General features: G+C 40.0%; 52 protein-coding genes, 3 tRNA genes and 1 other annotated feature (2 of these 56 only partly in view). Of the genes, 18 read left to right on the plus strand and 37 right to left on the minus strand.

Features of this window, described 5'->3' with window-relative positions:
- The 8 genes from dltD to LXO72_RS06250 all read right to left on the minus strand — a co-directional run.
- A protein-coding gene (dltD, locus tag LXO72_RS06215; RefSeq protein WP_233331836.1) for a D-alanyl-lipoteichoic acid biosynthesis protein DltD crosses the window boundary here: on the minus strand, positions 1-961 show its 5' portion. 308 nt of this gene lie to the left of the window's left edge; 961 of the gene's 1,269 nt are visible here — the first part of the coding sequence; its start codon is at positions 959-961; its stop codon lies off the left edge, out of view.
- On the minus strand, positions 954-1,193 hold the full coding sequence (dltC, locus tag LXO72_RS06220) for a D-alanine--poly(phosphoribitol) ligase subunit DltC (protein WP_006595371.1): 240 nt from the start codon (positions 1,191-1,193) through the stop codon (positions 954-956). Before dltC ends, dltD begins: the two co-directional genes overlap by 8 nt.
- A gap of 18 nt (positions 1,194-1,211) precedes the next feature.
- Positions 1,212-2,462, minus strand: coding sequence for a D-alanyl-lipoteichoic acid biosynthesis protein DltB (gene dltB, locus LXO72_RS06225; RefSeq protein WP_195214255.1), 1,251 nt, complete (start codon positions 2,460-2,462; stop codon positions 1,212-1,214).
- Positions 2,459-4,009, minus strand: coding sequence for a D-alanine--poly(phosphoribitol) ligase subunit DltA (dltA, locus tag LXO72_RS06230; RefSeq protein WP_154857006.1), 1,551 nt, complete (start codon positions 4,007-4,009; stop codon positions 2,459-2,461). The genes dltB and dltA overlap by 4 nt, the downstream gene beginning before the upstream one ends.
- Positions 4,010-4,023: 14 nt before the next feature.
- On the minus strand, positions 4,024-4,152 hold the full coding sequence (locus LXO72_RS06235) for a teichoic acid D-Ala incorporation-associated protein DltX (protein WP_003002102.1): 129 nt from the start codon (positions 4,150-4,152) through the stop codon (positions 4,024-4,026).
- 146 nt (positions 4,153-4,298) lie between these two features.
- Positions 4,299-5,564, minus strand: coding sequence for a S41 family peptidase (locus tag LXO72_RS06240; protein WP_154857004.1), 1,266 nt, complete (start codon positions 5,562-5,564; stop codon positions 4,299-4,301).
- A gap of 366 nt (positions 5,565-5,930) precedes the next feature.
- Positions 5,931-6,614, minus strand: coding sequence for a DUF4956 domain-containing protein (locus LXO72_RS06245; RefSeq protein ID WP_233331837.1), 684 nt, complete (start codon positions 6,612-6,614; stop codon positions 5,931-5,933).
- Positions 6,607-7,386: a polyphosphate polymerase domain-containing protein gene (locus LXO72_RS06250; protein WP_154857000.1), complete on the minus strand. Its 780-nt coding sequence runs from the start codon at positions 7,384-7,386 to the stop codon at positions 6,607-6,609. Before LXO72_RS06250 ends, LXO72_RS06245 begins: the two co-directional genes overlap by 8 nt.
- A 227-nt stretch (positions 7,387-7,613) precedes the next feature.
- Here LXO72_RS06250 and LXO72_RS06255 point away from each other — a divergent pair, with 227 nt between their 5' ends.
- Both LXO72_RS06255 and LXO72_RS06260 read left to right on the plus strand, forming a co-directional pair.
- Positions 7,614-8,855, plus strand: coding sequence for a carbohydrate-binding domain-containing protein (locus tag LXO72_RS06255; RefSeq protein WP_233331865.1), 1,242 nt, complete (start codon positions 7,614-7,616; stop codon positions 8,853-8,855).
- Between the two features lie 217 nt (positions 8,856-9,072).
- Positions 9,073-9,738 (plus strand): DUF4947 domain-containing protein, encoded by a 666-nt coding sequence (locus LXO72_RS06260; RefSeq protein ID WP_233331838.1) that lies wholly within the window; start codon positions 9,073-9,075, stop codon positions 9,736-9,738.
- 65 nt (positions 9,739-9,803) lie between these two features.
- On the opposite strand, the gene LXO72_RS06265 is transcribed toward LXO72_RS06260, so the two are convergent.
- Entirely contained in the window at positions 9,804-12,599 is a 2,796-nt protein-coding gene (locus LXO72_RS06265) for a YhgE/Pip domain-containing protein (RefSeq protein ID WP_233331839.1), read from the minus strand.
- A 135-nt stretch (positions 12,600-12,734) separates the two neighbouring features.
- Between LXO72_RS06265 and LXO72_RS06270 the strand changes: the two genes are divergently transcribed.
- Positions 12,735-13,271 (plus strand): TetR/AcrR family transcriptional regulator, encoded by a 537-nt coding sequence (locus LXO72_RS06270; RefSeq protein ID WP_006595361.1) that lies wholly within the window; start codon positions 12,735-12,737, stop codon positions 13,269-13,271.
- A 194-nt stretch (positions 13,272-13,465) separates the two neighbouring features.
- On the opposite strand, the gene LXO72_RS06275 is transcribed toward LXO72_RS06270, so the two are convergent.
- The 11 genes from LXO72_RS06275 to LXO72_RS06325 all read right to left on the minus strand — a co-directional run bounded on the left by LXO72_RS06275 (position 13,466) and on the right by LXO72_RS06325 (position 27,147).
- A complete protein-coding gene (locus LXO72_RS06275; protein ID WP_154856992.1) occupies positions 13,466-14,827 on the minus strand; it encodes a bacteriocin secretion accessory protein in 1,362 nt (453 codons plus the stop codon).
- 27 nt (positions 14,828-14,854) lie between these two features.
- Positions 14,855-17,008, minus strand: coding sequence for a peptide cleavage/export ABC transporter ComA (comA, locus tag LXO72_RS06280; protein ID WP_154856990.1), 2,154 nt, complete (start codon positions 17,006-17,008; stop codon positions 14,855-14,857).
- Positions 17,009-17,291: 283 nt separating this feature from the next.
- Positions 17,292-17,903, minus strand: coding sequence for a 30S ribosomal protein S4 (rpsD, locus tag LXO72_RS06285; RefSeq protein ID WP_003009175.1), 612 nt, complete (start codon positions 17,901-17,903; stop codon positions 17,292-17,294).
- A gap of 580 nt (positions 17,904-18,483) precedes the next feature.
- Entirely contained in the window at positions 18,484-18,756 is a 273-nt protein-coding gene (locus tag LXO72_RS06290; protein WP_006595358.1) for a Veg family protein, read from the minus strand.
- A 3-nt stretch (positions 18,757-18,759) separates the two neighbouring features.
- Positions 18,760-20,115, minus strand: a complete 1,356-nt coding sequence (gene dnaB / locus LXO72_RS06295) for a replicative DNA helicase (RefSeq protein ID WP_233331840.1) — start codon at positions 20,113-20,115, stop codon at positions 18,760-18,762.
- Between the two features lie 24 nt (positions 20,116-20,139).
- Positions 20,140-20,592, minus strand: a complete 453-nt coding sequence (rplI, locus tag LXO72_RS06300) for a 50S ribosomal protein L9 (RefSeq protein ID WP_048715073.1) — start codon at positions 20,590-20,592, stop codon at positions 20,140-20,142.
- Entirely contained in the window at positions 20,589-22,568 is a 1,980-nt protein-coding gene (locus LXO72_RS06305; RefSeq protein WP_154856986.1) for a DHH family phosphoesterase, read from the minus strand. The genes rplI and LXO72_RS06305 overlap by 4 nt, the downstream gene beginning before the upstream one ends.
- 210 nt (positions 22,569-22,778) lie before the next feature.
- Positions 22,779-24,692 carry a tRNA uridine-5-carboxymethylaminomethyl(34) synthesis enzyme MnmG gene (gene mnmG, locus LXO72_RS06310; protein ID WP_154856983.1) on the minus strand — a complete coding sequence of 638 codons (1,914 nt, stop codon included), beginning with the start codon at positions 24,690-24,692 and terminating at the stop codon, positions 22,779-22,781.
- A gap of 8 nt (positions 24,693-24,700) precedes the next feature.
- Positions 24,701-25,156 (minus strand): NUDIX hydrolase, encoded by a 456-nt coding sequence (locus LXO72_RS06315; RefSeq protein ID WP_154856981.1) that lies wholly within the window; start codon positions 25,154-25,156, stop codon positions 24,701-24,703.
- A 137-nt stretch (positions 25,157-25,293) separates the two neighbouring features.
- Entirely contained in the window at positions 25,294-26,415 is a 1,122-nt protein-coding gene (mnmA, locus tag LXO72_RS06320) for a tRNA 2-thiouridine(34) synthase MnmA (RefSeq protein ID WP_070589883.1), read from the minus strand.
- A gap of 204 nt (positions 26,416-26,619) precedes the next feature.
- Positions 26,620-27,147 (minus strand): LysM peptidoglycan-binding domain-containing protein, encoded by a 528-nt coding sequence (locus LXO72_RS06325; RefSeq protein ID WP_154856979.1) that lies wholly within the window; start codon positions 27,145-27,147, stop codon positions 26,620-26,622.
- A gap of 230 nt (positions 27,148-27,377) precedes the next feature.
- Here LXO72_RS06325 and sdaAB point away from each other — a divergent pair, with 230 nt between their 5' ends.
- Genes sdaAB through LXO72_RS06340 form a run of 3 tightly spaced genes read left to right on the plus strand, consistent with a single transcriptional unit; the run spans position 27,378 to position 29,564 of the window.
- Complete coding sequence (gene sdaAB, locus LXO72_RS06330) at positions 27,378-28,049, plus strand: L-serine ammonia-lyase, iron-sulfur-dependent subunit beta (RefSeq protein ID WP_006595350.1); 672 nt, start codon at positions 27,378-27,380, stop codon at positions 28,047-28,049.
- A 9-nt stretch (positions 28,050-28,058) separates the two neighbouring features.
- On the plus strand, positions 28,059-28,931 hold the full coding sequence (gene sdaAA / locus LXO72_RS06335; RefSeq protein WP_233331841.1) for an L-serine ammonia-lyase, iron-sulfur-dependent, subunit alpha: 873 nt from the start codon (positions 28,059-28,061) through the stop codon (positions 28,929-28,931).
- 3 nt (positions 28,932-28,934) lie between these two features.
- Positions 28,935-29,564 (plus strand): HAD hydrolase-like protein, encoded by a 630-nt coding sequence (locus LXO72_RS06340; RefSeq protein WP_233331842.1) that lies wholly within the window; start codon positions 28,935-28,937, stop codon positions 29,562-29,564.
- A 163-nt stretch (positions 29,565-29,727) separates the two neighbouring features.
- On the opposite strand, the gene LXO72_RS06345 is transcribed toward LXO72_RS06340, so the two are convergent.
- The 7 genes from LXO72_RS06345 to yfmF all read right to left on the minus strand — a co-directional run bounded on the left by LXO72_RS06345 (position 29,728) and on the right by yfmF (position 36,158).
- A complete protein-coding gene (locus LXO72_RS06345) occupies positions 29,728-30,375 on the minus strand; it encodes a LysM peptidoglycan-binding domain-containing protein (protein ID WP_233331843.1) in 648 nt (215 codons plus the stop codon).
- 171 nt (positions 30,376-30,546) lie between these two features.
- Positions 30,547-31,341, minus strand: coding sequence for an energy-coupling factor transporter transmembrane component T family protein (locus LXO72_RS06350; RefSeq protein ID WP_233331844.1), 795 nt, complete (start codon positions 31,339-31,341; stop codon positions 30,547-30,549).
- Positions 31,334-32,176: an energy-coupling factor ABC transporter ATP-binding protein gene (locus tag LXO72_RS06355; protein ID WP_048690995.1), complete on the minus strand. Its 843-nt coding sequence runs from the start codon at positions 32,174-32,176 to the stop codon at positions 31,334-31,336. Before LXO72_RS06355 ends, LXO72_RS06350 begins: the two co-directional genes overlap by 8 nt.
- The gene (locus LXO72_RS06360; protein ID WP_006595344.1) at positions 32,161-32,988 is read right to left on the minus strand and encodes an energy-coupling factor ABC transporter ATP-binding protein; all 828 of its coding nucleotides are present in this window, start codon (positions 32,986-32,988) and stop codon (positions 32,161-32,163) included. The genes LXO72_RS06355 and LXO72_RS06360 overlap by 16 nt, the downstream gene beginning before the upstream one ends.
- Positions 32,989-33,528: a CDP-diacylglycerol--glycerol-3-phosphate 3-phosphatidyltransferase gene (gene pgsA / locus LXO72_RS06365; protein ID WP_233331845.1), complete on the minus strand. Its 540-nt coding sequence runs from the start codon at positions 33,526-33,528 to the stop codon at positions 32,989-32,991.
- 96 nt (positions 33,529-33,624) lie between these two features.
- Entirely contained in the window at positions 33,625-34,911 is a 1,287-nt protein-coding gene (gene yfmH, locus LXO72_RS06370) for an EF-P 5-aminopentanol modification-associated protein YfmH (RefSeq protein WP_233331846.1), read from the minus strand.
- Positions 34,908-36,158 carry an EF-P 5-aminopentanol modification-associated protein YfmF gene (gene yfmF, locus LXO72_RS06375; RefSeq protein WP_233331847.1) on the minus strand — a complete coding sequence of 417 codons (1,251 nt, stop codon included), beginning with the start codon at positions 36,156-36,158 and terminating at the stop codon, positions 34,908-34,910. The genes yfmH and yfmF overlap by 4 nt, the downstream gene beginning before the upstream one ends.
- Before the next feature lie 152 nt (positions 36,159-36,310).
- On the opposite strand from yfmF, the gene yaaA reads away from it, so the two are divergent.
- Positions 36,311-36,682, plus strand: a complete 372-nt coding sequence (gene yaaA / locus LXO72_RS06380) for a S4 domain-containing protein YaaA (protein WP_233331848.1) — start codon at positions 36,311-36,313, stop codon at positions 36,680-36,682.
- A gap of 1 nt (position 36,683) precedes the next feature.
- A complete protein-coding gene (recF, locus tag LXO72_RS06385) occupies positions 36,684-37,772 on the plus strand; it encodes a DNA replication/repair protein RecF (protein WP_233331849.1) in 1,089 nt (362 codons plus the stop codon).
- Positions 37,773-37,852: 80 nt separating this feature from the next.
- On the opposite strand, the gene guaB is transcribed toward recF, so the two are convergent.
- The gene (gene guaB / locus LXO72_RS06390; RefSeq protein WP_048789949.1) at positions 37,853-39,334 is read right to left on the minus strand and encodes an IMP dehydrogenase; all 1,482 of its coding nucleotides are present in this window, start codon (positions 39,332-39,334) and stop codon (positions 37,853-37,855) included.
- Positions 39,335-39,500: 166 nt separating this feature from the next.
- Entirely contained in the window at positions 39,501-40,526 is a 1,026-nt protein-coding gene (gene trpS, locus LXO72_RS06395) for a tryptophan--tRNA ligase (RefSeq protein ID WP_129822605.1), read from the minus strand.
- A 51-nt stretch (positions 40,527-40,577) separates the two neighbouring features.
- Positions 40,578-40,803 (minus strand) — a binding site (T-box leader).
- 143 nt (positions 40,804-40,946) lie between these two features.
- On the opposite strand from trpS, the gene LXO72_RS06400 reads away from it, so the two are divergent.
- On the plus strand, positions 40,947-42,569 hold the full coding sequence (locus LXO72_RS06400) for an ATP-binding cassette domain-containing protein (protein WP_006595336.1): 1,623 nt from the start codon (positions 40,947-40,949) through the stop codon (positions 42,567-42,569).
- Positions 42,570-42,630: 61 nt separating this feature from the next.
- Complete coding sequence (locus tag LXO72_RS06405; RefSeq protein ID WP_267913779.1) at positions 42,631-45,219, plus strand: YfhO family protein; 2,589 nt, start codon at positions 42,631-42,633, stop codon at positions 45,217-45,219.
- A gap of 82 nt (positions 45,220-45,301) precedes the next feature.
- Here LXO72_RS06405 and LXO72_RS06410 read toward each other — a convergent pair.
- The 7 genes from LXO72_RS06410 to rlmH all read right to left on the minus strand — a co-directional run bounded on the left by LXO72_RS06410 (position 45,302) and on the right by rlmH (position 48,555).
- Positions 45,302-45,375: transfer RNA gene (locus LXO72_RS06410), tRNA-Asn, on the minus strand.
- Positions 45,376-45,383: 8 nt separating this feature from the next.
- Positions 45,384-45,455 (minus strand) — tRNA-Glu (locus LXO72_RS06415).
- Between the two features lie 47 nt (positions 45,456-45,502).
- Complete coding sequence (locus LXO72_RS06420) at positions 45,503-46,255, minus strand: response regulator transcription factor (protein WP_154856954.1); 753 nt, start codon at positions 46,253-46,255, stop codon at positions 45,503-45,505.
- Positions 46,256-47,575 (minus strand): sensor histidine kinase, encoded by a 1,320-nt coding sequence (locus tag LXO72_RS06425; RefSeq protein ID WP_233331850.1) that lies wholly within the window; start codon positions 47,573-47,575, stop codon positions 46,256-46,258.
- Positions 47,575-47,718, minus strand: coding sequence for a ComC/BlpC family leader-containing pheromone/bacteriocin (locus LXO72_RS06430; RefSeq protein ID WP_233331851.1), 144 nt, complete (start codon positions 47,716-47,718; stop codon positions 47,575-47,577). The genes LXO72_RS06425 and LXO72_RS06430 overlap by 1 nt, the downstream gene beginning before the upstream one ends.
- 239 nt (positions 47,719-47,957) lie before the next feature.
- Positions 47,958-48,031, minus strand: a tRNA-Arg gene (locus tag LXO72_RS06435).
- 44 nt (positions 48,032-48,075) lie between these two features.
- Complete coding sequence (gene rlmH, locus LXO72_RS06440; protein ID WP_126405017.1) at positions 48,076-48,555, minus strand: 23S rRNA (pseudouridine(1915)-N(3))-methyltransferase RlmH; 480 nt, start codon at positions 48,553-48,555, stop codon at positions 48,076-48,078.
- 202 nt (positions 48,556-48,757) lie between these two features.
- Here rlmH and LXO72_RS06445 point away from each other — a divergent pair, with 202 nt between their 5' ends.
- The 5 genes from LXO72_RS06445 (at position 48,758) to LXO72_RS06465 (ending at position 53,935) form a co-directional block, all read left to right on the plus strand.
- On the plus strand, positions 48,758-49,936 hold the full coding sequence (locus tag LXO72_RS06445) for a S1C family serine protease (RefSeq protein WP_233331852.1): 1,179 nt from the start codon (positions 48,758-48,760) through the stop codon (positions 49,934-49,936).
- Positions 49,937-50,001: 65 nt separating this feature from the next.
- Entirely contained in the window at positions 50,002-50,763 is a 762-nt protein-coding gene (locus LXO72_RS06450; RefSeq protein ID WP_233331853.1) for a ParB/RepB/Spo0J family partition protein, read from the plus strand.
- A 279-nt stretch (positions 50,764-51,042) separates the two neighbouring features.
- Complete coding sequence (gene dnaA, locus LXO72_RS06455; protein ID WP_442805159.1) at positions 51,043-52,383, plus strand: chromosomal replication initiator protein DnaA; 1,341 nt, start codon at positions 51,043-51,045, stop codon at positions 52,381-52,383.
- Between the two features lie 160 nt (positions 52,384-52,543).
- Positions 52,544-53,680, plus strand: a complete 1,137-nt coding sequence (gene dnaN, locus LXO72_RS06460; protein WP_233331855.1) for a DNA polymerase III subunit beta — start codon at positions 52,544-52,546, stop codon at positions 53,678-53,680.
- A gap of 63 nt (positions 53,681-53,743) precedes the next feature.
- Positions 53,744-53,935, plus strand: a complete 192-nt coding sequence (locus LXO72_RS06465; RefSeq protein WP_129822612.1) for a DUF951 domain-containing protein — start codon at positions 53,744-53,746, stop codon at positions 53,933-53,935.
- A 35-nt stretch (positions 53,936-53,970) separates the two neighbouring features.
- On the opposite strand, the gene LXO72_RS06470 is transcribed toward LXO72_RS06465, so the two are convergent.
- Positions 53,971-54,465, minus strand: a complete 495-nt coding sequence (locus tag LXO72_RS06470; RefSeq protein ID WP_233331856.1) for a DUF1307 domain-containing protein — start codon at positions 54,463-54,465, stop codon at positions 53,971-53,973.
- A gap of 158 nt (positions 54,466-54,623) precedes the next feature.
- On the opposite strand from LXO72_RS06470, the gene ychF reads away from it, so the two are divergent.
- From ychF to mfd, 3 genes are all read left to right on the plus strand, one after another.
- Positions 54,624-55,739 (plus strand): redox-regulated ATPase YchF, encoded by a 1,116-nt coding sequence (ychF, locus tag LXO72_RS06475; RefSeq protein ID WP_195324276.1) that lies wholly within the window; start codon positions 54,624-54,626, stop codon positions 55,737-55,739.
- Positions 55,740-55,809: 70 nt separating this feature from the next.
- Positions 55,810-56,379, plus strand: a complete 570-nt coding sequence (pth, locus tag LXO72_RS06480; RefSeq protein WP_048690437.1) for an aminoacyl-tRNA hydrolase — start codon at positions 55,810-55,812, stop codon at positions 56,377-56,379.
- Positions 56,372-57,671: the 5' end (the start) of a transcription-repair coupling factor gene (gene mfd, locus LXO72_RS06485; RefSeq protein WP_233331868.1), read on the plus strand. Its footprint extends 2,213 nt past the window's final position; only the first 1,300 of its 3,513 coding nucleotides appear in the window; the start codon lies at positions 56,372-56,374; its stop codon lies beyond the right edge, outside the window. Before pth ends, mfd begins: the two co-directional genes overlap by 8 nt.

A 57,671-nucleotide genomic window follows, 5' to 3' on the forward strand; every position in this document is an offset into this window, starting at 1 on the left:
GAGGGATGACAAATATCACATTGGTTTTCGATTGAGCAAACTGATCCAAGACCAGTTGTAAATCATTGTATTCTGGAGATTGCTCATAGGATTCATTCTTTTGGAATCCTTTGAGTTTCTTTAACTTACTTGCAAGTCGATGGTTGTAAAAGCTATTACTAATGCCTAGTTTGTTATTATTGGTTTTCTTTTTGGCTTCCGCAGTCGCTACCTCTTCCAAAGCTTCGTAAGAAAATGTATCTGGCAAGTCATCTAAGCGAGAGAGTACTTTTTTCTCATAGTTGCTATTGTTCATTGCCGTAAAGTTGCTAAAGAAGGCAGCCTCCCGACGAACAAAGCGCATGAGGGTCTGATTGAGTCCTTTTTCAAAACCAGATAGATTCTGACCCTTGGCCAACTTCTGAACTTCTCCCTGCATAGCAACATTAGGGTATTGTTGCAAAAGACGAGACGCCGCATATTGGCTTGCTGGTCCAGCTTCATGGTTGGCCAAAAAGCTAGTTAATTGATCGCTGTTAAAGTATTGCTGAAAGGCTGATGAATCATAGCCATCCTTAGTAAACCACTGGGGTGATACCACATAGACAGCTGTTTTCCCTTCTAGTTGAGGAAGAATTTGCTGCATCCCAAAATATTGGTTCAAGGACGCTGCTCCTCGTTGCCCTAGAAAATACGGACGATAAGAGCGATCATACTTCTCAGCTAGTACTGCTGGGTGGACGATATCAAACCGCAACCATTCGCTGGAACCAAAGAAGGGTACAAAACGATAGTTAGGATCCCCGAGCGCTTCTTCTTTGCGGGCACGACTTTTAAAACCTTCTGCTGTCAAGCTCACTGCGGCCTTTTTCTCTTCTGTCAAATCATGTTTGTGGTTAATCGGATAGAAAAAGAGAAGGGTAGCGACCAGAGCCATAGCGCAAAAGACAGGACCCAGAATCAGCCACAATCGTTTAAGCATTCTGAAGCTCCATAACACCTTCTACGATTTTGTTGGCTGTGTTCCAGTCATCACGACCAAATTCAGATACTGGAACCCGAATATCGAAGCGGTTTTCCAATTCAACAATCAATTCAACGGTTCCCATGCTATCAAGAACACCCGCATCAAAGAGATCCTCATCCATCATATCTGAGACATCTTCCATAAACAATTCGTCAATAATTTCAATTACTTGTGATTTTACATCCATTTTTCATTTTTCCTTTTCTTATTTCATTTTTGGAAACCATTGCTGATCCAAGAAACCTGAGAAAATCAGGAAGGACAGCATAACGGTATTGAAGGTAATAAAGATTCCAAGAGCCTGGGTCCAGCGGTTGTCTGGTAGGGGCTCTAGTCCTTTTGCTTTGCGTTCTTTATTGATGGTCTTTTTCTTCCGCAACCAGGCATCATTGATCACAAGACCAAGTCCGTGGAAGAGACCATAGGCTACATAATACCAGGTCACTCCATGCCAGAAGCCCATGACCAACATGTTAATAATATAGGCAACGTTTGACGTTGTAATCCGGCTCTGAAAGACCTTGTTGCGCATCAAAACCATGACTAGACGCATAAAGACAAAGTCACGAAACCAGAAGGACAAACTCATGTGCCAGCGATTCCAAAATTCCTTTAAATCACGTGATTTGAAAGGGAGATTAAAATTGATCGGGCTCTTAATTCCCATCAAATTAGATGCCGCAAGGGCAAACATAGAATAGCCTGCAAAGTCAAAGAAGAGATCCAAACCAAAGACATACATGACCCCTAAGGTGCCTAGGTTAAAGATTCCCCCTTGAAGAAGGGCATAGGTCTTGACGTGTCCTAGTAAGAGATGGCCAAAGATATGAGCTAGAATAAACTTATAGAGGAAGCCAAGCATGATATACTTGACGCTCTGCTCCAACATATCTAGAAGCTCATCTCGATCCGGAATCGTCAGATAATCTTCATTGAAGCGTTTGAAGCGGTCGATCGGCCCACTTGAAAAAGTCGGCATAAAAAGCAAGAAACGCAAGAATTCCCAGAGACTAAAGTCTTTGAGGGTTCCGTCTCGCATCTCGATAATCATACCCACTGCTCGGAAGGTCAGATAAGAGATCCCAAGGAAGCCCATCCAAGACTGGGTGCCATCAATGGCTGGTTGCACCTTCACAAAAACCAAGGGCAAAACGACCAAGAAAGAGTGGAGGTAAAAAACCCACTTGTTATCACGCTGGCTTCGATAGAATTTATAGGAGTAGACCCAAAGGATTTGCCAAAAGAGGTAGAAAAGAACCGCATAGATTTGTTTCAAATCCGTCCCTGTCAGCATTAGAACAATAAAGGTGAGACTGACCAAGGCTTCATAGACTGGGAATCGCTTTTTAAAGAAGAGGCCAACAAAGATGGGCAATAAGGCCCCAATCAGATAAATAAAGTAGACCGGGGTCCCATAGGGTTCTAAATGAGGGAGCTGTTTCAAAAACTCGATCATCGGTTGTTAACCTCACTAATCAACCCTTTGATGTCGATCTTCCCGTTTGGAGTTAGCGGTAAACTATCACGGTAAAGGAATTTTGAAGGCATCATATAAGACATCATGATGTGCTCCAAATCTTCCTTGATGGCTTTCGTAATATCAATCTCGCGTTCAAATTGCTCTTTGACGCCATCTTTTAAGATGACATAGGCCAAGAGATTTTGAACCTTATGATCTTTGTTGTAGCGTGGCACTGCAACAGCCGAGTCGATGTACTGAGATTTGTTCAAGTTTTGAGAAACATCTTCTAGCTCAATACGATAGCCGTTAAACTTGATCTGGAAGTCCATTCGACCACCATAGAGAAGAAGACCTTCATCTGTCATGGTACCAACATCTCCCGTATGGTAGGCTGGAAGTCCTTCAAATTCGAAGAAGGCTTCTGCTGTTTTCTCTGGATTATTCATATAACCTTTTGAAACGGCTGGTCCAGACACGATGATCTCCCCTTGCTCTCCATTTGGCAATTTATTGCCTGCCTCATCAATGATGAAGGTTGGAGAATCTTCTTTTGTGTAACCAATTGGCAAGCGTTTAAGAGTCGCTAACATCTCGTCTGTAATAGCGACTGCCGACAAAGCAACAGTTGCTTCCGTTGGCCCATAAGCATTGATGATGCGTGCATTTGGGAAACGCTCGCGCAATTTCTGAGCTGTTTTCACGGTCAACTCTTCCCCATCAAAGTAGAAATGGGTGATGCCTGGCATCTTTTCAGCATTGAAATCTTCAGACAGCATAGCCATATCTGCGAAAGATGGTGTTGAAGTCCAGATCGCAATCGGAAGAGAAAAGATGGTTGCAAAGAGTTGTTTGAAGTCTTGAGTGATGGCTGATGGAAGGGCAAAAAGGGTTCCACCAAGAGCCAAGGTCGGTGCCCAATACATGACAGACAAGTCAAAAGAATAGGGCGGTTGCGCCAACATTTGCGGACGCTCTGGCGTTGCAAATTCCTTGTCCGTAATCATCCAGTTGGTAAAGCTGAGCAAGTTATCATGCGAAATTTGCACCCCTTTTGGTTTTCCAGTTGTTCCAGAGGTAAAGATGATGTAGTAGTTATCATCCCCTTTGACCGGATGTTGCAAGTCATACGCATTCTGCGCCGCATAGGCTTCACGCACTTGCTCCAAGGACATGATTGGAGCAGCTGGGTTTTCAATTGGGAACTTATTGATGGCGATGATTAGACTTGGCTCTGCTACTTCAACAATGGCAGACACGCGCTCCAAGGCAGAGTGGCTATCAATTGGGATATAGGCATGGCCAGATTTTGTCAAGGCCACAAAGGTTGCTAACATTTCATATTCTTGACCACCAAAGACCACTACAGGTGACTTTTCAGGAAGTCCCATTTGGTCGATGTGGGCAGCCAAGCTATCTGAATCAGCCTTCAATTGGCCATAGGTATGCTCCTCACCAAGGACATTGTAGACAGGATAGTCTGGTTGTAGTTGCGCGAAGCGCTCAATCGCTTCGATCATATCAGTAATTGGTTGGTTTGACACGGTAGGGATCTCCTTTAAAATTCATTGTAGATAAAGCCACCCTGACCTTGACCAAGGTAACTAAAGAAATAAAGTAGGGCTAGGAAAATGGCGAAATACAAGACCGTCTGCCCGATAAATTTATAAAGTGTTTTATGTTTCATCTTTTTCACTCTTCATTTTGATTTTCACTGACTATTTTACCATTTTTTGTTCAGTCATAGCAATCCAAACACAAGGAAAAAATACTAGAAAACGTTACCACAAGAGACGATTACTCTCCTGATTTAAGCCAACCGCTATCTAAGCCTTATCTTGCCGTTTCGCAACTCTGACGAATCAACTCCAAACACTTGTCTAGATCTACATCTCTTTCAAAATGGTCGGGACTCCAGGGAACCTCTATATCCGGCTCCACACCTTGATCCGTCATTCCTTTTCCTTGATCCAAGCTTAGACAGCGAGAGGTAGGAAACATCAATTGATAATCGCCATAATCAACAGTACAACAATTGGAATAGTCTAAAATTCCTAGAGTTGGTCTACCTACCACCGTTACCTTCTTAAACTGCTTCATCATCTGGACAAAATTATCACCAGATGATCCACAATAAATATCTGATAAGATATAGATCTGTTCGGGATATTGGCCACCTCTAACCTCTGGGAAGAATTCCTCGCTTTCTTGCTGATACGGTACATAGCCTTTCCCCCGATGGTGGATCAACTCCTCTTTCATATCTTCAAGTAGCTTAACTGTTTCAGGACTAATTTCTTCCTGTTGCATCCAGTCCTCAAAGTCTTTCAAGCGCAGATCAACATTACGTTCCGTGTAGAGAATTTCCATGCCATCATCGTCCCAGTCAAGCGAATCATAACCCTGATCCTTCTCTAAGCCTAGATGTAACAGAGGAAGATATAAAGAATCTGTCCCTCCGCCGTTCTGTCGGACATCAATGAGAAGAAACTTGACCTCCGTCATCATGGGTAAACACTTTTCATATACCCGACTAATGGCTCCTTCATCCATAAAATTATCCAGACGAAGATAAAGAATCTCATCGTCTAATCGTTTCCAAAAAATCTGATCTTGGATTGGTTCTCGACTGGGTGCTACTTCAATGGTCTTTTCTACCCCTTTTCGAAGCAGGGTGACCCTTGTGGACTGAGAGACCAAATCCGCCCATTCTCGGTAGTGTCTTTCAGGGGTCTTACTGATAAAATAGTCCTTTTGAAGAGACGCTACCTGCTCCAAGTCACTTCCATCCAAAGCTAAGATCTGATCTCCTACTTGAAGTCCCGTATCTTCATTTGCCCCTTCTACAAAGAGACCGCCGTCTGTCGAGCGCAATAAAAAACCTTTGTTAGGGGCCTTTTTCTTTCCAAAAGAAACATGGCCGATCACTCCAAAACTAGCTAGGTAGGACCTGACTTGATAAAGAAAGGCATCATCCGTCATATCATCTGTAATTTTTTCTCGAAAAGGCTCTGGATCGCATCCTTTTCTATCTTTGATGGTAGATGAATCGTGAGTCATAATAGAGACGACATCTTCAAAAATAGCAGTCTTTTTCATAAAGGATCCCTTCAATTTTTTAGAAACAGTATACCACTTTTCCTTAAAAAGTTCTTAAAAGCCTAAAAAGCTATCCTAAAGGAGGATAGTGTTAGAATGGAAACAAACTATTGTTTTACATAAAACAGTTAGATGATTACCAAAAAATGACTTTTATTTTTTAGCTATTTAAGAAGATCAAAAACTTTCCGCTGTGAGAAAAGTGCCTGAAACATTTGTGTTTCAGGCACTCGGAATTATTGAGACCTTAGGCTCAATAATTAGTCATGGAACTTTGAAGAAGTTCGCTGACGTCCGTACTCACCTAAGGAAAGTTTTTCAAAGACTTTATCTTCAATCTGAAGCTATCCTAAAGGAGGATAGCGTCTATAAATTCTTTCTTTTCTTGGCCTTCTTGGTCAAGGATACATCGCAACGATAAATTTCTTCTGTTAGAAGGGTCGTCATTGCAAAATCGTCAACTTCTGGTCTCAGATCCACTTCATAATCCAAGGTAATCTTTTCCCCATTTTGGCTTGTATTAACCGAAATCAAGTCGACTTCTGTACAATTGCGATCCAGCAAACGGCTGATCTTATCTGCAATCCTAGCCTGATTTTCTAGCTCAATCATCAGGTGACGGCGCCGTTGGTGGTCGGTCTTACTTTGCTTGGTTTCGAGCAAGAGCCAGATAGCTAACAGAAAGGCTGTAAACAAAACTGCCAATAAGAGGTAGCCCGACCCCGCTGCTAAACCAATAATCATGGCTAGGAAAATCGCGATCAATTCTCTCGAGCCACTGGTAGCAGACCGAAAACGAATCAAGCTAAAGGTTCCTGCTACTGCAATCGAGGTCCCCAGACTCCCGTTCACCAGGAAAATCACCAGGGTCATCATGCAGGGAAGCAAGGTGAGACTGACGATAAATTCACGCGTATAGAGAGTACGGTATTTGTAGGTCCAAGACAGGGCCATACCTAGAAAGAGGCTGACCAGCAAGGCTAGCATCAGGCGCACTGGATCTACGGTTGCCGTAGCGTTATTAAAAATAGAATCAAATAGATTAGACATAAGCAGCACCTGTCCTTTCTTGAATTGGCGTTGGTGCGTAGTCTAAGCCTTGTGACTTATGGTAGGCACAACTGTATTTCGAAAATTTCTGTTTGACCAGTCCGTACTTATCCAGAATGTCCTTCAGCCACTGAGGTTCTTCACCTGGGGCCTTGATTTCCATAACGATGGTATTTTCTTCTAATAAAGGCTCTCCAGCTTTCCCACGGAGGAGACTGACCTGCTGATCACGATAGACTAGATTTTGATCCAGGGTGACCCGAATCTTATTGTAAGGATAGCCTTGGATGCTCTTCTTTTCTTTTAAGGACAAACGATCATAATAGATGTACATCTGGGGCTGTAGTCGGTTATCATAGCGCTGGCGTAAAGCTTGGATTTCTTGAACCAAGTCCAGATCCTGAATGGTCTGATCCACTAATCCATCTGTCATGAGGCGGGTAATGGAGGAGGGGTTCGAGACCAGGCGGAACTTGTGACCAATACCTTCTTCATCCTTTGATTTTACTTCTAGAAAGGCCGTACTCTCCACTGTTGGATGCTCTACATAGGTCCGCATCCGGATCTTTTCACGACGGTTCTGTTTAGCAAGGGCATCTTGGATCACATCGAAGTCTTCGGTATCAAAATAGACATTCGAAATCGTGGAGACTGGATAATCGTCTTCAACCACATATTTCTTCAAATCTTTCAATAAATCATCCAAGTCTTCTTTATTCACCACATATTTGGTTTCAATCCGCTTGAAGCTTGTCTCTACCGTTTTTTTCATGTTTTTCTCCTTTTGTTCTATAAAAAGTCGGTCATTTTCTTTATCGTTTTTGTTGCAAAGCCACGAGTCGCTTTACTTGTTCCTTAGTTTAGTGGCCTTTTCTTAAGCTTTCATTAAGCCAAACTTAAAGAAAACTAAAGTTAAGGTTCCTTTCAGAAAAACTTTAGGAAACTTTCAGCTAGCAACTTTAGACTAGGAGCATATCAATGGAACGAGAGGAAAAGCTCATGAAATCAAACAAATGGAAATTCTTATTAACGGGGGCCGCGACCCTCACCTTACTGACAGCTTGTACCCAAGCGTCATCTCAATCAGCTACAACAAACAATACCGCCCAAACAACCGCTACTACTAATAAAGCAACCAACGCCAACTATTTTACAGATAAGGACAAGGACACTTCTTATGATGAAAGTACAGCCTCTACTGTAAAACTGTCTGGATCTTCTGCAACTGTATCAGGTGACGGCGTAGCCGTTTCTGGATCCACCGTGACCATCTCGAAGGGCGGAACCTATGTCATCTCTGGTGAATCCGATGGGGTTCAAATCAAGGTTGAAGCAGGTGACTCAGATGATGTCCACATCATCTTGAAAGGCGTTACCATGACCAACACCAACGCCCCAATCTCTGCTACGAAAGCAGGACATGTTTACCTGACTCTAGCGGAGGGCACGACCAATACCCTATCTGATTCAAGTTCAAACAATGATGAAGATGCCGATGCGGTCATTTTCTCTAAAGGCGACCTTACCATCAATGGTTCAGGTACACTCAACATTGATGCCAAGAAGAACAACGGGATTAAGGCCAATGATACCCTCCACATCACAGGTGGAACCTATAAGATCACGGCTGTTGGAGATGCCTTCAACGTCAATGATGAACTCAATATCACTGGCACGATCATGACTATCGATGCAGATGAAGATGCAGTCAAGGTGGACAATGATGAAGATACTTCTGTCGGAACCATGTATCTGTCTGACAATACCATGACCATTTCAGCTGGGGATGATGGCATCCATGCTTCTGGTGATCTGGTCATCGATAGCGGAACCTATGAGGTAACCGAGTCTGTCGAAGGGCTTGAAGGAAAATCGATCACCATCAACGGAGGGGATATCACCATCTATGCAACCGATGACGGTGTCAATGCTGCCAACGCCAATGCCAACCAAGATGAAATTTTCTTCACCATGAATGGCGGAACCCTAAACGTTGAAGTCGGCCAAGGTGATACCGATCCAATTGATTCGAATGGAAATATCACTATTACTGGAGGAACCATTAAATTAACGGGTCAATCTGGATTCGACTTTGATGGAACAGCTACCTACACTAGCGGAGACATCTATATCAACGGTGAAAAACAAACAGAAATTGTCAACTCCATGCCTGGAGGCGGTGGTGCTCCCGGAGGTGGCGGACCTCAAGGCGGTGGACCTGGTGGGCCTGGTGGACGCTAAACCCTTCTTCCAAGGCCACTAACTGAAGCACACCAGAGTTATTAAAAGACGACTCCCTCGCTTCAAATGAGATCACAAGGAGCTGACCCTTACAGGAGAGAAAATTTGTATGAATACCTACTTCGTACAAGCTCTCTCCTGTTTTTTCGTGCTTTCCAAGCTTTTATAGTGTACAATAGAAGAAATAGCGCTCTATGATTAGAAAGGGATTTATATGATGTCTAAAAAAATCACTCTCCTTGCAACGCTCCTTTTGAGCCTTTTCTTCTTGACAGCCTGTATGTCTGATTTTCAATCACATTTCAAACCGGAAGAAACGAGCTCTCGTGCCTCTTCTAAAAAACAAGAGAAAAGTGAAAAAGAAGGCTCATCGTCTAAAAAATCATCTAAAACTAGCTCTTCGAACAAAGAAAAGAAAGAGTCTAAGACGGAAACCAGCTCTAGCAAAAAAATGGAGGATCTCCCTGCCAATGCTAGCGAAGCCCCAACAGACAAGATCTATGCAACAGGCGATTCTGTCGTTTACTATAGAAAAGATGGTGATACATTAGAAGCAGCAACACCGGATTACGAAGGCTATACCAAAAATTTTGTGCAAAAAATTCTTGGGGAACCTGAAAATGTCCTTAACGACCCAAAGTATCTGGTCGAAACCTTCTCAGAAAAGGAACGGGAAAACCTCGTGAAACTCTATCAAGAGGGACACTTAACAGATGAACAGCTTCGTGCTTTTTGGGCTGGTGCGATCGATATCGCTCAAGCCACTAAGTTCGGTCAAACCTATACGGTTTATATCTACAAACAGGGCCAAGTACAGCTGGTCTTCAAAGAAGATAACCTTATCTACATCACTCCAAATCCAGAAGTGCTTTATTTTAACTAAGAAAAAGCCCTCTTCTCTATTGAGAAGAGGGCTTTGTTTCACATGAAACTTTAGATAGAGGAAGCTTAGTCTTCTTCCATCTTTTGAGGTTGATAGGCCATCATTCCTAGACCAATACACAAGCCCAAAACTAGGGTAAGGAAGGTGACTTGCCCACCTATCTGACCAGATAAGGAAATGGTTTCCCTTAATCCCGATACGGTATAACTCATTGGCAACAGTGGATGAATAGTTTGGAAGAAACGATTGGTGAGGGCAAGCGGATAAGTCCCTGCACTAGAAGCCAGTTGAAGGAGCAAGAGAATCAAAGATATAAATGCTCCGACCTTGTTGTTCCATGTCGTTAAGGCGGTTACCACGGACATGAAGGTCACACTTCCTAGCACACAGAGGAAGAGGGTCAAGCCTTCATGATTTGCTGCCAGTCCTAGCAAGTGAACTGCTCCATAGACCAGAACACCAGCCAAGGCCGCAATCATCCCGTTCACTTCCAATCTCGCTTTAAACCAAGCCCAACGACTTTCTGGATGACGCCCAGATGGCAATTTTGCGAAAATCATATTGGTAGAAAGAGCCGCGACGAAAAGGGCAACGGATATCATATAAGGCGCCATACCCACTCCATTCACTGAAACATTGTCATGGTCTGCCTTCGAAAGAGTGATTGGATCTGACAATACGCTTGCATTTTCTTTTTCAGTGCTAGCGCTATTTAGTTGGTCCTTAGCTGAACTCAAGCCTTGACTAAGATTCTGACTACCTGTTTGGAGATTACCCAAGCCTCCGACAAGAACCTGACCTCCTGCCGCTAATTGACCAGAGCCATCAGCTATCTTAGCTGCACCATCCGCCAATTTCTGAGAACCTGATAGTAACTGACCTGATTTATCCGATAACTGATCGACTCCTGATACCAGTTGATCAACACCGCTAGCCAAAACCGGTGTTTGACCATTTAATTGACCGATCCCGCTAGCTAGCAATCCAGCGCCTGTTGTTAATTCACTAGACTTACTAGTCAATTGGTTGGCTCCTGAAGCTAATTGATTCATTCCAGCAGTCAGAGTTGGCATTTTCCCATTTAGGTCTCCCAATCCTACTGCTAGTTGATTACTTCCCGTTACCAAGTCACCAGATTTCTGCTCCAGCTGATTTGTCCCCGCACTCAATTGAGTAGCTCCTGCAATCAAGCTATTGCTATTGCCCGTAAGCTGACTAGCTCCACCGGCTAACTGATCCACCCCTGTTGTATAGAGTTGAACTCCCTGGCTAAGGGTTTGGCTAGCTGGGAGAAGTTGCTCTGTTACTGCTGTCTGAACGGAGCTCAAGCTAGTTGAAAGAGTATTCAAGGTAGACGAAGCTGTTGGCAAGATCTGGTTGGCACTTTCTTTTACTGTGGCCAAGGGACTCTCGGTTGTTAAGCCTTCTTGCAAGCCTTGAACAGTAGTCAAAATCGCTTGAGCAGCAGTCTCCGTAGTACTTGAAGTAGCAGAGACAGCAGCCGTCATTTCTGCCTGTTGCTCAGCTGTCATCGATTGATAGGCAGCAGTAGCTTGAAGATTTGCTAGCACCGAATTGCGGTCAGCCTGTGCTGCTGCTGAAATCCCTTGAGCAGAGGTGGCGATGGTTGCCAAAGCTGTGCTGAGTTGACTGGTATCTCCGCTCGTGTTCTGAATAGCTTCATTTAATTGGGTGAGGCCTGCTGTTAATTGGGCAAGTTGCTCTTGCTGATTTGGTTGCGGAGTGAGTTGTGTGGATAAGGTTTGAATGCCTGTCTCTAACTGAGACACTCCATTTCTTAATGCTTCCGATTGGCCGCTTAATTGACTAGCTCCACCACTGAGAGTAGCAAGCCCTGAGCTATAGCTGGTGAGGCCAGCTGTCAAATTACTAGCGCCAACATTCAACTGACCGACTCCCTTTGTATAGGTAGTAAGTCCCGTTGAGAGAGTCGTCATCCCTGTATGCAATTGGCCAATTCCAGAGGCCAACTGAGGCGTTTGACTAGCCATTTGGTTTAAACCATTTCCCAGTTGTCCAACTCCCGACGTATAGGTCGTCAAACCACTACTAAAGGTTGTAAAGCCATCATGAAGTCGCCCAACTCCCGACACGAGAGTCGGAACTTTTTCCTGCATTTGATGAAGACCAGTTCCTAATTGGCCAACTCCATTGGTGTAGGCCAAGAGACCAGTGCTAAGAGTCTGTGCCCCATTTGAAAAAGTCAGACTCGAATTGGACAAGGTGGTCAAATGGTCTGTCAGGGTCTGTCCACCCTCTTTTAGCTGACCAGCACCGGTCGCTAATTTCTGGCTTCCTTCCGCTGCTGTTCCCATCCCTGTCTTCAAACTTCCCATCTTTTCGAAAAGAGCGCTGGTATAGGTTTGAGTGACATTACTAGCAACGGTTTGCTGGATTTTTATCATGGCTGAATCACTCATCTTACCAGCAATAAAGCTATGTCCACTAGATGTTTGGTAGGCAATGGTCATCTGTTCTGGGTGATTGGTTAAGATAGAAGCAGCTTTAGCAGATAGATCCTTAGGCAAGGTCACCACCATATAGTAATCACCCTTTTCCAACCCCTCTTTAGCTGCTTTTTCATCGACAATATGAAAATCTAGGGCGTCACTTTTCTCAAAATTGGACACCATGTCTTTTCCGATTGTCAATTCTTCTTCCTGATAACGAGCTGGCTGGTCTTGATTGACAACTGCTACTGGCAGGTCGGAAACCTTGCCATAAGGATCCCACATAGAGGATAGAAAGATCACATTGTAGAGAGCTGGTATCAAGGCAACCCCGATCATCACAACGATAAAGGTCGGTTTCCTAAAAATCGCTTTCCATTCCTTAAACATTTTTTGTCTCCTTTTTATACACATTGTCTAATTTTTTGATATAATTGATTATACAGTTCTTTTTAAAAACCGCAAGTTAAAAAAATCATTTTTGGACACTGTGTATAATTTTGTATATAAAAGAGGGAGACTAGAATGGTTACCGAAAGCAACAAGCGAATAAAAACAAAACGGATCATCCAGGAAGCTATGGTTGACCTGCTTCATAGGGAGTCCTTTGATGAGATTTCAACTGTTCAGTTGGCAAAAGAGGCTGGTATCAGCCGGAGTAGCTTCTATACCCACTACCGTGATAAGTACGATATGATCGAGCGCTACCAACAGGAATTTTTCCACAAAGTCGAATACATCTTCGACAAACAACAAGATGATAAACACCAAGCTGTTACCGAAGTTTTCGAATTTCTCACCAAGGAGCCCCTCTTTGCTGTCCTTCTAACCGAGAATGGGACAAAAGAAATTCAATCCTTCTTGCGGCACAAGCTACAAGTTCTACTAGTCGATAGCTTGCAAGAGCGTTACGGCCATCGATCTTTGACCGAAATCGAAAGAGACTATAGTTCCGTCTACCTCACCAATGCCTTCTTTGGAGTCTGTCAAATGTGGGTGGCCCGTGGGCAAAAAGAAAGCCCCCAACAAATGGCGGACTTCCTATTAAAAATGCTGGAATAAAAGAGAGTGGGACAGAAATCGGTAATTCGTTAGAATTCGATTTCGTCGTCCCACCTCCGCACAGTTGAGTAGGGCTGTAAAAGCTGATGAAATCAGCGTGGTAGAGCCCACTCAACCACTGCGTCTTGCTCAACAATCCCAAAATAATTGAGAGGCTAGGACTTTTGTCCCAGCCTCTTTTATGTTATGTTTCTTTAGTTCCCTGCTCCTAAAAATTGATCCACAAAGAAACTGAAGTATGATTTTTCTCCTGTGATTAGGACACACTTCCCTTCCAAACCGTATCGTAGGAGTTTGGCCTCCTGATCCTTGAGACGAAGAACTCCCTCTATTTTGAAAAAGTTCCCCTGTTCTGTCCGAGTGGCACTCGAAGCAATTGAGCTAATACGGGCCTCTAGCGTAATTGGTTTTTGTTTACTTCCCTGTGTGCTAAAGCGAATCCGATCGCCTACATGAATCGTTGCTATATCTTTTGAAGGAATATAGGTGACAATCTTGACTTCTTTTTCTTTCTGAATGAGTGGATAAACTTGAGCCAAAGGAGTACCTTCCGCTACAATACTCGCTCCTTTTGTTTCATCATTCAAATGAATCACCCCTTCATCCTTGGCTAGAATCCGAGTCTTCTGAAGAAGATTTTCTTGTGTTTTTAACTTACTGTCTAAATCTGCAATTTGCTGAGAAAGAAGCAGTAAATCTTGTCCAACCTTACTTAGCTGTTGAGCTTTCAGGGAGGCTATTTGACTATCTAAGCTGGTCGAAAAAGCTTGTTGGCTTCCAGATCCCGCATATTGGATGCGATAATTAGAAATACTCGCCTCTAACTGCTGGATTTGACTATCTAGCTGACTGATAAAAGAAGCTTGTGCTTGAGCGTTTTCTTCTCCATGTGGTTGCTGAGCATAACTCTGGTAGAGAGAATAAAGTGGATGAGTCGCATCCAAACTTCTTCCTTCTAGTAGAGCTGATTTTAGACTATGGTAATCAGCTAATCGCTTCTCTTGGTCTTGGATTGCTTGGCCAATTTCCGCTTGACTGGAACTTGCACTGGCATTTTGAGAAGCAATGGTTGCATTTTGTTGATGGGCTTGCGCTTGGAGAATCGCTATTTGTTGCTGATAATCCTTAAACAGCTGGTCATACCCAAAATGCTCAGTTCCTGTAAACTGGCTCTCCCCGGTCTCAATGCTCGTTTTCAACAATTTTAATTGTTCCTCCTGTTTCTTTAAGAGGTCGAGCTGTTGCGTTAAGCTCATTCCTTGTTGTTTTTCCTGATCCTCTTGGTATTCTACCAAGATTTCTCCCTTCTTAATCTCTTTATTTTCCTTCAAATGGTTGACTTGAATGGGAGAATTACTCGTTGACTGGATTTGGTCCACCACGCGTGTAGCTTCAATCGTCCCACGACTAGACAAGGTCACTTCCTTCTTGGCAAATACAGAGAAACCGACAACAAATAGTAGTAAAAGAAAACAAGGGACCACCCATAAACTAGCAAAATTGTGGAAACGTTTCTGATAGAATTCTGCACTTTCAAAATATTTTTCGTTCATCATACTTTCTTTTTTTCTCCTAGTCCTCTCTTAACAAGTAACCAAATGGCTGTAATAGCCATTCTTTTTCAGTAATTCTTCATGGCTTCCTTCTTCCTTCAGACGACCTTGGTCCATGAGGAAGACTTTTTCAGACCGTTCTGCAATCGTTAACCGATGGGCGATAAAGATAATCGTTTTGTCTAAGGCCATCAAGCGGTCCACAATTTTCTTCTCCGTCAAGATATCCAGGCTGCTGGTCGCTTCATCCAAGATCAGAATCGGAGCGTCCGTTAATAAGGCACGCGCCAAGGCAATCCGCTGCCGTTGACCACCAGAGATTCCCATGCCATCCGTAGTCAATTCTGTTTGGTAATTGAGGGGCATACGCTCAATGTCTTCTCGAATTCCTGCGATTTCAACAGCGCGCAAGATATCTTCCTGACTAGTTCCTTCCCGCGCTCCCAGTAACAAGTTCTCTAAAATCGTACCATTAAAGACATAGGGCTGCTGGGGTAAATAATTGATTTGCTGGCGGAGCAAGGTCTTATCCACTTGCTGGATATCCGTTCCTCCCAGGCGAATCGTCCCTTTATTGGGTTGGTAGAAATTCACCATCATCTTTGCTAGCGTGGTTTTTCCAGAACCTGAAATACCAACAAAACTTACCTTGCTCCCTTTTTTGATTGTGAGACTGATATCAGTAAGAACGTTAGCCCCAAAACCGTATTTGTAGTCTACTCCTTCAAAAACCAGATCACCATCGAGAGCATCACGATCTTGAAGAGGCTTCTTCTCTGCGAACTCAGAGTCTATCAAATAGACTTCATTCAGACGGGTATTGGCCACTCGGGCTGCTTGAAGTTTGGTTTGGAGGTTGATCAAGTTCTCTAAAGGGCCTGTGAAATAAACAAGGAGAGTATTGTAGGTGATCAACTGCCCCAAGCTCAATTCTTGCTTCATGACCAAATGAGCTCCCAACCACAAGACCAAGACATTCAAAATCAATTGGGCCAAGTGTTTGAGCCCCTTTTGTAGACTCTCCGCCTTGCTCATGGCAAAGGACTTCTTGAGATAGTCTACAAATTCTGAGTCAATCTTTTGATAGCGACTCCGCTCACTGGTAAGAGACTTGATAGTTTCAATCCCGTTGATATCTTCGATGATAGAAGAAGACAAGACACTATTGGCTTCCATGGTTTCATTATTTAAGCGCTCAAAAGGCTTCATAAAGGCAAAAATAATGACCGCATAAATCGGTAGCAAGAGAATGGTCAAGAAAAAGAGGTGAGCGTTTTGGCTAAACAGGACTACTGATAAAATCAAAACAATAGACAGATCCAAAAAGATTGAAAGCAGTGTACTAGCCAGAGCATCGATAATGCGGTTGGCATCTGTAAAACGTGACACAACTTCTCCTGTCCGTCGAGTCGCAAAGAAACTCATAGGCAACTGAAAAACATGCTTAATATAGGACAGAATGACATCAATAGACAAGCGTTGGCCTAAAACAAGAAGCAAGTAATCTTGCGCATAGGTCAGGACCTGCTGTAAGATGTAAACTACAATCAACCCTAGTGAAATCACACTCAGCGTCTGCTTCATCTGATCAGGCACATAGGTATCAATAATCGATTGTAAGTAGTAAGAACCCACAATATTGATGAGGGTTACCAATAACGTTGCAAGAACAATATGCAGAACCAATTGCCGCTGTTTAAACAAAAGAGGGACAAAATCTAGGAGTCCATTTTTCTTTTCTTTACTCGGTTGATAGGCTGGAGTCGGAGCCAAGGCGATGACAATCCCTGTCCATTCCTTTTCAAACTCCTCGATCGTCAATTTGGTCATCTTTACCTTTGGATCTGGATCGGCTATGTAAAGATGCTTTTTATCTTTCTTATAGACTACGTAATAATGAGGGAGACGCCCATCCTTGATCACGTGAACAATCAAGGGATAGCTCACTCCTTCCAAGTCAAAAAGTGTGCGATCTGCTCGGAAGGCGCGTGTCTCAAAACCCAACTCCTCAGCCACCTTGACCAGACCTAAGGCGGTCGTTCCATCTGCAGTCGTTTTTGCCTTCTCCCGCAGACTAGCTAAAGAATAGTATGAGCCATAGTAGCCAAAGACCATGGCCAAAGCTGCAACACCGCAGTCTCTCATATCAACTTGTTGGCGATAATGTTTTTTCTTAAATCCCATAAGAACCCTTTCCAATCGTTTGTTTCATCTTAACAAAAAGGACTATCTGAGAAGAAAAAATCGCTATTTGGTTTATTATTTTAGGTATTTGGTCACAAAAATCTCCAAATTAGGAGAGTTGTTATTTATTTTGTAAAAGAAAAACCGCCTATTTTTACAGGCGGACATTTCTTTCTATGAAGTAAACTTAGGGAGCAAATAAGGGAACAAACCCAGAAATCGAGGATTGAAGACAAAACAAAAAGCCCACTGTTGTAGGCTTTCTGCAAGTTTTTTCTTGAAATTAAAGCATTTTGTTGTAGAATTCAACGACAAGTGCTTCGTTGATTTCTGGGTTGATTTCATCGCGTTCTGGCAAGCGAGTCAATGAACCTTCCAATTTTTCAGCATCGAATGATACGAATGCTGGACGTCCAAGAGTTGCTTCAACAGCTTCAAGGATAGCTGGAACTTTAGCTGATTTTTCACGAACTGAGATCACTTGACCTGGAGTTACGCGGTATGAAGGGATATCAACGCGTTTTCCGTCAACAAGGATATGACCGTGGTTAACGAATTGACGAGCTTGACGACGAGTAGTCGCAAGTCCAAGACGGTAAACAACGTTATCCAAACGACGTTCCAAAAGAAGCATGAAGTTGAAACCGACAGTTCCTTCTTTGATCTTAGTAGCTTGTACGAACAAGTTACGGAATTGTTTTTCACCAAGTCCGTAAGAGAAACGAAGTTTTTGTTTTTCAGCTAATTGCAAACCGTATTCTGACAATTTTGAACGGTTGTTTGGTCCGTGTTGACCTGGTACGTAGTTACGACGTGCCAATTCTTTACCTGTACCTGTAAGTGACAAGCCAAGACGGCGAGATTGTTTCCAAGATGGTCCTGTATAACGTGACATTTGAAATGTCCTCCTATAAAAATAATTTTTTGTAGGAAATAACGTTTTAGACAAACCTGATTCGTTCAGAAAGCCTTCGCCCAAACAGCAAAGGTTACTTTTCTAGCCGGCTTCCTGTTGACGAGCTTCATTTTGTCCTGCTGTCATTTCGCACAAATTCTATTATACCACTAATACTAGCCCTTGTAAAGTTGCTTTCTCATTTTTTTGATTTCTTTCTATAAATGAAAAGCAAAATGAGGTTTTCTAGCTAAGAACTTTCTAAATCACATATTTTGACTTAGATATACATGTATTCACTTCCCTATCCTATCTATTTACAGGAATATTTACACATTTTTTACAACTTGTCAATCATGATTGTTTTAAAAACCTCCTAAGTTCCCCTCTATTTTAGTGATATAAAGAATGATGAGACTTCTCTTCAAAAGATCCCCCTGTCTAATATTGACAGATATGATTGTTAAATTGACATCTTTGTCAATTAATTTACACAACAAATCTTTATAATATGTTCAGGATATCAAAAAAACCATCTCCAAGAAGAGACGGTTGGAAGTTCTAGCTCACCCTAGCTAGATTAGTCTAAGTAATGAATCAGATTTTTCTCAGTTAAAATATCTGAGTAAGTATATGATTCGACATAAGTTGTTGCTGGTTCACCAGGTAAACTGTTTTCATTAGTGTATTCAATAATAAACAAAGAAGGATAGACTTCAATTAATCGACCAAACTTATTTTTTTGACGTTTACGACCATTTTCCAAGGTCATTTCCACGATTTGGCCTTCATGAGCCTTGATTTCTTCTTTGATTTTTTTCATTTTTGCTACATCTGTAAATGCATCACTCATCCATTATTCCTCTACTCTCTTTGATATGCTGGAGAACTTATTATATTCTTTCTGGAAGATTAACTCCACTGTTCCACGCGCTCCTGAACGGTTTTTTTCAATAATGACTTCAACCTTGTTATTCGGCAAGCCTTCTTCTTCCTCACCTGCACGTTCATAATAGTCATCACGGTATAGAAAGGCAACAATATCTGCATCCTGCTCGATGGATCCTGATTCACGGATATCAGATAGAACCGGACGCTTATCTTGTCGTTGTTCGACTCCCCGAGATAGCTGACTAAGGGCAATCACAGGAACCTTCAATTCTTTCGCCAAAATTTTTAATTGACGAGAGATTTCTGAGACCTCCTGTTGCCGGTTTTCACGTCCAGTCCCTGTAATCAACTGCAAGTAGTCGATAAGGATCAAGCCAAGATTACCTGTTTCTTGTGCTAACTTTCTAGAACGAGATCGAATTTCCGTAATCCGAATACCAGGAGTATCATCTATATAAATGCTGGCATTGGCTAGATTTCCTTGGGCAATAGCATACTTCCGCCATTCATCATCTGTCAACTGACCGGTACGAATAGAATGAGACTCAATCAAGCCCTCTGCTGCCAACATCCGGTCCACCAAACTTTCAGCCCCCATTTCCAGTGAGAAAATAGCGACTGTTTTATCCAACTTGGTTCCGATATTTTGGGCAATGTTTAGAGCGAAGGCAGTCTTACCAACCGCTGGACGAGCCGCAAGAATAATCAACTCTTCTTCATGAAGACCTGTTGTCATATGGTCAAGATCTCGATAACCTGTTGCAATCCCCGTAATATCCGTTGTCTGTAATGACCGAGTTTCAAGACTTCCAAAGTTGATATTTAGGACATCCTTGATATTCTTGAAACCACTTCGATTGGCATTTTCACTGACATCAATCAGGGCTTTTTCTGCACCTGCAATAATCTCATCCGACGGACTTGCTCCATCATATGCTTGATTGATACTCTCCGTTAAACGGGCAATCAAGCGTCTTAGAACCGCTTTTTCGGAAACAATCTTTGCGTAATATTCCGCATTGGCTGAGGTCGGAACAGAGTTGATAACTTCAGCTAGATAAGAGAGACCACCGATATTTTGCAAGTCCCCTTGGCTATCTAAAATATTGCGAACGGTCGTCGCATCGATAGCATCTCCCCTATCTGCAAGGTCAATCATCGCCTTAAAAATTAACCGATGGGCATATTTAAAGAAATCTGCTGGCTCAATAAACTCACGAACAAAAACCAGTTTTCCCTCATCAATAAAGATGGCTCCTAAGACAGATTGCTCTGCTTGGATATCTTGAGGCTGGGTTCTTAATTCTTCTATCTCAGCCATAGTCATTCCTTTCTAACGATTTACTTAACCTTCGTTTACCCGAATTTGGATAATACCTGTAATATCCTGATAAATTTTAACAGGCACATCAATCAGGCCGACAGAGCGAATTGGAGAAGCCACTTGAATGTGACGCTTGTCGATTTTGATCCCAAATTGCTTTTGTAGTTCTTCTGCAATTTTTTTATTGGTAATAGAACCAAATGTGCGTCCATCAGGGCCAATTTTTTCTGTAAATTGGACAACAGTTGTTTCTTCTGCTAATTTTGCTTGAATGTTTTTCGCTTCTGCAACTAGTTCCGCATGGGCTTTTTCTTCAGATTTTTGCTTACCGCGAAGCTCCCCAATCGCTTGGGCATTGGCTTCTTTGGCTAAATTCTTTTTAATCAAAAAGTTTTGAGCATAACCTGTTGGGACTTCTTTAATTTCCCCTTTTTTTCCTTTTCCTTTTACATCTGCTAAAAAGATAACTTTCATTCTTTTTCCTCCTTATCCTTTTGGACCTCTTCTTGAATACAGTCAATCAACTGGGTACGAACCTGATCGATGGTTACATCTGTCAATTGAGAAGCCGCCGAATTAAAGTGGCCTCCGCCTCCCATTTGCTCCATAATTTTTTGCACGTTGACTTTGCTTCTGCTTCGAGCTGAAATGGAAATGCTTCCTTGTTCATTTAGAGCAATAACAAAGGTCGCTTCAATTTTAGACATAGCCAACATACTATCGGCTGCTTTACTAATAGTAACCGTTCCATAAGGGACATCTGGTGCTCCTGTTGCCACAATAATATGTGGGAATACCATTTGACCATTTAGGATCAACTCATTAACTTCTCGGTACTCATCGAAGTTAATAGCTGAAATTTCCTGGATGAGGACACTATCACTACCTCGGCTTCGTAAATAACTAGCTACATCAAATGTACGGCTTGTTACGCGAACAGAGAAATTTTTGGTGTCCAACATAATTCCAGCCATCAAAACACTGGCTTGTATCTTATTCAAGCGGTTCTTCTTAGAATTCTGGAACTGAAGCAATTCCGTAACCAACTCACTTGCACTACTTGCGCCACTTTCAATATAAGTGATCATGGCATTTTCAGGAAAGTCTTCATCCCGTCTATGGTGATCAATGACAATGACTTGGTGAAACTTCTCATACAAATCATTTGAAAGCGTGAGAGCTGTCTTCGAATGGTCTACCATAATCAAAAGGGATTGATCGGTTACCATCCGTAGAGCATCTGAAACCGTTACGAGTTTAGTCGCTCCATCTGATTGAATTTTTTCAACCGCTCGTTCGATATCCTGAGCCATAGACGTATCATCATAAACTGCATAAGAGCGTTCGTTGATATTGTTTGCAAATAATTGCATCCCAATCGATGCCCCCAAAGCATCCATGTCTAATTTTTTGTGGCCAACAACAAATACCTGATCAACCGATTTAATTTTTTCGGAAATAGCTGTCATCATCGCACGCGTTCGTGTACGGGTGCGCTTAATAGCAGAAGCAGTCCCACCTCCAAAGAAAATAGGATCCTTGCCTTCATCTTTTTCTTTTACAACCGCTTGGTCGCCCCCTCGGACTTCAGCTAAGTTTAGATTCGATAAAGCAACTCTACCAATTTCATCATGATTGCCATCTCCGTATGAGAATCCCATACTTACCGTAATGGGTAATTCACGATTTTTCGCTTCCTCACGGAATTGGTCAATAATAGAAAATTTAGATTCGATTAATTGTTCAAGAACGGTATAGTCGGTAAAAAGATAAAAGCGATCCATCCCAACTCTTCGGTAAAACATATGGTATTTTTCCGAGAATTCTTCAACAAAGTTTGCAATAAAGCCATTGATGCTACTGATATCTGAATCAGATACAACATCTTCTAAATCATCATAGTTGTCTACGGACATAATCCCGATGACTGGCCTAGTCGTTACAAGACCAACGTTGGCCTCATACTCACTAGACGCATCAAAAAAATAAACGACACTGGCCTGGGAATCTAGATAAACAGAATATTTCTTATCTCCAATGGTTGCATAATGGCCTTTCCCTTCAAAAGGAATCGCCAACACTTGTTGGAGGTATTCCACATCGAATTGCCCATCCTCAGTAGAGAAAATCAACTCCGCATAAGGATTGAACCATTCAACTTCATTGGTTTCACCGTTTACCTTGATTACACCAACTGGCATTTTATCCAGTAGCGAGGCCAATCCATTTTCAGCCTGATGATTGACATATTGAATTTGTTCTAGCTCATCCAATTCTACTTGCTTTAATTGATGAAGAAAGAGATAGATGACACCGGAAAGAATCAACAGAATCACAAATAAATTTGCAATTGTGCCACCCAATAATCTGGAACTGATGGCTAATATAATAAATGCTAACAAACCTACCATACAATAATGGATAGGAGTCATACGAAATTTTTTCATCATAAACCTCTGTTGGGCCATTATACCATAAAACATAAGAAAAAGCGAGGTCCGTCAAGCCTTTCCACCAAAGAAAAAGCTGACAGGGATAAAGGTCCGGTCGCTCATTTGTCAAACGGCGTAAAGTATATTTACACTATTGTAAATATACAGTAAAACAAGAAAAGAAGTAGCTATTTGGCTACTTCTTCCACATATTTACATCCTAATAAGTTAGGATTCTTTTTCTTGATTCTTAGAAATGCTCCGACTCTTGCCTTCAAGATACACCATCAAGATAGAAATGTCAGCTGGGTTGACACCTGAAATCCGGCTAGCTTGACCAATCGTTTCTGGATTAATCAATTTGAATTTTTGACGAGCTTCTGTTGCGATGGAGTCAATATCATCCCAGTCAATATTGGCAGGAATTCGTTTTTCTTCCATTCGCTTCATTTTTTCAACCTGATCTAAAGCTTTTGAGATATAACCCTCGTACTTAATTTCCGTTTCAATCAGCTCGATAATCTTATCATCTAGTTCTTCAGCAGCTGGTCCGATAAAGTTGACAACATCTTGATAAGATACTTCTGGTCTTCTCAAGAATTCTTTGGCTGTGACAGCATCTGTCAATGGTTTAAAGCCTAGCGCTGCCACCTTCTCGTTCGTTTCCTTTACAGGTTTTAGCTTGATACTGTCAAGGCGCTTCATTTCATTTTCAAACTGATACTTCTTGGTTTCAAAACGTGCCCAACGTTCGTCATCCACTAGACCCACTTTACGCCCGATTTCTGTCAAGCGCATATCTGCATTATCATGACGAAGAATCAAACGATACTCAGCACGACTAGTCAACAGACGATAGGGTTCAACTGTCCCTTTGGTTACCAAGTCATCGATCATGACCCCAATATAACCATCACTCCGCTTCAAGATGAGCTCTGGTTTTCCTTGGATTTTCAGCGTCGCATTAATCCCTGCAACAATTCCTTGGCCAGCAGCTTCTTCATAACCAGATGTTCCGTTGGTTTGGCCTGCGGTAAAGAGACCTGAGATTTTCTTGGTTTCTAAAGTTGCCCGCAATTGATGTGGAAGGACCATATCATACTCAATTGCATAACCCGTTCGCATCATCTCAGCATTCTCCAATCCCTTAATAGAATGAACAAGATCTCGTTGCACATCCTCTGGTAAACTGGTTGACAAGCCTTGGACATAGACTTCTTCTGTATTGCGTCCTTCTGGTTCTAGGAAGAGCTGGTGGCGTTCCTTGTCCGCAAAGCGCACAATCTTATCTTCAATAGATGGACAATAGCGAGGTCCAACTCCCTTTACAACACCTGTAAACATAGGGGCCCGGTGTAAATTGCTGTTGATGATTTCGTGGCTTTGACTATTTGTATAGGTTAACCAACAAGGGATTTGATCCTTTAAATAATCCTCGTCACGCGAATTGTAAGAAAAGTGATTTGGATTCTCATCACCTGGTTGAATTTCCGTTTCTTCATAATTGATTGACGATGCCTTTACACGTGGTGGCGTACCTGTTTTGAACCGTCCAATTTCTAGTCCTAATTTTTTGAGATTATCAGCCAAATTGATGGAAGCAAGGCTATGGTTAGGGCCTGATGAATACTTGAGATCCCCAATGATGATTTCTCCACGTAAAGCTGTTCCAGTCGTGACAATAACAGCCTTGGCCCCATATTCTTGGTGAGTTGCAGTTCGAACACCAATAACCTTCCCATCTTCTACCAAAATTTCATCGATCATGGTTTGGCGAAGGGTCAAGTTTTCTTGGTTCTCAACTGTCTTACGCATTTCCTTAGAGTAGAGCTCTTTATCTGCTTGAGCACGAAGCGCACGAACCGCTGGTCCCTTTCCTGTATTCAACATCTTCATCTGAATATAGGATTTGTCAATATTCTTGGCCATCTCTCCACCGAGAGCATCTACCTCACGAACCACAATCCCTTTTGCAGAACCACCAATCGAAGGATTACATGGCAAAAACGCCAACATTTCTATATTGATGGTTGCAAGTAAAACTTTACAACCCATTCGGCTCGCAGCAAGGGAGGCTTCTACACCTGCATGCCCCGCTCCAATTACAATAATATCGTATTCTTCTATAAAATTATAAGTCATTTTTTCTCCTATTCTTTAAGATGGATGTGTCGTAACTGTCCGTCCCAATCTGGTAAGGCGGTTTTTAAAAATGCCGGCTTCAGATTTACAGTATGTAGTTCATCTAAAGCAAGCCACCGGCAAGGTAATGGCTTCGCATCTTCTTGCATGGTTAACGGTGCATCTTCTAGTAAGTCTACTAAATAATGGAACTCGATATTATGATAGTGGACCTCAGCTTGTTCAAAGCGATTTTCAACAATGAAAGCTAACTGAACCGCTCTAGATGCGACCCCAAGTTCCTCTTTTACTTCTCGAACTACGGCATCTTCAGTAGCTTCATCCACTTGAATAGCACCTCCGATTGTATAAAAACCATCCTCATCTTCTACGACTAACAAGCGATTGTCTTTTACAATCAAAGCAGTCGCTCTCACACCAAAAACCGTTTGGTTTGACTTGGTCCGAAAATCCTGTTCTTGCATGTAACTTCCTTTCGAAACGACACAAAAATAGTCAAAACTCTGAGAAGTGCAGGACAAAAAAGCCTGCAACATCCATGAGCTTTGACCATCACTTCTATTGCTTTTATTATTGTAGCAAATTGAGAAAATTTGTCAATTTAAATATACTGACAAACTTTACCATCTCGGTAAGCATTGTCAATTAAGCCGCCACCGAGACACTCTTCACCATCGTAAAAGACAACAGCCTGACCTGGCGTAATAGCACGTTGAGGTTCTGCAAAAATTACCTCAGCCTTGTCACCCTTGACATGAACCGTCACTTTGGAATCTGGCTGGCGATAGCGGAACTTAGCTGTACACTCTAGTGTAAACTCTTCCGGCATATCCCGTGTAAAGTGAACTTGACTAGCTTGTAAACTTGTTGACATGAGTGCTTCATGATAGAATCCTTGACCGACATACAGAATATTTTGACTCAGATCTTTACCAACGACAAACCAAGGAGCATTGTCTCCACCTTGTTGGCCACCAATTCCAAGACCACCTCGCTGACCGATTGTGTAATACATCAAACCGGCATGCTCACCCATATCCCGTCCATCTACGGTCATCATTCGGCCTGGTTGGGCAGGAAGGTAGTTCCCTAGAAACTCTTTGAAGTTCTTTTCTCCGATAAAGCAGATCCCAGTGGAGTCTTTCTTTTTAGCCGTTGCCAATCCAGCCTCTTCTGCCAACCGGCGAACCTCAGGCTTTTCCAAATGCCCCAACGGGAACATGGTTTTCTGAAGTTGTTCTTGTGACAACTGGCTTAGGAAATAAGTTTGATCCTTCCCATTGTCAACTCCGCGTAGCATATGGACAATACCATCCTCATCACGCGCCACACGTGCATAGTGACCCGTGGCTACATAATCGGCACCGAGTGTCATGGCATAATCTAAGAAGGCCTTAAATTTGATTTCCTTATTACACATGACATCCGGATTTGGTGTGCGGCCTGCACGGTATTCTGCAAGGAAGTATTCAAAGACGCGATCCCAGTATTCTTTCTCAAAGTTGACAGAATAGTAAGGTATGCCAATTTGGTCAGCAACCGCTGCTACATCCTTGTAATCTTCCGTAGCTGTACAGACGCCATTTTCGTCTGTGTCGTCCCAGTTTTTCATGAAGATGCCAATGACATCGTAACCCTGTTGTTTTAACAACAAAGCCGTTACAGATGAATCGACACCGCCACTCATACCAACAACAACACGTGTTTTCGAGTTATCACTCATAGATTTCTCCCATCTTTTCGTTTCTCACGATTGAAGGTCGTGGTTTGCTTCAACGATTGAAGGTCGTTTTGAGCATTATCAATTGTAACACGCTTTATAGTAGAAAACAAGCATCTTGCTATCCTATTTATTGGCTATTGTATCTATATGTTTACAAGTCTGTAAATCAAAAAAGAGTCCAATTGCTGAACTCTTTCATCTACTTTAATACCAGCCATTGGCCAGCCAGAAGTTTTTAGCTGCCGACCATGATCCATATCGGTTGACAACATATTGATTGGCTACTTTTTCTTGGTTTGCAGGTGATAAATCACCATTCAAATAAGTGATAGTCAATTGGTAACGACCATAATATTGGCCATTTTGTGCTGTATAACTACCACTTGACTCTTTCTGGGCAATCCATTCCTTAGCAGCTGCATCTTCCGCACTCAAGCCATCTGAAGCAGAGACAGTAGTTGTTGCTTGTGTAGTGGTAGCTTGCTCTGTTGTATTAGTTGTTGACTTCTCATCTTCAATCTCTAAAACTTGACCGACTGTAATGAGGTTGACATTGCTAATCTTATTTTTCTTAGCAATCGAATCAACCGTTGTATTCTTCTCTTTAGCAATAGCTGATAAGGTATCACCCGACTTTACAGTGTAAGATTCTGCACTGGCAAGGACGGGAATAAACATTCCTGATAATAAGCTCAATCCGATTACACGTTTTACAAAGATTTTTTTATTCATGGTTTTACACTCCTTTTCTATATGTTCTTTATCTTACAGAAGAAATGTTTCAGAAACTTTATGAAATCACGTCAAATGTTTCAATAATATGTTAGCAAGAATAAAAAACACCTCAAATAAACTTGTTTTAAGTATCTTTTAAGGTTAAAACAAAATTTCCCTCTTAAATAGAAGAAAACATGCCCTAGATTTGTTATAATGAAAGAAAAGAAACCCTAAGGAGCTGACTGATGAATTCGCTTAAATTCCAATCTGTATTTGATATTATTGGACCGGTTATGATTGGACCTTCTAGTAGCCATACTGCTGGAGCTGTTCGTATTGGAAAAATTGTCTCTTCTATTTTTGGAGAGGATCCGACAGAAGTTGAATTTCAGTTGTTTAATTCCTTTGCCAAAACCTATCGCGGTCACGGGACAGACTTGGCCCTTGTAGCTGGTATTTTGGGTATGGACACAGATGATCCAAGAATCCCCAATAGTCTTGAAATTGCCCATGAAAGAGGAATTCGAATCGTCTGGTCTATTCAAAAGGAGAGCAATGCTCCTCATCCAAATACGACGACCATCACGGTGAAAAATGATCACAAAACCATCTCCGTCACAGGAATTTCCATTGGTGGGGGAAACATACAAGTTACCGAGTTAAATGGCTTTGCAATTTCTCTAAACATGAACACCCCAACTATTATTATTGTTCACCAAGACGTTCCTGGGATGATTGCCCATGTGACAGAAGCCCTTTCCCGGTATGATATCAATATCGCCCAAATGAACGTAACCCGTGAAAAAGCCGGTGAAAAGGCTATTATGATTATTGAAGTGGATTCTCGTAATTGTGACGAAGCTATTGAGTTAATCCGTCAAATTCCCCATTTACACAATGTGAATTTCTTTCAATAAGGAGACCCCATGTTTTATTCCATTACCGAACTAGTTGAACAAGCGACCCTCCACTATGAAGGAAATGTCGCAGAATTAATGATTGCAACTGAGTTTGAACTAACTGGTCGCGAGCGCGAAGAAGTTCTGACTCTTATGACACGAAACCTTGAGGTCATGAAAGAATCCGTTCATCTTGGACTCAATGACCAACTTTCTAGAAGTGGCTTGACCGGAGGAGATGCTGCAAAATTGGATCGCTATATTCGATCTGGAAAAGCCCTCTCCGACTATACTGTCCTAACCGCAGCCAAAAATGCTATCGCTGTCAACGAACACAATGCAAAAATGGGCTTAGTCTGTGCTACTCCCACTGCTGGATCGGCTGGTTGCTTACCTGCTGTTCTTACTTCAGCCATCGAGAAACTCCATTTAGATGAGCACCAACAATTGGAGTTCTTATTGGCCGCAGGAGCCTTTGGCCTGGTTATTGCCAACAATGCATCGATTTCAGGAGCTGAGGGAGGCTGTCAAGCCGAGGTGGGTTCCGCGGCAGCCATGAGTGCAGCTGCCTTGACGTTGGCTGCTGGGGGAAGTCCTTACCAAGCTAGCCAAGCCATTTGTTTCGTCATCAAAAATATGTTAGGCTTAATTTGTGATCCCGTTGCAGGACTGGTAGAGGTCCCATGTGTCAAACGAAATGCTATTGGTGCAAGCTATGCCTATATTGCAGCGGATATGGCTCTAGCAGGAATTGAATCCAAAATCCCTGTCGATGAGGTCATTGACGCCATGTATCAAGTTGGATCTAGCCTACCAACTGCCTTTAGAGAAACGGCTGAAGGTGGTCTAGCAGCGACTCCAACTGGAAAACGACTACAGCAAGAAATATTTGGAGACTAACCTATGAAGTACATATTTTTCGACTTGGATGGGACTTTAGTCGATAGTTCCGAAGGAATTGAAACCACCTTTCTACACACTTTCAAGGTGCTAGGAGTTCCTGCTCCTGATAAAGAGACTATTCGAACCTTTATGGGCCCACCACTCGAAGTTACATTTACAAACCATCTTCCAAAAGAACTTGTCACAAAAGCTGTAGAAATCTATCGCACTTATTACAAAGAAACTGGCCAACAACAAACCTATCTCTACCCAGGTATCAAAGAACTCCTTCAACAATTGAAGGAATTGGGTTATCACTTATTCATCACCACCTCTAAGAATCAGGAAGTGAGTCTCGAAATAGCCCATTCACTAGGAATAAGTGATTGCTTTGAAGGGATTTATGGTTCTATCCCAGGATCTATGCACAAAGCTGATATCATTCAGCGTGTACTAGTGGACCATCAAATTCCAAAAGAGGAAGCTTGCATCGTTGGGGATACTAAATTTGATATCATTTGGGGAAAAACCATTGGTATTCACACAATTGCAGTCAGTTGGGGATTTGCACCTTTAGACCAATTAAAAGAACAATTGCCTGATACCATCCTAGACTCTCCTCTAGAGTTAATCGCTTATTTAAATTCATAAAAGAGGTTTACAATTTTGTAAACCTCTTTTATGTATGAAATCACTCATGGGTAAGAGTATCCATGGTTCACCAAGGTTGACTGACACAGTCATTTTTCTTTACAAGTCTTTACAATCCTTATCAAGGTAAGAAACAAAATAAAAAGAGGGTTTCCCCTCTTTTTTAGTATCCCCAAGCTGAAAGTCCTTGGTTTGAATAGGCATTATAAGCTGATTGGATTTGATCATCAACTGTAGCAGTTGAACCCCAACCTGACATTGTTTGGAAAAGACCACTAGCTCCAGATGGATTTGCTGCGTTCACTTGACCATTTGATTCGCGGGCAATAATGGCTTCCCAAGTTGATGCAGGAACACCTGTCATTTCAGCCATTCGAGCCGCTGCATAGGATCCAGTTTCTCCAGCAGTATTCCCATTAGCAAGTACAATCCCATTTCCTGAATTTGTAACAACTGGTGCTGCATTATAAGTAGCATTAGCAGTAGTTGTTGATGTTTCAGCCGCTACTTGATTTGTAGAAGCTTCAACTCCTGGTTCCTGACTTGCTGTAGCAGTATTCACTTTGTTGATCAATGAGTTTGAACGTTCACCCAACTCAATAATTTGACCTGCGTGGATTAAATCTTGATTGCTGATTTGATTCAATTCAACAAGCTTTTCGATAGTAGTGTTATTCTTAATCGCGATTTCTGATAAAGTATCACCATTTTTCACTTCGTATGTTTCAGCATTCACTACCACACCAGAAACAAAAAGTGAAAGAGCTGAGATAATAGAAGTTAATGTCCATTGGACTTTTTTTGTGTTCATCAATACATTCTCCTTTCGAACATAATACTATCTTACACATTAAATGTTACAGTTAGTTATAATTTATGTTACAAAGGTTACAAAATCATGTATTTTTCATGCAAAAAACGCTATAAATAGCGTTTTTCTTCATTTTTTTAGAAAAATTCCCCTACATGTAGTGGTGGTATTCTAATATTTCAACCAAAAAATGATAGCACCAACTGCTACTACAGACAGAATAGCTATACTATCTAGGGCTTGCCATTTTAACTGCCTATATCGGCTTCTTCCCTCTCCACTTTTATAACCTCTTGCCTCCATGGCAATTGCAAGAGCATCTGCACGTTTAAAACTTGATGCAAACAAGGGAATTAAAATCGGTATAAAAGAGCGGATCTTCTGAAGGAGATTCCCTTCTCCAAAATCAACCCCTCGGGCTCTCTGTGCATTCATAATGCGAATCGTATCATCCATTAGAGTGGGAACGAAACGAAGGCTCATAGACAACATGAGTCCAATTTCATGAGCAGGAACTTTGATGATTTTAAATGGAGTTAACAACTTTTCTACGGCATCTGCTAAGCTTAAGGGCGTTGTTGTCAGTGTTAAAATCGTTGAAAATACAACAATGAGAATAAAACGACAAAAGATCACACCAGCTTGAGCAAGTCCTTTATCCGTTACAGTCAAAAAATAAAATTGAAATAATGTCTTACCGCCAGTCGTCGCAAACAACTGAAAGAGTGTGGTGAAAGCAATGATAAAGACCATCGATTTCAGGCCATTAATAAAAAAACGGAAGGGGATCTTGGCACTCAAAATCAACGCAAAGGCCAATAAGAATAACAGGACATTCGTCAACACATTATTGGCCCAAAACAAAATAACAATTAACAAGAAAAGTCCCAGTAACTTTGCTCTTGGATCCATACGATGGAGAATGGAATTACCTGGTACATATCGCCCTAAAATCATACTATTCATGTCCAATTAACTCCTTAAACTCCTGTAAAGTGATTGGTAAAGTTGGCAAAGATAGTCCTTTTTGACGTAAGCGCCAAGCAAATTTCGTCACTTTCGGTACACCTAATTGTATGTTTTCTAATCCTTCTACATCCTGAAATACATCCCTTGGATGCCCAGACCTCACCATTCGTCCTTTTTCCAAAACATAAACAAGATTTGCGTATTCTGCCACATCTTCCATAGAATGACTAACAAGAACGATGGTCATCCCAGCTTGATGAAGTGACGCAAATAGCTTCATTAATTCCCGTCTACCTGACGGATCCAAACCAGCTGTTGGCTCATCCAAGACCAAAATTTCAGGTTCCATCGCTAAAATGCCTGCAATAGCGACCCGTCTCATTTGCCCTCCAGACAATTCAAAGGGACTCCGTTCAAACAACTCTTCAGAAAGACCGACTAAGCGTAATTTTTCCTTAGCAATACTCTCAGCTGACTCTTGGTCTACTCCAAAATTTTGAGGCCCAAATGCGACATCTTTTACAACAGTCTCAGCAAAGAGTTGACTTTCTGGAAATTGAAAGACGAGACCCACTTTTTTCCGAAGATCCTTTAGCTCTTTTTGAGAAGACTCAGAACTAATGCGCATATCATTCATTTGCACTTCCCCTCGACTGGGCAAAAGCAAACCATTTAATAATTGGAGGATGGTTGATTTTCCACTTCCAGTATGCCCAATTAGAGCTGTATAAGAACCGCTTGGGATTTCTATATTCACATCAAAAAGAGCCGCTCCTTCAAAAGGAGTACCTTCTTGATAGGTATAACTAAGCTGTTTTAAAGCAATTCCCATAATAGTTTCTCTAGCTCTCCTTCAGTCTGATAGGTTTCTCCAACTGGAAAACCTTTTTGATGTAACATGCTGCGCAATCGATTGGCGAAAGGTTCTTCTAGTCCAATTTCATCTAAATCATCTCGAGAAAAGAGTTCTCTTGGAGTCAGATCCAAGGTCGCTTTTCCTTTTTCAAAAAGAATAACCCGATCACTTAGGGAAACTTCCTCTAAATCATGGGTAATAGAAATAACCGTTAACCCATATCGTTCTTTGACTTCTCGAACTGTCCGAATCAGTTCTAGACGCCCTTCCGGATCCAACATACTGGTTGCTTCATCTAAAATGATGATTTTAGGTCGTAAAGCAATAATCCCAGCAATGGCCACTCGTTGCTTTTGTCCACCGGATAACCTAGCGGGTTCTCGATCTTTGAACTCATCCATGCGGACCATCTTCAAAGCTTCATCTACTCGTTGCACCATTTCATCTCTTGGAATTCCTTGGTTCTCCAACCCAAACGCCACATCATCTTCAACTGTAGCCCCAACAAACTGGTTATCTGGATTCTGGAAAACCATGCCAATCTCACTACGTTTATCCCAAACATTTTCAGGAGTTAACAAATCTCCGGAAATATAGATTTGACCAGATTCCGGTTCCAACAAGCCATCAATCAAGCGGACCACCGTTGATTTACCACTTCCGTTATGTCCAATAATGGATAACCATTCACCATGTTTCACGTGAAACGATATATCATTTAACTGATGGTTCTCATCTGTTTTTTGATATTTAAATGTAAGATTTCGAACTTCTATAATATTATTCATTTATCTAAAGGTATCTTTAAAGAGGTAGGCACTGCCTTTAAAGTATTCGTATCCAGAGTAGACTGTAAAGATTAGCGCAACATAAAGCGTAATTTGACCCAATAAGTCCCAATGGAAGAGAAGGAAAATAATGGCAAACATTTGTGAGAAGGTTTTAATTTTTCCAGGCATAGCTGCTGGCAAAACAACTCCTCCTGTTTCAACCAATAACAGACGGAGGCCAGTTACAGCTAATTCACGGCAAATTATAACTGCAGTAATCCAAGCTGGAACCATCTTTAATTCAATCATCATGATAAAGGCAGACATGACAAGGAGCTTATCAGCCATAGGATCCGCAAATTTTCCAAAGTTACTAACAACTTTCCATTTACGAGCTAAATAACCATCCAAATAATCGGTGATACTAGCAACAGCAAAGACAATAGCTGCTGCTACATGCCAACCATAACTTTTACCAAATATTAGCATCAAAATAAAAATAGGAATAAACACAATTCGAATCAGTGTTAAGGCATTTGGGATATTTTCTTTTTTCATTCTAGTCTCCTTACTAGTTTACATGATCATTTACATCTAATTGACAAAATCAACGTCGATTTAATTCGACAAAAACATCACTCCACTATTATCCCGCTATTTAGGGAAAATGATAAAGTCCGTCATGTCACAAGCGTTGACAAAATCTCGCCCAACCTTTACAACATCTTGTAAAGAAATACTCTGTAAAATTTTTGGAAGATCAAATAGATTTTCACCTGTCTCAATTGGATTAAATTGAGTCGCAATATAATCCAAGGAATTCAAACCGTGTAGAAAATCTCCAAACATTTCACTTTTAATCGTATCCAAATGCTCTTGAGTCACATCAGGATCTTTCTCAAAATTTTTAATGGCCGTTCTGAACTGATGGGATATACTAACAGGTTCCGAGGTGTCCATCGTTAACATCACAAAGTGAAACGAAGACTCTACTTCAATTTCTAGTGTCAAGGAGTTGTCAAGTTTACCAACTTCATAAAGTGACTGAAATCGTTTAGATGTCCATCCAAACATCATTGCAAACAATAATTTAAGGATAATCTTATAGCGATACTGGTAAAGAGGAGGAATTTGATTTCTTCCACGAATTCCAATTGCTAATTTCGGTGAAGCAACTTCCATCCGACTTGTCTCATTTTGAACAACTGGATTTAAGTCCACGGGTGAGATATGAGGCAGAGGATTTGAAGAGGTCTTCATCTCAAACTCAGAAACAAGGTTAACAAGACTGTCAAGATCAAAGTTTCCGACAACCACTAAATGCATATTGGAAGGTTGGTAGAAATAATCGAAATTTTCCTGTAAACTTTCTTCATCAATTTGAGAAAGAGAATATACAGTACCTGCAATATCTTGGGCTAAAGGTGTTTCTGGATAAAGATTTGCCAACGCCCTAAAGAATAATTGGTAGTCAGGACTATCTTGGTACATTTCGATTTCTTGTTGAATAATCAATTGTTCCTTCTTTAGAGAATCCTTTGAGAGATGAAGAGATTGTGTCATCTCCAGTAACAATCTCAGATTTTCATTGACATTCGAGGTGGTCGAAAAGAGATAGCTAGTTTGTGTAAAGCTAGTAAAAGCATTACTTTCAGCTCCCAGCTTTACAAAATGCTGTAAATAATCTTGACCGTCTTGATCTTCAAATAATTTATGTTCAAGAAAATGTGCAATCCCTGCAGGAAATTCTTTTATTCCCTCCACTCCATCCACTGTAAATCTTGTGTCAACAGAACCGAATTTAGTAGAAATGATTGCATAGCTTTCATTAAAATCCGCTTTTGGAATTAAATATAACTTCAATCCATTTTGGAGACTTGTCTGATATACACATTCTCCAACAGCTGGATAATCTATTTTCTCCAAATCTTTCTTTATCATTCTCTTCCTTCCATAAAATAGACCGCTTGTAGTTTGAGTGATTTGGCAACAGCCATAATTTCTTCTTTCGTCACCAGTTGAATAGCTTGGATCCAATCATCAATTGACAAGAACTGTTTTCCTAAAGTAGATTGTAAATAAGCTCTTTCAATTAAGGTGCCAGGTCGATCCTGCGACAATTTTGCAGCATTTATAATCATTTCTTTTGTCAAGCGCAGCTCTTCACTTGTAAACTTCCCTCTCTTCAAGTCACTCACTTGACGACTCATTAGAGTCATGGTCCGGGTTCGATTTTTTCGATCAATCCCTGCATAGATCCGCATAAAATGAGAAAAAATATCAAAATGGCTAGAGATAGTATAAGCCAATCCTTCTTTTTCTCGAATAACTGTAAACAATTTTGAGTGAGAGAAAGCACCCAGTAAACCATTTAAAACAATCAAAGCAAAATGCTCTTTTTCTCCATACTGAACAGGAAAATGATAACCTAACTCTAATATAGATTGATGAGTTTCTCTTTGCTCAAGTCCTTCTCTAACAACATTTGAAAAAGATTGGACATAAAATAGATTGACATGAGATTTACGAGGTTGTAAACCAAATTCACTAATCTTTTCAATGACCGCTAGTTCATTGAAATCACCCATAAAGAAAAAGTCAATCAGATTTGTTTGAAGCATTTCTTGAAATGCTTGATAAGTTGACCCTTCATCCTCATTCTGAATCTGCTGGACACTTCCATACTTGCTCAGTTTCATATCAGCTTGATCATAATACAACCGATTCAATTGTTGATGGGCATAATAATAATGATTTTCAATTTCTGCTTCTAGTTCTGTAATGAGATTTTTTTTCTCTACTGAAAAAGTTTCTGAATGAAAGCACCCGTTTTCGGCAAGAGGAGCATTAAGAGATACCTTTAATAAATCCAACATCTGGTCTGTCAGGACATTTTTCTTGCTCAAAAAAGCATCACGGACATAAGATAAATGAATATCAATGTAGTGCATTTGACCGCGTTTTGAAACAGAAGTAGAGAAATTGGCCCCATACAAGTTCGCCAACTGCTCTCTAAATTGCTGTGAAGTTGGGTAAAGTTGATTGGCTGTTTCGATCATGCGTGAGGCTAGAACCCGTCCTGCTATTGTTTCTTCAGAAAGAGGGGCTGAGAACCGCACTTTTATCTCATTGGTCTTAAATTTTTCTGATTTCATAAAATGGATTCGAACACCAGTAACTAATTCCATCGTCATCCTCGTTCTAACAAATATTACTCTTCATTATATCATGAAATTCCAGTAAAATCTTTCCCAGACAGATTAAAAAACGTTTACACTGACTCGCCCTATTTTAGGTTTTTCAACCTTTTGTGGTATAATAACTATCATTGAGGTGAACTATGAACTATAAACTTTTTGATGAATTTATCACACTACAAGCCCTATTTAAAGAACTGGGTATCATCCAAAGCGGTGGAGCTATCAAAGCCTTTTTACACGAAAATCAAGTAGAGGTCAATGGAGAAGTGGAAACCAGAAGAGGACGTAAGTTACGAGTCGGAGATACAATTGAAGTAATTGGTGAGAAGGAAGTCATAACAATGACACAACCGAGTCCAGAAGAGATTGAAGACTATCAAGCGGACAAGTTGGAAAAAGAACGCGTTGCTCAATTGGTAAAGAAATTAAATAAAGAACAAAAACAAAAAAAAGATTCTAAACCTAAAAAAGAAGAGAATAAGCGGAAGCCTGTTCGTTTCCCAGGAACATAAAATGTGGCTTAAATCCATACACATTCAGAAATTTCGAAATTATAAAGAAGTAAATCTTCAATTCCACTCTGGTTTAAATATTTTCTTAGGCCAAAATGCTCAAGGAAAAACCAATCTACTCGAATCCATCTACTTTTTAGCCTTGACCCGCAGCCATCGGACCCGTTCCGATAAAGATCTAATTCATTTTCAAGAGGAACAATTTACTGTTTCTGGTGTCTTAGAAAAAAAGACTGGCTCTATCCCTTTAGAAATTTCCTTATCCTCAAAAGGACGAGTTACAAAAGTAAACCACTTAAAACAAAGCAAGCTATCAACCTATATCGGTAACATGAATGTGGTTCTCTTTGCTCCAGAGGATTTACAACTAGTTAAAGGCTCACCCGCTCTTCGCCGCAAGTTTATTGATATTGATTTAGGCCAGATGAAACCCGTCTATCTATCAGATTTAACAGCTTATCATCATGTTTTAAAGCAGCGAAACAGTTACTTAAAAACGGCAACTACCGTAGACCCAACCTTTTTAGATGTTTTGGATGAGCAATTAGCAGATTATGGTAGCCGAGTCTGCATCCATCGGAAAGATTTTCTTAAAAAATTAGAAGACTTTGGGCAAGAGAAACATTTTGAAATTTCCAATCAAACTGAAAAACTATCTATTCGGTATGATTCCTCCATTCCTTTTCAAGATGAGGAGACACTCCGCCAAACCTTTATCACCTTGCTTCGAGAAAATCGGACAAAGGATCTCATCAAAAAAACAACCAGTGTTGGTCCTCACCGAGATGACATTAGCTTTTACATCAATGACATGAATGCAACTTTTGGTAGCCAAGGTCAGCACCGCAGTGTTGTTCTTTCCTTAAAATTAGCGGAGATTTCATTAATTGAATCACTGACGAACGAAAAGCCGATTTTACTCTTAGACGATGTTATGAGTGAACTTGACAACAATCGTCAACTACATTTACTAGAAGTTATCTCTCGTGACATCCAAACGTTTATCACAACTACTACCTTAGATCACCTAAAAGACTTGCCAGAATACTTAAAAATCTTCAATATTCAATCAGGTCAAATTGACGAATAATTAACAAGGTTGTCAATTTTGATTGACAACCTTTTGACACAATAAAAGTGTGAAATCATAAGATTTCACACTTTTATTTTTTATTGAACGGAGTAGTTTGGTGCTTCATTGGTAATTTGGACATCGTGTGGGTGGCTTTCTTTCAAACCTGCTCCAGACATTTCAACAAATTGTGCATTTTCGTGCAATTCTTGAAGGTTGGCAGCTCCAACATAGCCCATACCAGAACGGATACCACCAATCATTTGGAAGACGATATCGGCTGCTGAACCCTTATAAGCAACCCGACCTTCAATTCCTTCTGGAACCAATTTGTTGGCTTCATTAACAGAACCTTGGAAGTAGCGGTCGCTTGAACCTTTCTTCATTGCTGCAATAGATCCCATACCACGATAAGTCTTGAACTTACGTCCTTGGAAGATTTCAGTTTCACCTGGTGCTTCATCTGTTCCTGCAAACATAGATCCAAGCATGACTGCATGTCCACCAGCAGCAAGGGCTTTTACAATATCTCCAGAATACTTGATCCCACCGTCAGCAATAATTGTTTTTCCATATTCACGCGCAACAGCAGCTGCGTCATAAATCGCTGTAACTTGAGGAACTCCGACACCAGCAATCACACGAGTTGTACAGATTGAACCAGGTCCAATCCCAACCTTAACAACATCAACACCTGCATCATAGAGAGCACGCGCTCCCTCAGCTGTAGCAATATTACCTGCAATCAAGGTGCGATCTGGGAAATGAGCACGAATTTCAGCAATTTTACGAAGAACCCCTGCAGAATGACCATGGGCTGTATCGATGACAATGGCATCCGCACCAGCTTCAAATAATGCTTCCGCACGCTCAAAAGTATCAGATGTAACTCCGACAGCACCTGCTACTAAAAGACGACCAAATTCGTCTTTCGCTGCATTTGGAAACTCAATAACTTTTTCAATATCCTTAATGGTAATCAAACCTGACAAACGACCATTTTCATCCACCAATGGTAATTTTTCAATACGGTGTTCTTGAAGAATCCGTTCAGCTGTTTCTAAATCTGTACCAACTGGTGCAGTCACAAGATTCTCGCTGGTCATATGGTTGGAAATCGGTTGATTATAATCAGAAATAAAGCGTAGGTCACGGTTGGTCAAGATCCCTACTAGTTTACGGTTTTCCATGGTTTCAACCACAGGTACACCACTGATCCGGTAACGTCCCATAAGTTCATCGGCTTCAGCAATGGTATGTTCAGGTGTTAAGAAAAATGGGTCAATAATAACGCCGTTTTCAGAGCGTTTTACTTTACGAACTTCATCTGCTTGTTGGGCAATGGACATATTTTTATGAATAACCCCAAGTCCTCCAGCACGGGCAATGGCAATAGCCATTTGGCTTTCAGTAACTGTATCCATCGCAGCTGTGATGATTGGGATATTCAACACAAGGTTATCCGCCAATTTTGTACGAAGATCTGCATCGTTTGGTAATACATGACTTTCAGCTGGAATGAGCAATACATCATCGAAGGTATAACCTTTTTTCAAAAATTTAGTGTCCCAATTTGACATTCCCATTTTCCTCTTTTCTTTCTTTTTGAGCCAAGCTCGTCTTTTTTGATTGATAATATCATACCATTCTAAGATAATTTGTCAATCATTTGTAGAATATTTCAAAAAGAGGTGTTGGAACCTCTTTTGAATCATTATTTTATTGAATCATCTCAATATCAAGAGCTTACTTGAAATAGTTTAATCCCATAGCAGATTTTACTTGATCAAGCGTTTCTGCTGCAACCGAACGGGCTACTTCACTACCTTTTTGAAGCATATCATAAACTTGACCCATGTCTTTAGCAAATTCAATCCGTCGTTCGCGAATAGGTCCCAACTCTCTTTCAAGAATCTCTAACAAATAGCGTTTGGTTTTAACATCTCCTAAACCACCCCGTTGGTAATGGTCTTTCATGTCTTGAATGGTCGCTTGATCTTCTTCTTTTCCAAACACATCCAAATAATGGAAAACCATATTTCCTTCGATTTTCCCTGGATCTTCGACACGAATATGCTCAGGATCTGTATACATACTCATGACCTTTTTCTTCAAGGTGTCCATATCATCGGCTAAATAAATACCATTGCCAAGAGATTTAGACATCTTAGCATTCCCATCCAAGCCAGGCAAACGACCTGCCGCCTCATTTTCTGGGAAAATTCCTTCCGGTTCAACCAAAACATTGCAATGATACGCATGGTTAAAGGAACGAACAATCTCACGAGTTTGCTCAATCATGGGCTTTTGGTCAGTTCCAACAGGCACGAGATTGGCTTTAAAAGCGGTAATATCTGCAGCTTGGGAAACAGGATAAACCAAGAAACCAGATGGAATAGACTCTCCGAATCCTTTTTGGGCAATTTCTGTCTTAACGGTTGGGTTTCGTTCCAAACGTGAAACAGAGACCAAATTCATGTAATACATGGTCAATTCCGCTAGCTCAGGGATTTGACTTTGAATAAAAATAGTTGATTTCTTTGGATCTAAGCCAGCTGCTAAATAATCTAGAGCAACATTTCCAATAGACTCAACAATGGTTTGCGGATCTTTAGCATGATCCGTTAGAGCTTGCTGATCGGCTAAAAAGACAAACATCTGGTACTTGTCTTCATTTTGCATAATAACTCGATTCTTCAACGAACCGACATAGTGTCCAATATGGAGCTTCCCAGTCGGGCGATCTCCAGTTAAAATAATCGGCTTGGTCATTTTTCTTCCTCCCTGAAGTACAAAATAAAAGCCCACGCATAGCAAAAACTATGCGAGGGCGTCTGAGACACGGTGCCACCTCACTTAGAACAGCATATGCTGTTCTCTCTGACTCATCACAAATGAGCTGCACATAAGGCCTGCTAGCCGAATCTCTATTGGTTAAGATTCTATTTGAACATCAGTCCATTTCATTCTGTTTCGTTGCTTATTTTCAGCGACCATAAGCTCTCTAAAAAACGAATACAAATTACTCTTCTGATTGCTTTTCATTATATAATGACATCAAAGGAAAGTCAAGCTCTTCACCCTTTTCTACAGACTAAATGACTTCCTCCAATGCATAAGGGTATTCATTGAAAATTCAAGCGTTTTCTAGTAAAATAGGCTTATATAGACAGAAAAAGAGGAGAACTATACGTGCTAACAGTTACAGACGTCTCACTACGTTTTAGTGATCGTAAACTTTTTGATGATGTCAACATCAAATTTACAGAAGGAAATACATATGGTTTGATTGGGGCCAATGGTGCTGGAAAATCAACCTTTTTAAAAATCTTAGCTGGGGATATTGAACCGACAACTGGTCATATTTCTCTTGGACCAGACGAACGTCTTTCTGTTCTTCGTCAAAATCACTTTGACTACGAAGATGAGCGGGCTATTGATGTCGTTATCATGGGAAATGAAAAACTTTATAGCATCATGAAGGAAAAAGATGCTATCTATATGAAGGAAGATTTTTCAGATGAAGACGGTGTACGCGCAGCAGAACTCGAAGGAGAATTCGCTGAACTAGGTGGTTGGGAAGCGGAAAGTGAAGCTTCACAACTCCTCCAAAATCTGAATATTCCAGAAGAGCTCCACTACCAAAATATGAGTGAACTAGCAAATGGAGATAAAGTGAAAGTCCTCCTAGCCAAAGCTCTCTTTGGTAAACCAGACGTCCTTCTTTTGGACGAGCCGACCAACGGTCTTGATATTCAATCTATTACCTGGTTAGAAGATTTCTTGATTGATTTTGAGAATACCGTTATCGTTGTATCCCACGACCGTCACTTCTTGAATAAAGTATGTACCCACATGGCCGACCTAGACTTTGGAAAAATCAAACTCTATGTTGGTAACTATGATTTCTGGAAAGAATCATCTGAACTGGCTGCCAAGTTGTTAGCAGACCGTAATGCTAAAGCAGAAGAAAAAATCAAACAATTACAAGAATTTGTGGCTCGTTTCTCTGCCAATGCGTCAAAATCAAAACAGGCAACGTCACGTAAAAAGATGCTTGACAAGATTCAGTTAGAAGAGATTGTTCCATCTAGTCGTAAATACCCATTTATCAGCTTTAAAGCGGAACGAGAAATTGGGAATGATTTGTTGACAGTAGAGAACTTATCTGTAAAGATTGACGGTGAAACTATTCTTGACAACATCAGCTTCATCTTGCGTCCAGGTGACAAGACAGCTCTTATCGGACAAAACGACATCCAAACAACTGCCTTGATCCGCGCTATTATGGGTGAAATCGAATATGAAGGAACTGTCAAGTGGGGAGTCACAACTAGCCGCTCTTACTTACCAAAAGACAATTCAGCTGACTTTGCAGGTGGCGAGTCGATTCTTGACTGGCTCCGTCAATTCGCAAGTAAAGAAGAAGATGACAATACCTTCCTTCGTGGATTCCTCGGACGCATGCTCTTCTCTGGAGATGAGGTTAACAAGCCTGTCAACGTCTTGTCAGGGGGAGAAAAGGTGCGCGTGATGCTTTCAAAACTCATGCTTTTGAAGTCAAATGTTCTTGTACTTGACGATCCTACAAATCACTTGGATTTGGAATCTATTTCAAGCTTGAACGATGGTTTGAAAAACTTCAAAGAATCGATCATCTTTGCCAGTCACGACCATGAGTTTATTCAAACTCTTGCCAACCATATCATTGTTCTTTCAAAAAATGGTGTCATTGACCGGATTGATGAAACCTATGATGAATTCTTAGAAAACCAAGAAGTTCAAGCAAAAGTTAAAGAACTTTGGAAAGACTAAGAATCACTCCAAATGATCAAAAACCCTGGAACCTTTGTTTCAGGGTATTTCAATAGACTATATGAAATTTAAAAAATATCTATCACACCCCATCATTGTTTACTTTACAGCTTTTTTACTTCCCTTTACAATCTTATTTTTCGTCTACCTCAGTCAGGGCATTTATTGGGGGAGTGAAACTTCTCCTTTATTAGGTGATGGCTTTCATCAATACGTTATTTTCGACGTTACCTTACGAAATATTTTACACGGAACCGACAGCCTCCTTTACAGCTTTACAAGTGGACTCGGCTTAAATTTTTACGCTCTTTCCAGCTATTACTTAGGAAGCTTTCTATCTCCCTTTGTCTTCTTTTTTGACAGTTTATCCATGGTTGATTCCGTTTATCTCTTTACACTAATAAAAATAGGCTTGATTGGGTTGTCAACTTATTATTCCATTAAGGGAATCTATCCTAAACTGCAACAATTGTTGATTCTTTCACTGTCAACTTTGTTTGCGTTAATGAGCTTCTCCATCAGTCAGATTGAAATCAAAACCTGGCTCGATGTCTTCATTTTGGCTCCGCTCATTCTCTTAGGTTTACACCGTTTAATGACTCAAAAGAAGCGAGTTCTCTACTTTACAAGTCTGACCATCCTCTTTATCCAAAATTATTATTTTGGATTTATGATGGCTCTCTTCTTAACTTTATGGTATTTTACTCAGCTTTCCTGGGACTTTAAAGAAAGAAAATCTTCTTTCTTTGACTTTACAATTGTGTCAATTTTAGCAGGGGTCACTAGCTTGATCATGATTTACCCCACCATGTTGGATTTACGAACTCATGGGGAAAACTTTACCAAGATTACAAGAACCTTTACAGAAAATAGTTGGTACTTAGACGTTTTTGCAAAGAATTTGATTGGTAGCTTTGATACAACAAAATATGGGGCTATCCCTATGATCTATGTTGGTCTATTTCCATTCTTACTTGCCTTTCTATTTTTCTTTGTCAAATCGATTCGGTTTCACGTGAAACTAGCATATTTGACCTTATTAGTCATTCTTATTGCAAGTTTCTATTTACAAGCTTTGGATTTATTCTGGCAGGGCATGCATGCTCCTAATATGTTTCTTCACCGTTATGCCTGGCTTTTTTCATTGACTATTTTGTTCATGGCGGCAGAGGCCCTCAATCGGTTAAAAGAAATCAATTGGCAACGACTCTGCCTAGCTGTTAGTTTGCTTAGTATTGGATTTGTTCTCACTTTTCTCTATCGCAAGCACTATCCTTTCTTGACAAGCAGTCATTATGTCTTGACACTAGAATTTCTTCTTGTATTTTTTACTGTGACACTTGCCTTTACAGTTCGTAAACTTTCTTATCCAATTTTTTCTGCTGTAATTCTTTTCTTCTGTCTGTTTGAAATCACTATAAACAGCTATTATCAGATGGATGGGATTGCAAATGAATGGGTATTTGCAGCTCGTTCTTCTTATCAAGGAAAGATTCCAGCAATTGATAAATTGACATCAAGTTTACAGAACGATCAAGAATTTTACCGAACAGAGATTCTCCAACCTCAAACAGGTAATGACAGCATGAAATATAATTTTAGAGGGATCTCCCAATTTTCATCTGTCAGAAATACAGATACCAGTTCGACCCTAGATAAACTCGGTTTTAAATCAGATGGAACCAACTTGAACTTGCGCTATCAAAACAATACATTACTAATGGATAGTCTCTTCGGGATCAAATACAATATTTCAGATAGGAATCCCCAAAAGTTTGCTTTTCATAAATTGGAAACGCAAGGAAATCAGACCTTGTATCAAAATGAAAAAGCTCTTTCACTAGCATTTCTAACAGCAAGTCCCTACAAAGATATCCAATTATCTAATCTAACCTTGGATAACCAAAAGAACTTTCTCAATCATCTAACGGGTCAATCGTTGACTTACTATCAGCGATTACATCCACTGAAAACTGGTGCAGACGATCCTTCTCAAGGACCTCAAAAGGCTAAAGTTGAAGCAGATAGTTTTCTGACTTATGCCAGTATCGAATATGAGCTCTACATTCAAAACGATAGTCAACTTTACGTGAACCTTCCTTCTTTAGAATTTGAGAATGAAGATTATACCGATGTGGAGATCATTACGAATGGCCAAGTCAACCGCTATACAACAGACAATGTATTTCCATTCTTTACCATTGGTCACTTTACAGCAGGAGAAACTGTTAAGGTTCGAATTGCCTTCCCTGAAAATTCTACAGTAACCTTCCAAAATCCAGAATTTTTTGCTCTGAACCTTCAAGCCTACCAGGAAGCCTTTGAAAGGTTGCACCAACAAGAAGTTCATGTGCAAACCAAAGGAAATACCGTTACTGCAGATTTTTCAGCAGACCACCATACAAGTCTCTTTTTCACCCTTCCTTATGATAAAGGGTGGACAGCGACGATCAATAATCAACCTGTCCCTATTCGAAGGGCTCAAAAAGGATTTATGGCTGTTGATGTCCCTAAAGGAAAAGGACAAGTTGTTCTACAGTTCGTTCCACATGGGTTAAAAGAAGGAACCATCGCTTTCCTACTCGGAATTCTTTCCTTCGCTTGCTACAATGCTATTCGAAATAAATCTCAATCCTCAAAAAATCAGTAAATTTGCATCATAAAGAGCCCCTTCAATTGGAAGGAGCTCTTATTTTATACAAAAAAAAGCATCCCTTAGGATGCTAGTTTAGCTCCGCCAGTAGGACTCGAACCTACGACATCATGATTAACAGTCATGCGCTACTACCAACTGAGCTATGGCGGAATGAGATATAGTCCGTACGGGATTCGAACCCGTGTTACCGCCGTGAAAAGGCGGTGTCTTAACCCCTTGACCAACGGACCATGTCATTAACAGAACATATCCCATTATACCATCGATTCAAAAATTGTCAAGCCTTTTTCTGTATTTTATTTAATAATTCTTCGACCCTTTTAACCTGTGTACGAGAGACAGGGCAAGTTGTCTCCTCTTCTAACATCAAGAGTCTCTTGCGACGATCAAAATTGACAATCATTCTTTGATTCACTAAATAAGACTGATTAGGACTGAAGAAATGATTGTCTACATCTTTTTCAAGTATATCCTTGATAGTCCCTAAAAATTCCTTTTGAAAATTCTTTCCAACAAGTCGCAATTTGTGGGAAACTCCAGTTGTTTCAATGTACAATATATCTCGATATGGAACTCGAATTTCCATATTTTTGAAACTATACTCAAAGAAATCAACGATATTTTTATTTTCAATCACATTCTTCTTCAAGTAAAGAATGCATTCTCGAATTTTTTCTTTAAACAAGTTTTCATTCAAGGTTTTTTCAATAAATTCAAGAGCTGATACCTTGTAACGATAAGTAATGGTAGCAAATTCTGATTTCGTCGTGATAAAAGCAATAATGGCAAAAGGATTGACCTCACGAATCATTTGAGCTGCCTTGATGCCAGCTTTTTCATCCCCTTTGATATCAATGTCAAGAAAGAAAAGCTGATGAAAATCACCATTGGTTAGATATTCCTTTAGTTCAGTTATTTTACTGGTGGAAACAATATTTAATCGTAGACCTTCCTCCTCAGCGATAGCTTTCACATGTTTCTCTACTCGAACTTGTTGAGAAATTTCGTCCTCTAGTAATACAATATTCATCTATCTTCCTTTCTCTCCAATAACTAAGCTTTGCGTAAATCTTCCATTGATCAACTCTGTCTCTAGAAAAATAGCAGCATATTCTCCAATAAGCTCTTTTACAATCGCAAGGCCCATTCCTCTACGATCTCCTTTAGTTGAAAACCCCTTTTCATAGAGCTTATTCCAATTAATCGGTTCATCAGAAATAGAGTTTTTTATGATTAGATGCACTCCATTTGGCATATTAAAAACCGCTATTTGAACTTCTTTTTCTTGACTCATTTTAGCTGCTTCAACAGCATTATTGACTAAAATTCCGACGGTTCGTACAAGATCCAATAATCTCATTGGAACCTTCTCAATAACGTCTTCTGTTTCAAAAGTTAGTTTGACACCCATTTCCTCTGCATAGATCCATCCCCTACTTAGGATGCTTCTCAAAGCAGAATCTCGAATATTTCCTAGATCAAACCCTGTATATTCTTCTTTTTGGAGTTGGCCGTAGCATTCCTCAAGAACATCTCTTTGAATTCGTTTAATATCCTCAATATTTTCTTCCTCAATCGCTAAATTTAAGGAAGTGATAATATTGCCAAAATCATGACGAAAACCTTTTAATTCTAAATAGAGGCCTTGAATTTTATTCATATACTGTTCCATTTGGCGCTGTTCAAATCTCTTTTGCTTCAACTCCATTTTCTTTTCATAACGATCTCGAACTGTCTTCATCTGAACCAAGGTTCCGATAAACATCAAGAAACAAATCGTTGCTACCATACTACCAAAACTATTGAAATGAGCAATATCACTTATCCAATGAGAAGCATTCAATACTATGGTTAAAATAAGATAACTAGCAATCAATTGCTGGACAAATTTCTTAAAAACCCGCTCTTTAAAATAGAGAAGATTCACTTCAAGAATCGTTAATACCTTCATAATTAAAATAAGCGAGATAATTCGGATAGTTAAAAAATAATAGTCAGAGTATTGGTGAATCATACTATCGCCAAAAACAGAAGAAGTGATTACAGATAAAAATGTATCTGTACTTTCAACTGCTAGATAAATGATGAATGAGTAAAGACCCGCTATCTGACGTTGAAGATTACAAATAAAATAGTAATAAAGATACAGAAATAGTGGCCATAGACACAACATTAGATAATCAATATTTAAATCAAAGTAATCTAAGAACATTGTAGTCACAAATACAACAATAATTCCTAATCCTAAAATAAAACTATGACTGTACTTGTTAAGCTTTTGATCAATTTTTAAAAAAGATAAAATAATTATAAAAACTGTTAATAATAAAACTAGCGTATTTAGAAACATCAGTTTCCTCTCTTACCAAAAATATTTCCAATTAATTCAGATAAATTATTCTTTCTCCGTATATCCCCTCCACAAATTTGCTGCAGTTCTTTTTCTGTAAGAACTTTAAATGACTTAGAAACTGTTGATGGATTGTTTTTCATAAAAAATCTCCTTATAATTTATTTGATCATTAAATTATTAAATTTAATATACATAAATTTTAGTAAAAAATCAAAGACTTTTTTAACATTTCCGCTATTTGGTTCATTTTTACAGCTATTTGGTATGAAAAATCTAGTTTTTGCAATTTTTTTATCCCATTTGTTTAGAAAAACTCTAGTTTTTTAAAAAACTAAGTAATAAAAAACGTGATTTGTATAAAAATCACGTTTTTTTATTTTGATCCCAGCAGGATTCGAACCTGCGACCGTTCGCTTAGAAGGCGAATGCTCTATCCAGCTGAGCTATGAGACCAGATGTCTTCTTATTCTATCAGAAAATAGAAGGAGCGTCAAGATTCATTTATGGTAGGGACTTCCCTGTTGAATCATAAATGCCCGATAGATTTGTTCGATTAAAACAAGCTTCATCAATTGATGGGGAAGGGTTAACTTTCCAAAACTCATAAGTAAATTCGCTCGTTTTTTAACAGCTGGAGACAAGCCTAGGCTCCCTCCAATCACGAAAGTAATTTCAGAATACCCTCGTACAGTCACCTCTTCTAAGGTTTGACTAAACTTCTCAGATGGAAATTGCTGCCCTTCAATCGCTAAAGCAATCACATACTCACGATCTCCAACTTTAGCTAAAATACGATTTCCTTCTTTTTCAAGGATTTGCTGATTTTCTAAGTCACTGGCCCGATCTGGAGTTTTCTCATCCAGCAATTCTACCATTTCTACCTTCGTAAATCGACTCAAGCGTTTAGTATATTCGGCAATCCCATCTTTTAAATACTTTTCTTTTAATTTTCCAACCGTTACAATCTTAATTTTCATATTCATATTCTAACACAAATAAACTTATACACAAGTCTTCAATAAATAGGCTTGAATCTATCTTACAAAAAATGGCTCTATACTCACGTTTTTCACACTTATACACAGTTTTCCACAACTTGTGGAAAAAAATTCCATTTTAAGTTATAATTAAGAAACCAGGTCTATACTTTTCCATAATTGGAACAAATAGGAGAAAACTATGAAACAACCATCAAATTTTCTAAAAAAAGCTTTGCAACTTTTGCTTGTTCTTGTCATTGGGTTTACTGGAGGAATCTTAGGAACCTTAACCTCTTTCCAGTTTACCAAAGGGAATTCTACAAATTCTAGCCAAGAAATAAAATCTACCATAGTCAATCGTGCTTATAAGAATACAACATCAACTAGTGAAGCCGTTGATAAGGTTAAAAATGCTGTTGTTTCTGTTATTACCTACGCTGAAACCTCTGAAAAAGGCTTCATCAATGGAGAAACAGATACTGATCCAGAAGTAGCTAGTGAAGGTTCAGGTGTTATCTATAAAAAAGATGGGAAAGACGCTTATGTAGTAACCAATGCTCACGTGTTAATGGGAGCAACAGAAGCAGATATTCTCTTTGCAGACGGAAATAAAGTTTCCGGAGAAGTTGTTGGTTCCGATACCTTCTCAGATATTGCGGTTGTCAAAATCAGTTCAGACAATGTTACGACAGTGGCTGAATTTGGAGATTCATCTAAGTTAACTGTCGGAGAGACCGCAATCGCTATTGGTAGTCCTTTGGGGACAAAATTTGCCAATTCCGTTACCCAAGGGATTGTCTCTAGTCTCGGACGTACTGTGAAGCTCAAATCAGAAGACGGTCAAAATGTATCTACAAAAGCCTTGCAAACAGACGCTGCCATCAACCCAGGGAATTCTGGTGGTCCCCTTATCAATATTCAGGGACAAGTCATCGGAATTACCTCAAGTAAAATCTCTTCAAATGGGCAAACTGCGGTTGAAGGAATGGGATTTGCTATTCCTGTAAATGATGTGCAAAATATTATTGAACATTTAGAAAAAGATGGTAAGGTCATTCGTCCAGCTCTTGGAATTACCATGATGGACCTGGCTAACCTATCCTCTTCTGATCTTAGCCAATTAGACATTCCAAGCAAACTCAAAGGTGGGGTTCTTGTCCGCTCAGTTGAAAATGATATGCCGGCATCCAAATATTTGCGTCGATTAGATATCATTACAAAAATCGATGATACAACCATTGAATCAACTGCGGATTTACAATCTGCCCTCTATTCTCATCAAATTGGTGATAAAATCAAAGTTATTTTCTATAGAGATGGTAAGCAAAAAACAGCGACCATTGAGCTGACAAAATCTACAGAAAATCTTGGAAATTAAGTAAATTTACAACAGTGTCAACACACCTTTACGAAATTGTAAAGGTGTGTTATTCTATATACATCATGGAAAAAATTGATATTATTGACGTAAAGCAAATACGAACCAATCCTTTTCAACCTCGTCAAACCTTTGTACAAGATAAATTAGAAGAACTCGCAGCTTCAATCAAAGAAAATGGATTAATCCAGCCCATTATTGTTCGAAAATCTCCGATTGTTGGTTATGAACTACTTGCTGGAGAAAGACGCTACCGAGCAGCTCAAATAGCTGGTTTCAAAGAAATCCCTGCGATTATAAGAGAATTATCAGATGATGACATGATCAAACAAGCCATTATCGAAAATTTACAAAGGGAAGATTTGAATCCAATTGAAGAGGCCGAATCCTACCAACATCTTATTGATAAAGGGGCTACCCATGAAGAAATTGCACAATTTATGGGAAAATCTCGTCCTTACATCAGCAACATGGTCCGTTTACTTCATCTCTCACCAGCTGTCAAAGAAGCCATCAAAAATGATCAAATTTCACAAGGACATGCCCGCATTTTAGTTCCTTTAAAAGAAGATCTACAAATCTATTGGTTAGAACGAACTCTGAAAGAAGGGCTAAGCGTTCGTAGTTTGGAAGAAAAGGTTGGTCAAAAAAAGAAAAAGCCAAGTAAAAAAGAGAAAGAACTCTTTTTAGCACAGGAAGAAAACAGATTAAAAAAAATGCTGGGAACCGAAGTAGAAATCCGTCTGACAAAACAAGAAAAAGGTAGTATTCATATTTCATTTAACAACCTTGATGAATACCAGCGAATTATTAACAGTCTCAAATGAGGCTGTTATTTTTTATAGAACAATTAACAGATTTATCCACTTCTTTAAAACTCCTTCTTACTTGTTATTCCTACTTTCTTCTCTCTTATCCCCAACTTGTGGAAAACTTCTACACACATTGGGGATAACTATTCACATATTGTGGAAAAAACTCTTTTTTATTCCCTTAGAACAAGTTGTGGAAAACTCCCTCCTTTTATGATAAAATAAGAAAAACATAGCAAGTAAAAATGAATAGGAGGGCGATAAGTGTCAAGAGAAGAAACATTCTGGAATCGTGTGATTGAATTAAGTAAAAAGACATTTAAAAAAGAAATCTTTGACTATTTTGTCCTTACTTCAAGACTCATCAAAGTCGATCAACAAGAAGCCATTATTTATTTAGATGCAGAAGTAAAGAAATTATTCTGGGAAGAGAATATGACAAAGGTGATTTTGACTGCTGGATTTGAAATTTATGCAGTAGAATTAACCATTTCCTATCAATTCAATCTTGAAGAAGAGGAAGAAGAAAAAGAGTTTATTCCCCTTTCAGAAACAACCAGAGACTATGCAGTGAGCCATGCTCCAATAGTAGATTTGCCTCCTATCCAAACAGGATTAAGAAAGAAATACACCTTTGATAATTTTGTAAGTGGAGACGGAAATCAATGGGCTTTGGCTGCCGCTTTAGCAGTTTCTGAAAACCTTGCTACCACTTATAATCCTTTATTTATCTATGGAGGACCCGGTTTAGGTAAAACGCATTTGCTCAACGCAATTGGGAATCAGATTATGGAAAACTACCCAAATGCTCGAGTAAAATACATCCCAGCAGAATCCTTTATCAATGAATTTTTAGAGCGTCTTCGCCTCAATGATATGGATACCTTTAAAAAAACCTATCGAAACTTGGATCTGCTCTTAATTGATGATATTCAATCGCTTGGAGGAAAAAAGGTTACAACTCAAGAAGAGTTCTTTAATACCTTTAATGCTCTTTATGGGGATAATAAGCAGATTGTCCTAACTAGCGATCGTAGTCCTGATCATTTAGATAGCTTAGAAGAACGTCTAGTCACGCGCTTTAAGTGGGGCTTGACGCAAAATATTACACCACCAGATTTTGAAACTCGAATCGCTATTTTGAGAAATAAAATCGAAGACCTGGACTTTACTTTCCCGGATGATACACTTGAATACCTAGCAGGTCAATTTGATTCTAACGTCCGAGACTTAGAGGGTGCGTTGAATGATATCTCTCTTGTGGCAAGAGTTAAAAAAATCAAAGATATTACAATAGATGTCGCAGCTGAAGCCATTCGAGCTCGTAAGAATGAAGCCTTACAAATTACGGTGATTCCTATTGAAAAGATTCAAACGGAAGTTGGAAAATTTTACAATGTCAGTGTCAATGAAATGAAAGGCTCTCGACGGGTTCAAAATATTGTCCTAGCTCGACAAGTAGCTATGTACCTCGCCCGCGAGATGACCGACAATAGTCTTCCTCGTATCGGTCGTGAATTTGGAGGAAAAGACCATACAACGGTCATGCATGCTTATGAAAAAATCAAAGGGATGATCGAAATTGATGACAATCTCAGACTCGAGATTCAAACCATCAAGAAAAAATTAAAGTAATCCCATGTGGACAATCCTAGAAAAACTTGCTTCTTTTTCCACATGTTGTAAACAAGGAACTTTTCAATTCCTGTCTGTCTTTAGACGAGTTTTCCACATGTTCCACACACTCTACTATTACTATTAACTTACTAATACTAAAATAATAAAAGGAGATCTCATGATCAATTTTTCTATTAACAAGGCTTATTTCCTACAAGCTTTAAATACGACAAAAAGAGCCATTAGTTCAAAAAATGCAATTCCAATTTTATCCACTATTAAGATTGATGTCACTTCTGAAGGGATTACTCTCATTGGATCAAATGGACAAATCTCAATCGAATACTTTATTTCTGTTAAAGATGAAAATGCAGGCCTTCTAGTAACGACACCAGGTGCTATTCTTTTAGAAGCAACTTTCTTTATCAATGTTGTGTCCAGTCTACCAGATGTCGTTTTGGATGTGAAAGAAATCGAACAAAAACAAATTGTATTAGTTAGTGGAAAATCAGAAATTACCCTTAAAGGAAAAGATGCAGAACAATATCCTCGCATTCAAGAAATTTCAGCCAGCAACCCTCTAACACTCCCAATTCAAACCTTGAAGAAAATCATTTCTGAGACAGCTTTTGCAGCAAGTACTCAGGAAAGTCGTCCGATTTTGACAGGAGTTCATTTTGTTCTTTCTGATCATAAGGAATTAAAAACGGTGGCAACGGATTCTCATCGAATGAGTCAAAAAAATATTACCCTTGAAAAAAATGGGGATAACTTTGATGTTGTGATTCCAAGCCGTTCTTTACGCGAATTAACGTCTGTCTTTTCAGATGAGATTGAACAGGTTGAAGTCTTCTTTGCCAATAATCAGATTTTATTTAGAAGTGACAATATCAGTTTCTATACACGCCTGTTAGAAGGAAACTATCCAGATACGGATCGCTTGATTCCAACAGAGTTTAATTCGGAAGTAACCTTTAAAGTTGCTCATCTTCGCCAAGCCATGGAACGGGCCCGCCTGTTGTCTAATGCTACTCAAAACGGTACTGTTAAATTAGAAATCGCTAGTGGGGTTGTTTCTGCCCACGTCAATTCTCCTGAAGTAGGGCGCGTGAATGAAGAAATTGATACAGAAGCAGTTTCGGGAGATGATTTAAACATCAGCTTTAATCCAACTTATTTGATTGACGCTTTGAAAGCCATTGAAAGTGAAAAAGTCGTCATTCGCTTTATCTCTGCAGTTCGTCCCTTTACATTGGTACCAGCAGAGGAATCTGAACGCTTCATTCAATTAATTACACCAGTTCGGACCAATTAAGGGCCAAAAGCTAGCATTGAACAGGCTAGCTTTTCGTCTTCTATGTTGATGAAAGGAAAATCCATGTATCAGGTCGGTGATTTTGTAGAAATGAAAAAACCCCATGCTTGTATCATCAAAGCAACAGGGAAAAAAGCCAATCGTTGGGAAATTCGGCGAGTAGGGGCAGATATTAAAATTCGTTGTAGCAATTGTGATCATATGGTCATGATGAGCCGTCATGATTTCGATCAAAAATTGAAAAAAGTATTGTAAAAGGTTCAGTCATCTAGGTGACTGAACCTTTTGTATTATTTTAATTCTTCAAATTTTCCATCTTTTACTTCTTTGAAGCCATTAGATTTAAAGGTTTTAAGTGTTGTCTTGTAGCCAATGTAATCAACATTTTGATTTTCTTGTGCAGCAATTAACTGATTTTCTTGTAATTCTTTTAAATCTGCCTTGGTATAATCAATCTTTGTTTTCTCAACAACATAGTCATCCTTATATTCTGCAGAGTGTGAGAATCCTTTGACATCTTTGAATTTTTTATCGTATTCATCAATAACTTCTTTTAATTGTTCTTTTGGCAGACCAGTTCCTTCGTAGTAAATAACACTTGTAGAATCTGTACTTAGAATTTTATCACCCTGATATTCAACAATGACACGAATGTCTGTTTTCTTATCTTGGTTAATTAATTGAAGGTAACCTTTTTTTGTACTTTGTCCACAAGCTCCCAGAAGAAAGAGGGTAAAGACTGCTAAAAGAGGCAGAAGGATCGATTTAATTGATAGTTTTTTCATGACGAAAACTCCTTTATTATTGTTGGTTTGATTATACCATATTCTTATGGAATTGGACAGGTGACTGTTAGTTTTAAGAGAGAGCATTTTTTCATCATCTTGTGCTTTGAATTATGTTATAATAAAAGGGATTGAAATGTGAACGGAGAAGAAGAAAAATGGCTTTAACAGCAGGTATCGTTGGTTTGCCAAACGTTGGTAAATCAACCCTATTTAACGCAATTACAAAAGCAGGAGCAGAGGCTGCAAATTATCCCTTTGCAACTATTGATCCAAACGTCGGGATGGTAGAAGTTCCAGATGAACGCCTCCAAAAATTGACGGAAATGATTACTCCTAAGAAAACAGTGCCAACAACCTTTGAATTCACAGATATTGCAGGGATTGTAAAAGGTGCGTCAAAAGGAGAAGGTCTCGGTAATAAATTCTTGGCCAACATCCGTGAAGTAGATGCCATCGTCCATGTGGTTCGTGCCTTTGATGATGAAAATGTCATGCGGGAGCAAGGCCGTGAAGATGCCTTTGTCGATCCACTAGCAGATATTGATACCATCAACCTAGAGTTGATTTTGGCTGACCTAGAATCTGTGAATAAACGCTATGCGCGTGTGGAAAAGATGGCCCGTACGCAAAAGGACAAGGATTCCGTTGCAGAATTTAATGTCCTCCAAAAGATTAAGCCAGTTCTGGAAGATGGGAAGTCAGCTCGTACCATCGAATTCACAGACGAAGAACAAAAAGTTGTCAAAGGTCTCTTCCTCTTGACCACTAAACCAGTTCTGTATGTAGCGAATGTGGATGAAGATGTGGTTGGAGACCCAGAATCGATCGATTATGTGAAGCAAATTCGTGAATTCGCAGAAACAGAAAATGCAGAAGTAGTAGTGATTTCTGCGCGTGCGGAGGAAGAAATCTCAGAGTTAGACGATGAAGATAAAAAAGAATTTCTTGAAGCCATTGGTTTGACAGAATCAGGTGTGGATAAGTTGACGCGTGCAGCTTATCACTTGCTCGGACTTGGTACTTATTTTACAGCTGGAGAAAAAGAAGTTCGCGCTTGGACTTTTAAACGTGGTATGAAAGCTCCACAAGCAGCTGGAATCATCCACTCTGACTTTGAAAAAGGATTTATCCGTGCTGTGACCATGTCTTATGATGATTTGGTCAAATACGGATCTGAAAAGGCTGTAAAAGAAGCAGGACGCTTGCGAGAAGAAGGAAAAGAATATGTCGTTCAAGATGGCGACATCATGGAATTCCGCTTCAATGTATAAAGAAAACAAGTAAATAACCAAAAGGTTGGAAAAAAATTCCAACCCTTTTGGCTTTTGAAAGGGAAAGTAAATGACAAAATTAATTGTCGGATTGGGAAATCCGGGAGATAAATATGTGGAAACCAAACATAATGTAGGCTTTATGTTAGTGGATCAGTTGGCGAAGTCTCTCAACCTCACCTTTTCACATGATAAGATTTTTCAAGCAGATGTGACCTCCACCTTTATAGATGGAGAAAAGGTCTTTTTGGTCAAGCCAACCACTTTTATGAATGAGAGTGGCAAGGCCGTGCATGCACTTTTGACCTATTATGGCCTAGAGGTGGAAGATTTGGTCGTTATTTATGACGATCTGGATATGGAAGTCGGCAAGATTCGCCTTCGGGCCAAAGGATCAGCTGGAGGCCACAACGGAATCAAGTCGATTATCAACCATATTGGAACTCAGACCTTTAATCGCATCAAGATTGGAATTGGAAGACCCAAGCATGGTATGTCAGTAGTCCACCATGTCTTAGGGAAATTCGATCAGGATGATTATGCTACCATCCTCCTTGCTATCGACAAATCAGAGGAAGCTCTTCGCTTTTATTTAAAAGAAGGGCAGTTTGAAAAAACAATGCAACAATACAATGGATAAATATAAGACACTGGTTGATCTATTTCAACAGAATAAAGATATCAGAAAATGGCAACAAGACCAGCAAAAAAGAAGTCGCTCTCTTCTAATAGGACTGTCTTCGTCTACAAAAGCTATTACCATGGCGACAGTTGTCGAAGACGGACACAAGGTCTTGGTCTTGACCTCTTCCCAAAATGAAGCAGAACGGCTCGCAAGTGATTTATTGGGATTATTAGGCGAAGAAAAGGTCTATCTTTTCCTCGGAGATGACAATCCTTTGGCAGAGTTTGTCTTTGCTTCCCAGGAACGGGTCTTTTCTCGTCTGGAAGCTCTGGATTTTCTTTTAGCTCCAGAAAAAGAAGGGATCGTCATTGCCAATGTAAGTGGTAGTCGTTTGCTCTTACCTAATCCAAAGACTGTCAGCTCTATGATTCAGTCTTTCTCTGTTGGAGAAGAACGAAATCTGACAGAGTTGAAAGATACCCTCCTGGCCATGGGCTATCAAAAGGTTTCACAGGTAAGCCAACAGGGAGAGTTTAGTCTTCGAGGGGATATTTTAGATCTTTTTGAAGCCAGTCAAGATTTCCCTTATCGACTAGAATTTTTTGGAGATGAGATTGATGGCATTCGGACTTTTTCTCCAGAGACTCAACGTTCACTAGAAAATCTAGATGCGGTAACAGTTCATCCAGTTAGTGATATGTTACTAACTAAAGATGATTTTTTAAGAGGACAGAAGAATCTAGAAAATCTGATTCAAAAAAGTCCTCATCCAGAGTTCAAATCCTATTTGACTGAAATTCTCACAGAAGCGCATCACCAGCGTCTGCATGCAGATAGTCGCAAATTTCTCTCTCTTTTTTATCAGCAAACCTACACTCTCTTTGATTACCTCCCCAAACATGCTCCTCTTTTTTTGGATGATTACCACAAAATCATGGATCAGGAGGCGCGGTTTGATGTAGAAGTTGCTAACCTTTTGACGGAGGACCTACAAAAGAGTCGCTCTTTCGCTGAAGCCCAGTATTTTGCGGACAATAGCGCGCTCTTACGTACTTATAAACCAGCCTCTTATTTTTCAAATTTCCAAAAAGGCTTGGGAAATCTGCGATTTGATGCCCTCTATTCTTTTAACCAATACCCCATGCAGGAATTCTTCAGTCAGTTTTCTCTTTTAAAAGATGAAATTGACCGTTTCCGTAAACAAGACTACACAGTCATTCTTCAGGTGACGAGTAAACAAGGCCTCCACCAGTTACAAGAGCACTTGAGAGATTATGGGATTGACCTGGATTATCTTGCACCTAATC

It is taken from the genome of Streptococcus sp. XMC, from assembly GCF_021341835.1.
In the GTDB taxonomy this organism is placed as follows: Bacteria; Bacillota; Bacilli; order Lactobacillales; family Streptococcaceae; genus Streptococcus.

Excerpts from the sequence above, each read along its gene's own strand:
- LXO72_RS06445 (WP_233331852.1), top strand. The coding sequence starts at position 48,758 with ATGAAACAACCATCAAATTTTCTAAAAAAAGCTTTGCAACTTTTGCTT.
- LXO72_RS06260 (WP_233331838.1), top strand. The coding sequence starts at position 9,073 with ATGTCTAAAAAAATCACTCTCCTTGCAACGCTCCTTTTGAGCCTTTTC.
- LXO72_RS06450 (WP_233331853.1), top strand. The coding sequence starts at position 50,002 with ATGGAAAAAATTGATATTATTGACGTAAAGCAAATACGAACCAATCCT.
- dnaN (WP_233331855.1), top strand. The coding sequence starts at position 52,544 with ATGATCAATTTTTCTATTAACAAGGCTTATTTCCTACAAGCTTTAAAT.
- recF (WP_233331849.1), top strand. The coding sequence starts at position 36,684 with ATGTGGCTTAAATCCATACACATTCAGAAATTTCGAAATTATAAAGAA.
- LXO72_RS06315 (WP_154856981.1), bottom strand. The coding sequence starts at position 25,156 with ATGCAAGAACAGGATTTTCGGACCAAGTCAAACCAAACGGTTTTTGGT.
- LXO72_RS06405 (WP_267913779.1), top strand. The coding sequence starts at position 42,631 with ATGAAATTTAAAAAATATCTATCACACCCCATCATTGTTTACTTTACA.
- guaB (WP_048789949.1), bottom strand. The coding sequence starts at position 39,334 with ATGTCAAATTGGGACACTAAATTTTTGAAAAAAGGTTATACCTTCGAT.
- dltB (WP_195214255.1), bottom strand. The coding sequence starts at position 2,462 with ATGATCGAGTTTTTGAAACAGCTCCCTCATTTAGAACCCTATGGGACC.
- LXO72_RS06245 (WP_233331837.1), bottom strand. The coding sequence starts at position 6,614 with ATGTCTAATCTATTTGATTCTATTTTTAATAACGCTACGGCAACCGTA.
- LXO72_RS06355 (WP_048690995.1), bottom strand. The coding sequence starts at position 32,176 with ATGGGAATTGCTTTAAAACAGCTTAGTTATACCTATCAAGAAGGTACT.
- sdaAA (WP_233331841.1), top strand. The coding sequence starts at position 28,059 with ATGTTTTATTCCATTACCGAACTAGTTGAACAAGCGACCCTCCACTAT.
- dnaB (WP_233331840.1), bottom strand. The coding sequence starts at position 20,115 with ATGGCTGAGATAGAAGAATTAAGAACCCAGCCTCAAGATATCCAAGCA.
- yfmF (WP_233331847.1), bottom strand. The coding sequence starts at position 36,158 with ATGGAATTAGTTACTGGTGTTCGAATCCATTTTATGAAATCAGAAAAA.
- LXO72_RS06345 (WP_233331843.1), bottom strand. The coding sequence starts at position 30,375 with ATGAACACAAAAAAAGTCCAATGGACATTAACTTCTATTATCTCAGCT.
- LXO72_RS06265 (WP_233331839.1), bottom strand. The coding sequence starts at position 12,599 with ATGTTTAAGGAATGGAAAGCGATTTTTAGGAAACCGACCTTTATCGTT.
- pgsA (WP_233331845.1), bottom strand. The coding sequence starts at position 33,528 with ATGAAAAAAGAAAATATCCCAAATGCCTTAACACTGATTCGAATTGTG.
- ychF (WP_195324276.1), top strand. The coding sequence starts at position 54,624 with ATGGCTTTAACAGCAGGTATCGTTGGTTTGCCAAACGTTGGTAAATCA.
- LXO72_RS06235 (WP_003002102.1), bottom strand. The coding sequence starts at position 4,152 with ATGAAACATAAAACACTTTATAAATTTATCGGGCAGACGGTCTTGTAT.
- mnmA (WP_070589883.1), bottom strand. The coding sequence starts at position 26,415 with ATGAGTGATAACTCGAAAACACGTGTTGTTGTTGGTATGAGTGGCGGT.
- LXO72_RS06255 (WP_233331865.1), top strand. The coding sequence starts at position 7,614 with ATGAAATCAAACAAATGGAAATTCTTATTAACGGGGGCCGCGACCCTC.
- mnmG (WP_154856983.1), bottom strand. The coding sequence starts at position 24,692 with ATGACTTATAATTTTATAGAAGAATACGATATTATTGTAATTGGAGCG.
- sdaAB (WP_006595350.1), top strand. The coding sequence starts at position 27,378 with ATGAATTCGCTTAAATTCCAATCTGTATTTGATATTATTGGACCGGTT.
- LXO72_RS06420 (WP_154856954.1), bottom strand. The coding sequence starts at position 46,255 with ATGAATATTGTATTACTAGAGGACGAAATTTCTCAACAAGTTCGAGTA.
- comA (WP_154856990.1), bottom strand. The coding sequence starts at position 17,008 with ATGGGATTTAAGAAAAAACATTATCGCCAACAAGTTGATATGAGAGAC.
- yfmH (WP_233331846.1), bottom strand. The coding sequence starts at position 34,911 with ATGATAAAGAAAGATTTGGAGAAAATAGATTATCCAGCTGTTGGAGAA.
- LXO72_RS06275 (WP_154856992.1), bottom strand. The coding sequence starts at position 14,827 with ATGATGAACGAAAAATATTTTGAAAGTGCAGAATTCTATCAGAAACGT.
- pth (WP_048690437.1), top strand. The coding sequence starts at position 55,810 with ATGACAAAATTAATTGTCGGATTGGGAAATCCGGGAGATAAATATGTG.
- rlmH (WP_126405017.1), bottom strand. The coding sequence starts at position 48,555 with ATGAAAATTAAGATTGTAACGGTTGGAAAATTAAAAGAAAAGTATTTA.
- LXO72_RS06350 (WP_233331844.1), bottom strand. The coding sequence starts at position 31,341 with ATGAATAGTATGATTTTAGGGCGATATGTACCAGGTAATTCCATTCTC.
- LXO72_RS06425 (WP_233331850.1), bottom strand. The coding sequence starts at position 47,575 with ATGTTTCTAAATACGCTAGTTTTATTATTAACAGTTTTTATAATTATT.
- LXO72_RS06360 (WP_006595344.1), bottom strand. The coding sequence starts at position 32,988 with ATGAATAATATTATAGAAGTTCGAAATCTTACATTTAAATATCAAAAA.
- LXO72_RS06305 (WP_154856986.1), bottom strand. The coding sequence starts at position 22,568 with ATGATGAAAAAATTTCGTATGACTCCTATCCATTATTGTATGGTAGGT.
- LXO72_RS06340 (WP_233331842.1), top strand. The coding sequence starts at position 28,935 with ATGAAGTACATATTTTTCGACTTGGATGGGACTTTAGTCGATAGTTCC.
- rplI (WP_048715073.1), bottom strand. The coding sequence starts at position 20,592 with ATGAAAGTTATCTTTTTAGCAGATGTAAAAGGAAAAGGAAAAAAAGGG.
- trpS (WP_129822605.1), bottom strand. The coding sequence starts at position 40,526 with ATGACCAAGCCGATTATTTTAACTGGAGATCGCCCGACTGGGAAGCTC.
- LXO72_RS06240 (WP_154857004.1), bottom strand. The coding sequence starts at position 5,564 with ATGAAAAAGACTGCTATTTTTGAAGATGTCGTCTCTATTATGACTCAC.
- LXO72_RS06470 (WP_233331856.1), bottom strand. The coding sequence starts at position 54,465 with ATGAAAAAACTATCAATTAAATCGATCCTTCTGCCTCTTTTAGCAGTC.
- LXO72_RS06430 (WP_233331851.1), bottom strand. The coding sequence starts at position 47,718 with ATGAAAAACAATCCATCAACAGTTTCTAAGTCATTTAAAGTTCTTACA.
- yaaA (WP_233331848.1), top strand. The coding sequence starts at position 36,311 with ATGAACTATAAACTTTTTGATGAATTTATCACACTACAAGCCCTATTT.
- dltC (WP_006595371.1), bottom strand. The coding sequence starts at position 1,193 with ATGGATGTAAAATCACAAGTAATTGAAATTATTGACGAATTGTTTATG.
- LXO72_RS06270 (WP_006595361.1), top strand. The coding sequence starts at position 12,735 with ATGGTTACCGAAAGCAACAAGCGAATAAAAACAAAACGGATCATCCAG.
- LXO72_RS06290 (WP_006595358.1), bottom strand. The coding sequence starts at position 18,756 with ATGAGTGATGCATTTACAGATGTAGCAAAAATGAAAAAAATCAAAGAA.
- rpsD (WP_003009175.1), bottom strand. The coding sequence starts at position 17,903 with ATGTCACGTTATACAGGACCATCTTGGAAACAATCTCGCCGTCTTGGC.
- LXO72_RS06250 (WP_154857000.1), bottom strand. The coding sequence starts at position 7,386 with ATGAAAAAAACGGTAGAGACAAGCTTCAAGCGGATTGAAACCAAATAT.
- LXO72_RS06465 (WP_129822612.1), top strand. The coding sequence starts at position 53,744 with ATGTATCAGGTCGGTGATTTTGTAGAAATGAAAAAACCCCATGCTTGT.
- LXO72_RS06325 (WP_154856979.1), bottom strand. The coding sequence starts at position 27,147 with ATGAATAAAAAAATCTTTGTAAAACGTGTAATCGGATTGAGCTTATTA.